Source organism: Streptomyces sp. NPDC059166, from assembly GCF_042755185.1.
GTDB lineage: Bacteria > Actinomycetota > Actinomycetes > Streptomycetales > Streptomycetaceae > Streptomyces.
In genome coordinates this window covers 12,323-67,544 of the sequence record NZ_JBHZCI010000019.1, presented here as the reverse complement: position 1 = coordinate 67,544, position 55,222 = coordinate 12,323, and the positions used below count along the sequence as shown (strand labels likewise).

At 70.9% G+C, this 55,222-nt stretch carries 52 protein-coding genes, 2 tRNA genes, 1 pseudogene and 1 riboswitch (1 of these 56 only partly in view); of the genes and pseudogenes, 31 read left to right on the top strand and 24 right to left on the bottom strand.

Annotation, left to right across the window (positions count from 1 at the left end):
- The 4 genes from ACFXOA_RS16615 to ACFXOA_RS16600 all read left to right on the top strand — a co-directional run.
- On the top strand, positions 1-991 hold the 3' portion of the coding sequence (locus tag ACFXOA_RS16615) for an SDR family oxidoreductase (protein ID WP_385028041.1). It extends 152 nt beyond the left edge of the window; only the last 991 of its 1,143 coding nucleotides appear in the window; the start codon falls outside the window, past its left edge; the stop codon is at positions 989-991.
- A 127-nt stretch (positions 992-1,118) separates the two neighbouring features.
- Positions 1,119-1,580, top strand: a complete 462-nt coding sequence (locus tag ACFXOA_RS16610) for a molybdenum cofactor biosynthesis protein MoaE (RefSeq protein ID WP_385028038.1) — start codon at positions 1,119-1,121, stop codon at positions 1,578-1,580.
- 127 nt (positions 1,581-1,707) lie between these two features.
- On the top strand, positions 1,708-1,878 hold the full coding sequence (locus ACFXOA_RS16605) for a hypothetical protein (protein WP_014048224.1): 171 nt from the start codon (positions 1,708-1,710) through the stop codon (positions 1,876-1,878).
- A 165-nt stretch (positions 1,879-2,043) separates the two neighbouring features.
- Positions 2,044-3,150, top strand: a complete 1,107-nt coding sequence (locus ACFXOA_RS16600) for a PDZ domain-containing protein (protein WP_385028035.1) — start codon at positions 2,044-2,046, stop codon at positions 3,148-3,150.
- A gap of 20 nt (positions 3,151-3,170) precedes the next feature.
- On the opposite strand, the gene ACFXOA_RS16595 is transcribed toward ACFXOA_RS16600, so the two are convergent.
- Positions 3,171-3,740 (bottom strand): PPA1309 family protein, encoded by a 570-nt coding sequence (locus tag ACFXOA_RS16595; RefSeq protein WP_385028032.1) that lies wholly within the window; start codon positions 3,738-3,740, stop codon positions 3,171-3,173.
- Between the two features lie 126 nt (positions 3,741-3,866).
- Between ACFXOA_RS16595 and ACFXOA_RS16590 the strand changes: the two genes are divergently transcribed.
- The 4 genes from ACFXOA_RS16590 (at position 3,867) to ACFXOA_RS16575 (ending at position 9,436) form a co-directional block, all read left to right on the top strand.
- Positions 3,867-6,776 (top strand): UPF0182 family protein, encoded by a 2,910-nt coding sequence (locus tag ACFXOA_RS16590; protein WP_385028208.1) that lies wholly within the window; start codon positions 3,867-3,869, stop codon positions 6,774-6,776.
- A 42-nt stretch (positions 6,777-6,818) separates the two neighbouring features.
- Positions 6,819-6,892, top strand: a tRNA-Met gene (locus ACFXOA_RS16585).
- Positions 6,893-7,105: 213 nt separating this feature from the next.
- The gene (locus ACFXOA_RS16580; RefSeq protein WP_385028029.1) at positions 7,106-9,160 is read left to right on the top strand and encodes a tetratricopeptide repeat protein; all 2,055 of its coding nucleotides are present in this window, start codon (positions 7,106-7,108) and stop codon (positions 9,158-9,160) included.
- A 202-nt stretch (positions 9,161-9,362) separates the two neighbouring features.
- Positions 9,363-9,436 (top strand) — tRNA-Met (locus tag ACFXOA_RS16575).
- 259 nt (positions 9,437-9,695) lie between these two features.
- Here the strand turns inward: ACFXOA_RS16575 and ACFXOA_RS16570 are convergent.
- The gene (locus ACFXOA_RS16570; protein ID WP_385028026.1) at positions 9,696-10,115 is read right to left on the bottom strand and encodes a Fur family transcriptional regulator; all 420 of its coding nucleotides are present in this window, start codon (positions 10,113-10,115) and stop codon (positions 9,696-9,698) included.
- A gap of 125 nt (positions 10,116-10,240) precedes the next feature.
- Between ACFXOA_RS16570 and ACFXOA_RS16565 the strand changes: the two are divergent.
- A pseudogene (locus tag ACFXOA_RS16565) lies at positions 10,241-10,420 on the top strand (catalase-related domain-containing protein); the annotation flags it as partial.
- A 100-nt stretch (positions 10,421-10,520) separates the two neighbouring features.
- On the opposite strand, the gene ACFXOA_RS16560 reads toward ACFXOA_RS16565, so the two are convergent.
- The 6 genes from ACFXOA_RS16560 to ACFXOA_RS16535 form a co-directional block, all read right to left on the bottom strand.
- The gene (locus ACFXOA_RS16560; RefSeq protein ID WP_385028023.1) at positions 10,521-10,922 is read right to left on the bottom strand and encodes a cyclic nucleotide-binding/CBS domain-containing protein; all 402 of its coding nucleotides are present in this window, start codon (positions 10,920-10,922) and stop codon (positions 10,521-10,523) included.
- Between the two features lie 127 nt (positions 10,923-11,049).
- On the bottom strand, positions 11,050-11,850 hold the full coding sequence (gene hisN, locus ACFXOA_RS16555) for a histidinol-phosphatase (protein ID WP_385028020.1): 801 nt from the start codon (positions 11,848-11,850) through the stop codon (positions 11,050-11,052).
- A gap of 145 nt (positions 11,851-11,995) precedes the next feature.
- Positions 11,996-12,319, bottom strand: coding sequence for a multidrug efflux SMR transporter (locus ACFXOA_RS16550; RefSeq protein WP_362553505.1), 324 nt, complete (start codon positions 12,317-12,319; stop codon positions 11,996-11,998).
- 145 nt (positions 12,320-12,464) lie between these two features.
- Positions 12,465-13,481 carry a ribosome small subunit-dependent GTPase A gene (gene rsgA, locus ACFXOA_RS16545; protein WP_385028016.1) on the bottom strand — a complete coding sequence of 339 codons (1,017 nt, stop codon included), beginning with the start codon at positions 13,479-13,481 and terminating at the stop codon, positions 12,465-12,467.
- A gap of 4 nt (positions 13,482-13,485) precedes the next feature.
- Positions 13,486-14,865, bottom strand: coding sequence for a 3-phosphoshikimate 1-carboxyvinyltransferase (gene aroA / locus ACFXOA_RS16540; protein ID WP_385028013.1), 1,380 nt, complete (start codon positions 14,863-14,865; stop codon positions 13,486-13,488).
- 137 nt (positions 14,866-15,002) lie between these two features.
- A complete protein-coding gene (locus ACFXOA_RS16535; RefSeq protein WP_385028010.1) occupies positions 15,003-15,716 on the bottom strand; it encodes a M50 family metallopeptidase in 714 nt (237 codons plus the stop codon).
- Between the two features lie 74 nt (positions 15,717-15,790).
- Between ACFXOA_RS16535 and ACFXOA_RS16530 the strand changes: the two genes are divergently transcribed.
- From ACFXOA_RS16530 to ACFXOA_RS16490, 9 genes are all read left to right on the top strand, one after another.
- Positions 15,791-16,606, top strand: a complete 816-nt coding sequence (locus ACFXOA_RS16530; RefSeq protein ID WP_385028007.1) for an SOS response-associated peptidase — start codon at positions 15,791-15,793, stop codon at positions 16,604-16,606.
- Between the two features lie 10 nt (positions 16,607-16,616).
- Positions 16,617-17,279: an alpha/beta family hydrolase gene (locus tag ACFXOA_RS16525; RefSeq protein WP_385028004.1), complete on the top strand. Its 663-nt coding sequence runs from the start codon at positions 16,617-16,619 to the stop codon at positions 17,277-17,279.
- A 318-nt stretch (positions 17,280-17,597) separates the two neighbouring features.
- The gene (locus ACFXOA_RS16520) at positions 17,598-18,254 is read left to right on the top strand and encodes a sigma-70 family RNA polymerase sigma factor (protein ID WP_033298180.1); all 657 of its coding nucleotides are present in this window, start codon (positions 17,598-17,600) and stop codon (positions 18,252-18,254) included.
- Positions 18,251-18,568 (top strand): mycothiol system anti-sigma-R factor, encoded by a 318-nt coding sequence (rsrA, locus tag ACFXOA_RS16515; protein WP_385028001.1) that lies wholly within the window; start codon positions 18,251-18,253, stop codon positions 18,566-18,568. Before ACFXOA_RS16520 ends, rsrA begins: the two co-directional genes overlap by 4 nt.
- Before the next feature lie 222 nt (positions 18,569-18,790).
- Entirely contained in the window at positions 18,791-20,182 is a 1,392-nt protein-coding gene (locus ACFXOA_RS16510; RefSeq protein ID WP_385027998.1) for an HD-GYP domain-containing protein, read from the top strand.
- Positions 20,179-21,426, top strand: a complete 1,248-nt coding sequence (locus ACFXOA_RS16505) for an HD-GYP domain-containing protein (RefSeq protein WP_385027995.1) — start codon at positions 20,179-20,181, stop codon at positions 21,424-21,426. Before ACFXOA_RS16510 ends, ACFXOA_RS16505 begins: the two co-directional genes overlap by 4 nt.
- A gap of 91 nt (positions 21,427-21,517) precedes the next feature.
- Complete coding sequence (locus ACFXOA_RS16500) at positions 21,518-22,510, top strand: hypothetical protein (RefSeq protein WP_365528501.1); 993 nt, start codon at positions 21,518-21,520, stop codon at positions 22,508-22,510.
- Positions 22,511-22,588: 78 nt separating this feature from the next.
- Entirely contained in the window at positions 22,589-23,227 is a 639-nt protein-coding gene (def, locus tag ACFXOA_RS16495; protein ID WP_385027991.1) for a peptide deformylase, read from the top strand.
- 171 nt (positions 23,228-23,398) lie between these two features.
- Positions 23,399-24,136, top strand: a complete 738-nt coding sequence (locus ACFXOA_RS16490) for a D-Ala-D-Ala carboxypeptidase family metallohydrolase (RefSeq protein ID WP_385027988.1) — start codon at positions 23,399-23,401, stop codon at positions 24,134-24,136.
- Positions 24,137-24,160: 24 nt separating this feature from the next.
- On the opposite strand, the gene ACFXOA_RS16485 is transcribed toward ACFXOA_RS16490, so the two are convergent.
- The gene (locus ACFXOA_RS16485; protein WP_385027985.1) at positions 24,161-25,135 is read right to left on the bottom strand and encodes a GlxA family transcriptional regulator; all 975 of its coding nucleotides are present in this window, start codon (positions 25,133-25,135) and stop codon (positions 24,161-24,163) included.
- 81 nt (positions 25,136-25,216) lie between these two features.
- Between ACFXOA_RS16485 and ACFXOA_RS16480 the strand changes: the two genes are divergently transcribed.
- Complete coding sequence (locus ACFXOA_RS16480; RefSeq protein ID WP_385027982.1) at positions 25,217-25,429, top strand: hypothetical protein; 213 nt, start codon at positions 25,217-25,219, stop codon at positions 25,427-25,429.
- 113 nt (positions 25,430-25,542) lie between these two features.
- Here the strand turns inward: ACFXOA_RS16480 and ACFXOA_RS16475 are convergent, their stop codons facing one another.
- The 6 genes from ACFXOA_RS16475 to ACFXOA_RS16450 all read right to left on the bottom strand — a co-directional run bounded on the left by ACFXOA_RS16475 (position 25,543) and on the right by ACFXOA_RS16450 (position 32,704).
- Positions 25,543-26,562 (bottom strand): ribonucleotide-diphosphate reductase subunit beta, encoded by a 1,020-nt coding sequence (locus ACFXOA_RS16475; RefSeq protein ID WP_385027979.1) that lies wholly within the window; start codon positions 26,560-26,562, stop codon positions 25,543-25,545.
- Positions 26,562-28,955 (bottom strand): ribonucleoside-diphosphate reductase subunit alpha, encoded by a 2,394-nt coding sequence (locus ACFXOA_RS16470; RefSeq protein WP_385027976.1) that lies wholly within the window; start codon positions 28,953-28,955, stop codon positions 26,562-26,564. Before ACFXOA_RS16470 ends, ACFXOA_RS16475 begins: the two co-directional genes overlap by 1 nt.
- 133 nt (positions 28,956-29,088) lie before the next feature.
- A riboswitch (cobalamin riboswitch) is annotated at positions 29,089-29,226 on the bottom strand.
- Between the two features lie 38 nt (positions 29,227-29,264).
- Entirely contained in the window at positions 29,265-29,762 is a 498-nt protein-coding gene (locus tag ACFXOA_RS16465) for a GNAT family N-acetyltransferase (RefSeq protein WP_385027973.1), read from the bottom strand.
- A gap of 112 nt (positions 29,763-29,874) precedes the next feature.
- Positions 29,875-31,509, bottom strand: a complete 1,635-nt coding sequence (gene mctP / locus ACFXOA_RS16460) for a monocarboxylate uptake permease MctP (protein ID WP_385027970.1) — start codon at positions 31,507-31,509, stop codon at positions 29,875-29,877.
- Positions 31,506-31,760 (bottom strand): DUF3311 domain-containing protein, encoded by a 255-nt coding sequence (locus tag ACFXOA_RS16455; protein ID WP_385027967.1) that lies wholly within the window; start codon positions 31,758-31,760, stop codon positions 31,506-31,508. Before ACFXOA_RS16455 ends, mctP begins: the two co-directional genes overlap by 4 nt.
- Before the next feature lie 179 nt (positions 31,761-31,939).
- Complete coding sequence (locus ACFXOA_RS16450) at positions 31,940-32,704, bottom strand: GntR family transcriptional regulator (protein ID WP_385028205.1); 765 nt, start codon at positions 32,702-32,704, stop codon at positions 31,940-31,942.
- 286 nt (positions 32,705-32,990) lie between these two features.
- Between ACFXOA_RS16450 and ACFXOA_RS16445 the strand changes: the two genes are divergently transcribed.
- The 4 genes from ACFXOA_RS16445 (at position 32,991) to ACFXOA_RS16430 (ending at position 37,720) form a co-directional block, all read left to right on the top strand.
- Positions 32,991-34,274, top strand: a complete 1,284-nt coding sequence (locus tag ACFXOA_RS16445; protein ID WP_385027964.1) for an extracellular solute-binding protein — start codon at positions 32,991-32,993, stop codon at positions 34,272-34,274.
- Between the two features lie 89 nt (positions 34,275-34,363).
- On the top strand, positions 34,364-35,347 hold the full coding sequence (locus ACFXOA_RS16440; protein ID WP_385027961.1) for a carbohydrate ABC transporter permease: 984 nt from the start codon (positions 34,364-34,366) through the stop codon (positions 35,345-35,347).
- Positions 35,344-36,186, top strand: coding sequence for a carbohydrate ABC transporter permease (locus tag ACFXOA_RS16435; protein WP_385027958.1), 843 nt, complete (start codon positions 35,344-35,346; stop codon positions 36,184-36,186). Before ACFXOA_RS16440 ends, ACFXOA_RS16435 begins: the two co-directional genes overlap by 4 nt.
- A gap of 10 nt (positions 36,187-36,196) precedes the next feature.
- Entirely contained in the window at positions 36,197-37,720 is a 1,524-nt protein-coding gene (locus tag ACFXOA_RS16430; RefSeq protein WP_385027955.1) for a glycoside hydrolase family 3 protein, read from the top strand.
- 78 nt (positions 37,721-37,798) lie between these two features.
- Here the strand turns inward: ACFXOA_RS16430 and nagB are convergent, their stop codons facing one another.
- A complete protein-coding gene (nagB, locus tag ACFXOA_RS16425; protein ID WP_385027952.1) occupies positions 37,799-38,584 on the bottom strand; it encodes a glucosamine-6-phosphate deaminase in 786 nt (261 codons plus the stop codon).
- A gap of 568 nt (positions 38,585-39,152) precedes the next feature.
- Between nagB and ACFXOA_RS16420 the strand changes: the two genes are divergently transcribed.
- A complete protein-coding gene (locus tag ACFXOA_RS16420; protein WP_385028202.1) occupies positions 39,153-40,619 on the top strand; it encodes a sensor histidine kinase in 1,467 nt (488 codons plus the stop codon).
- 190 nt (positions 40,620-40,809) lie between these two features.
- Here ACFXOA_RS16420 and ACFXOA_RS16415 read toward each other — a convergent pair whose 3' ends face one another.
- Positions 40,810-41,067, bottom strand: a complete 258-nt coding sequence (locus ACFXOA_RS16415) for a WhiB family transcriptional regulator (RefSeq protein ID WP_003953983.1) — start codon at positions 41,065-41,067, stop codon at positions 40,810-40,812.
- A 321-nt stretch (positions 41,068-41,388) separates the two neighbouring features.
- Positions 41,389-42,357: a diacylglycerol/lipid kinase family protein gene (locus ACFXOA_RS16410; RefSeq protein WP_385027949.1), complete on the bottom strand. Its 969-nt coding sequence runs from the start codon at positions 42,355-42,357 to the stop codon at positions 41,389-41,391.
- Positions 42,358-42,500: 143 nt separating this feature from the next.
- Between ACFXOA_RS16410 and ACFXOA_RS16405 the strand changes: the two genes are divergently transcribed.
- Positions 42,501-42,953, top strand: a complete 453-nt coding sequence (locus ACFXOA_RS16405; RefSeq protein ID WP_385027946.1) for a hypothetical protein — start codon at positions 42,501-42,503, stop codon at positions 42,951-42,953.
- A gap of 56 nt (positions 42,954-43,009) precedes the next feature.
- Here ACFXOA_RS16405 and ACFXOA_RS16400 read toward each other — a convergent pair whose 3' ends face one another.
- The 3 genes from ACFXOA_RS16400 to ACFXOA_RS16390 all read right to left on the bottom strand — a co-directional run bounded on the left by ACFXOA_RS16400 (position 43,010) and on the right by ACFXOA_RS16390 (position 44,868).
- Positions 43,010-43,939, bottom strand: a complete 930-nt coding sequence (locus tag ACFXOA_RS16400) for an RNA polymerase sigma factor SigF (protein WP_385028199.1) — start codon at positions 43,937-43,939, stop codon at positions 43,010-43,012.
- A 23-nt stretch (positions 43,940-43,962) separates the two neighbouring features.
- On the bottom strand, positions 43,963-44,376 hold the full coding sequence (locus tag ACFXOA_RS16395; RefSeq protein WP_362554384.1) for an anti-sigma regulatory factor: 414 nt from the start codon (positions 44,374-44,376) through the stop codon (positions 43,963-43,965).
- Between the two features lie 231 nt (positions 44,377-44,607).
- Positions 44,608-44,868: a UBP-type zinc finger domain-containing protein gene (locus ACFXOA_RS16390; protein WP_385027942.1), complete on the bottom strand. Its 261-nt coding sequence runs from the start codon at positions 44,866-44,868 to the stop codon at positions 44,608-44,610.
- Between the two features lie 35 nt (positions 44,869-44,903).
- Here ACFXOA_RS16390 and ACFXOA_RS16385 point away from each other — a divergent pair, with 35 nt between their 5' ends.
- The gene (locus ACFXOA_RS16385; RefSeq protein WP_385027939.1) at positions 44,904-46,505 is read left to right on the top strand and encodes a Na+/H+ antiporter; all 1,602 of its coding nucleotides are present in this window, start codon (positions 44,904-44,906) and stop codon (positions 46,503-46,505) included.
- On the opposite strand, the gene ACFXOA_RS16380 is transcribed toward ACFXOA_RS16385, so the two are convergent.
- Both ACFXOA_RS16380 and ACFXOA_RS16375 read right to left on the bottom strand, forming a co-directional pair.
- Positions 46,481-47,416 (bottom strand): 1-aminocyclopropane-1-carboxylate deaminase/D-cysteine desulfhydrase, encoded by a 936-nt coding sequence (locus tag ACFXOA_RS16380; RefSeq protein ID WP_385027936.1) that lies wholly within the window; start codon positions 47,414-47,416, stop codon positions 46,481-46,483. The two genes, ACFXOA_RS16385 and ACFXOA_RS16380, sit on opposite strands and share 25 nt — an antisense overlap.
- Before the next feature lie 29 nt (positions 47,417-47,445).
- Positions 47,446-48,036, bottom strand: a complete 591-nt coding sequence (locus ACFXOA_RS16375; protein ID WP_385027933.1) for an N-acetylmuramoyl-L-alanine amidase — start codon at positions 48,034-48,036, stop codon at positions 47,446-47,448.
- A gap of 357 nt (positions 48,037-48,393) precedes the next feature.
- On the opposite strand from ACFXOA_RS16375, the gene ACFXOA_RS16370 reads away from it, so the two are divergent.
- The 5 genes from ACFXOA_RS16370 to ACFXOA_RS16350 all read left to right on the top strand — a co-directional run bounded on the left by ACFXOA_RS16370 (position 48,394) and on the right by ACFXOA_RS16350 (position 54,154).
- Positions 48,394-49,782, top strand: a complete 1,389-nt coding sequence (locus ACFXOA_RS16370; RefSeq protein ID WP_385027930.1) for an FAD-binding oxidoreductase — start codon at positions 48,394-48,396, stop codon at positions 49,780-49,782.
- A 244-nt stretch (positions 49,783-50,026) separates the two neighbouring features.
- The gene (locus ACFXOA_RS16365) at positions 50,027-51,430 is read left to right on the top strand and encodes a family 2B encapsulin nanocompartment shell protein (RefSeq protein WP_385027927.1); all 1,404 of its coding nucleotides are present in this window, start codon (positions 50,027-50,029) and stop codon (positions 51,428-51,430) included.
- A gap of 244 nt (positions 51,431-51,674) precedes the next feature.
- Complete coding sequence (locus ACFXOA_RS16360) at positions 51,675-52,721, top strand: family 2 encapsulin nanocompartment cargo protein polyprenyl transferase (protein WP_385027924.1); 1,047 nt, start codon at positions 51,675-51,677, stop codon at positions 52,719-52,721.
- Positions 52,722-52,810: 89 nt separating this feature from the next.
- Positions 52,811-53,407, top strand: a complete 597-nt coding sequence (locus tag ACFXOA_RS16355; protein WP_385027922.1) for a GNAT family N-acetyltransferase — start codon at positions 52,811-52,813, stop codon at positions 53,405-53,407.
- A 78-nt stretch (positions 53,408-53,485) separates the two neighbouring features.
- Complete coding sequence (locus tag ACFXOA_RS16350; RefSeq protein ID WP_385027920.1) at positions 53,486-54,154, top strand: DUF6304 family protein; 669 nt, start codon at positions 53,486-53,488, stop codon at positions 54,152-54,154.
- A 128-nt stretch (positions 54,155-54,282) separates the two neighbouring features.
- On the opposite strand, the gene snpA is transcribed toward ACFXOA_RS16350, so the two are convergent.
- Positions 54,283-54,954 (bottom strand): snapalysin, encoded by a 672-nt coding sequence (snpA, locus tag ACFXOA_RS16345; protein ID WP_385027917.1) that lies wholly within the window; start codon positions 54,952-54,954, stop codon positions 54,283-54,285.
- Positions 54,955-55,222: the final 268 nt, after the last annotated feature.

Here is a 55,222-nt window from a genome sequence, read left to right as displayed (position 1 = left end):
CCTCGCCGCTTCCGACGAGATCAAGCAGGTCATCGCCATCGACGAGCGCCGGGGGGAGACCTCCGACGCGACGTGGCACATCCTGGACGTACGGGACCCGGCCATCGCCGAGAAGCTGCGCGGAGCCGACGTGGTCGTCCACCTGGCCCTCGACCTGGACCTCGAGACCGACCCGGCCGCCCGTACCGCGTACAACGTCCGCGGTACCCAGACGGTGCTCACCGCGGCCGCGGCCGCGGGCGTCCACCGGGTCGTGCTGTGCACCTCGGCGATGGTCTACGGGGCCCTGCCCGACAACGACCTCCCGCTCTCCGAGGACGCCGAGCTGCGGGCCACCGCGGAGGCGACGGGCGTCGGGGACCTGCTGGAGATCGAACGGCTGGGCAGGCGCGCGCCGCGCGCGCATCCCGGACTCAACGTCACCGTGGTGCGCCCCACGGTCCTGGTGGGCGGCACGGACACCGCGCTCACCAGGTACTTCGAGTCGCCCCGGCTCCTGGTGGTCGCGGGCTCGCGTCCGGCATGGCAGTTCTGCCACGTCGACGACCTGGTCAGCGCTCTGGAGTACGCGGCCCTCGAGAGGATCGAAGGGGAGTTCGCGGTGGGCTGCGACGGCTGGCTCGAGCAGGAGGAGGTGGAGGAGATCTCCGGAGTGCGCCGCATGGAACTGCCGTCCGCCGTCGCCCTCGGCGCCGCCGCACGGCTGCACCGGATCGGCCTCACACCCTCGCCCGCCGGCGACCTCGCCTACACCATGCATCCCTGGGTCGTCAGTGTCAGCCGGCTCCATGACGCGGGATGGCGGCCCCGGTGGACCAACGAGGAGGTCCTGTCCGCGCTCCTGGAGGAGGTGGAGGGCCGCCACACGGTCGCGGGGCGCAGGCTGGGCCGCAAGGACGCCACGGCGGCGGGCGCCGCTGGTGCGACCGTCGCGCTGCTCGGTACCGCCGCCCTCGTACGCAGGGCCCGCAGGGCACGCCGTCGCTTCTGAGGGTTTCCCGCCGGGCCGAGGCGGCCCTCCCAGGCCGGGCTCCTGGTAGGACACTCCAAGCGGGCCGCGCCGCCCCCGGTCGAAAGCGCTATTCCGCGATGTCGGTGGCGTGCGGCACGATTGCCTCATGGCACGCACCCACGACCACCCCGGCGAGCAGGCGGCCCAGGACCCGATCCGGCTCCTGGACATCCGTGAGACCCCGCTCTCCGTCGACGAGATCTTCAGCGCGGTCGGCGACGACGCGGCGGGAGGCACGGCGCTGTTCGTCGGCACGGTGCGCAACCACGACGGCGGGCAGGACGTCGGAGCCCTCGGATACTCCTGCCACCCCACGGCGGGCGAGGAGCTCCGCAAGGTCGCCGAGAAGGTGGTCGCGGAGTACCCGGTGCGGGCGCTGGCCGCGGTCCACCGCGTGGGTGAACTCTCCGTCGGTGATCTGGCCGTGGTCGTCGCCGTCTCGTGCGCCCATCGGGGTGAGGCCTTCGACGCCTGCCGCAAGCTCATCGACGACCTGAAACACCAGGTGCCGATCTGGAAGCACCAGCGCTTCTCCGACGGCACGGAGGAATGGGTCGGCGCCTGCTGATCGCAAACCGCCCCGCGGCGCATCAGCCCCGATTTGCGTAACCGCACCCCTGCCGTGAGCGTTGGTCCTGCAGGTGGTTAATCTTCTGATCGTCGGTTGCGGTCGCTCATGGGGCAGGGAGGTCGTGATGGCAGCACTCGCGTGGTTGCTGATTCCGCTTATAGCCGCTCTCGGCGCGGCGATATGGGGCGGGTGGGCAGCCCGGAACCGTACGACCGGAGACGTCACCGAACTCGCCGGCTACGCCAGGTTCCGTGAGGCGATGGAGAAGTCGCACTCCGGTTCCGAGGCGGTCTGAGCCCCGGCGACCGTACGGTCGCGCATCACCTTTGCACAGAGCGGGCACCCGCGGGTGCGAGCGATGGCGGTACGAGGCCCCCGTCGCGCCCCCTCATCCGGCCCCGCACCCCGGACGGACCGGCCCCGACGGTGCACTGACAGGCCGTTCCCGTACTGTCGTTCCATGCCACGCCGCACCGCGACGATGCTCGCCTCGACCCTCATCCTGATCGCGCTGCTCTGCGCCGGCGTGCTGATCCGCGTGCCGTACTCGGAGATGTCCCCCGGGCCGACCGTGAACACCCTGGGCGAGGCCCGGGGCGAGCCGGTCCTGCACATCAGCGGGCGCAAGACGTATCCGACGACCGGCAACCTCAACATGACGACGGTCCGCGTCACCGGCGCCGACTACGACATGAACATCGTCGAGGCCGTCTACGGCTGGCTGGCACACGACAGCGTGGTCGTCCCCCACGACACCCTCTACCCGGACGGGAAGACGGAGGAGGAGTCGACGCAGGAGAACGCCGAGGAGTTCAGCCAGTCCCAGGAGAGCGCCAAGGTCGCCGCCCTGGAGGAGCTGAAGATCCCCGTCACCTCCCGTGTCGTGGTCTCCACCGTCGTCAAGGACAGCCCCGCGGAGGGCGAACTGCACGCGGGCGACGTGATCGAAGCGGTCGACGGTACGGCCGTCGGGAAGCCGGAGGACGTCGCCAAGCTGGTCACCAGGCACGAGCCCGGTGAGAAGGTCGTCTTCACCGTCGTACCGGCGAAGACCGCGGCCGCCGCGGAGAAGGCGGGCAAGGAGCCCAAGGGCTCCCAGGACATCACCCTCACCACGAAGAAGGCCCCCGCCGACCCGGCGGACCCGGGCGGGAACCGCGCGATCGTGGGGATCCAGGCAGGGACGGACCACACGTTCCCGTTCGAGATCGACATCAAGCTCGCCGACGTGGGCGGCCCGAGCGCGGGGCTGATGTTCTCGCTGGGCATCATCGACAAGCTGACCCCCGGCAACCTGACGGGCGGCAAGTTCGTCGCCGGCACCGGCACCATCGACGACGAAGGCAAGGTCGGACCCATCGGCGGGATCAACATGAAGCTGGTCGGCGCCCGCGACGCCGGCGCGCGGTACTTCATGACCCCCGACGAGAACTGCGCCGCGGCGGCGGCCGACACCCCGAGCGGACTCACCCTGGTCAGGGTGAAGACCCTCGACGACGCGAAGAAGTCCCTGGAGCGGATCCGCACGGGGGACACGGCCGGACTGCCGAGCTGCTCGGCAGGCTGAGCGCGCCCCCCGCCGGGGCCTCAGGACTCGAAGGTGGCTGCGAGCGCCTCGGCCAGCCCGGGGACCAGGCCCGCACCGGTCAGGACCTCGGTGGGGGAGTCCTTCTCGCGCAGTCGTACGGCGGATTCGCGTGCGCCGTCGCGCAGCACCGCCACGGTCATCCGGACCTCCTGGCGGTCCGGGTGCTCCGACACCCACTTCGTCAGCTGGGCGTCGGTCAGGCCCTCGGGCACGGAGCCCTCCGCGGACGGCGGCAGCATCATCCGCTCCACGGTCATCGCGCAGCCGGTGACGGCGTCGGGCCAGGCGATCGTGGCGAGGAACTCGTCCAGCGCGGTGCCGGCCGGGAGTTCCTCCTGCTCCACGGGGGTGAGGGTCGTGGTCGGGGACGAGGCTTCGTCGATACCGAGCTGGGCCGCGAGGCCCGGCTCCTGGGCACGCAGAGCGGCGGTGTCGACCAGGGCGAACAACCGGGCCGGCTGGTCCCAGCCCAGACCTGCGGCGTAGGCGTCGATCTCGAGAACGGCGACGGTGAGGGGACTCGCGGCCATCGGGGGGCCTGAGGGGGAGACGTTGGACATGGAGAACATCCTGCCTCCTTGTGCCCCGGGAACGGGAACTAGGTAAAGCCTCAGTAAGTTGCATAGGTGGGCTCTACGATCGCTGGGCCTGCTCAACACGACGCGAACTTCGAGGTGCGCACCTTGGCTTTCCAGATGCCGGACCGCGGCGGAGGCCCGACCGGGCCACGGATCAGAGTCGGCCGCCCGTCCCGGCGCGTCCGTACCCTGCTCATGACATTGGGCGTCCTGGCGGTGCTCGCCATGGCCTTCGTCATGTTCGCCGGGTTCTGGACGGACTGGCTCTGGTACAGGTCGGTCGCCTTCACGTCCGTCTTCACCACCACCCTGTGGACCAAGATCGGGCTGTTCCTCGTCTTCGGACTGCTGATGGCCCTCGCCATCGGCGTGAACATCTGGCTCGCGCACCGGCTCAGGCCGCCGCTCAGCGCGATGTCGCTGGAGCAGCAGAACCTGGACCGCTACCGGATGAGCGTCGCCCCCTACAAGAAGTGGGTGCTGCTCGCCGTCACCGCGCTGGTCGGGCTGATCGCCGGAGCCTCCGCATCGGGCCAGTGGCGCACGTGGCTCATGTACGTCAACGGAGTCTCCTTCGGCCAGAAGGACCCCCAGTTCAAGCTGGATGTCTCCTTCTACGCCTTCGACCTCCCGTGGTACCGCTTCCTGCTCGGATTCGGCTTCGCCGCCGTGGTCCTGTCGCTCATCGCCGCGGCGGTGACGCACTACCTCTACGGCGGGCTGCGGGTCACCAGCCCCGGCGCCCGGGCGACGGGCGCGGCCACCGGCCACCTCTCGGTCCTCCTCGGCGTCTTCGTCGCACTCAAGGCCGTGGCGTACTGGCTCGACCGGTACGGCCTGGCCGTGAAGTCCAGCGACTTCAAGGCCACCGACAACTGGACGGGCCTTCGGTACGTCGACGCCAACGCCTACCTGCCCGCGAAGACGATCCTGTTCTGCATCGCCGTGATCTGCGCGGTGCTCTTCTTCGCGACGCTCTGGCGGCGCACCTGGCAGCTGCCGGTGATCGGCTTCGGCCTGATGGTGCTCTCGGCGATCCTGATCGGCGGCCTCTACCCGGCGATCGTGCAGAAGTTCCAGGTCCAGCCCAACGAGCAGGCCAAGGAAGCACCGTTCATCCAGAAGAACATCGACGCGACGCGTGATGCCTACGACATCGACGACGCGAAGGTGGAGGACTACTCGGGCAAGGCCGACACCTCGGACGGCGCCAAGCTGCGCGCCGCCGCCGACCAGGCCGCCAGCTACCGGGTGATGGACCCGAACGTCGTCTCCCCGGCCTTCCAGCAGCTCCAGCAGAGAAGGAACTACTACCAGTTCCCCAAGACTCTGGACGTCGACCGCTACAAGGGCGAGGACGGCAAGGAGCAGGACACCGTCATCGGTCTGCGGGAGCTCAACCTCGCCGGGCTCCCCAAGCGGAACTGGATCAACGACCACTTCACGTACACCCACGGCTACGGCGCCATCGCCGCGCGCGGCACCACGACGGGCACCAACCCTTCGGGCTCCCCGGACTTCACGGAGTCAGGCCTGCCGACCACCGGCGAGTTCGGTTCGTACGAGCAGCGGATCTACTACGGGGAGAAGACCGGACAGTACTCCATCGTCGGCGGGCCCCAGAAGGAGCTCGACTACGAGGAGGACGGCGAGAAGACGACCAGCTACAAGGGCAAGAGCGGGGTCAGTCTCTCCAACGCCTTCAACCGCGCCGCCTACGCGGTGTCCCTGAGCGAGCCGCAGATACTCTATTCCGGAGCCATCGGCGACGGCTCGCGCATCCTCTACAACCGCACGCCCAAGGAGCGCGTCGAGGCGGTCGCCCCGTGGCTGACCATCGACGGTGACGCGTACCCGGCCGTGGTCGGCAAGCGCATCAAGTGGGTCGTCGACGCCTACACCACGACCAACGGGTACCCGTACGCGTCACGCACGACGCTCGGTGACACCACGGCGGACTCGCTGACCACCAACCAGCGTGCGGTCGTCGCCCAGCAGAACCAGGTCAACTACATCCGCAACTCGGTGAAGGCCACGGTCGACGCCTACGACGGAACCGTGAAGCTCTACGAGTGGGACACCGAGGACCCGGTGCTCAAGACGTGGCGCAAGGCATTCCCGGGCACCGTCAAGGACCGCTCCGACATCCCGAAGGAGCTGATGGAGCACCTGCGTTACCCGCAGGACCTCTTCAAGGTCCAGCGGGAGCTGCTCACGCGCTACCACGTCACGAACCCGGCGCAGTTCTACAGCGGCAGTGATGCCTGGCAGGTGCCGGACGACCCCACCAACAAGGAACCCGGGGCCGTTCCGCCGTACTACCTGAGCATGAAAATGCCCGGGCAGGACACCCAGAAGTTCTCGCTGACCACGACGTTCACACCGAGAGGGCGGCCCAACCTCGGTGCCTTCATGGCGGTGGACGCGGACGCGGCCGGCAAGGACTACGGCACGATAAGACTGCTGAGAGTCACCGCCAACGTGAAGGGCCCCGGCCAGGTCCAGAGTGAGCTCAACGGCAACGACGACGTCGCCGAGTTCGTGAGGAACCTCAAGGGCACCGACTCGGACATCGAGTACGGCAATCTGCTGACCGTGCCCCTGGACGGCGGTTTCCTCTACATCGAACCGGTCTACACGCGCGGTGGCACGCAGAACTATCCGCTGCTGCGCAAGGTGGCTGCTTCGTACGGGTCGGAGATCGTCTTCGAGAACAGCCTCGGGGAGGCGCTCAACGCGGTCTTCGGGGTCGACTCGGACACGACGGAACCGACGGAACCGACGGAGCCACCGGGTGACACCACGGAGCCGCCGCCCACCGGAGAGGCCGCCCTCAAGAAGGCCATCGCGGACGCCCAGAAGGCGTACACGGCCGGCGAGGCGGCTCTGAAGGAGCAGGACTGGTCCGCCTACGGCAAGGCCCAGGCCGACCTCCAGGACGCCCTCGAGCGGGCCGCCGCCGCCCAGCCCAAGGCGGGCGGCGGCGGCGCGGATGCCGCCGACCAGGGCGAGGACCAGGGCAGCTGAGAGGAGCCCACCCCGCGTCGTGGTACGGTTTGAACACAACGACGCGGGGTGGAGCAGCTCGGTAGCTCGCTGGGCTCATAACCCAGAGGTCGCAGGTTCAAATCCTGTCCCCGCTACTGGAAGACGAAGGCCCGGATCCTCATGGGATCCGGGCCTTCGTCGTGCGATGACGCGGTTTTTCAAGTTCCCGGCGTGAAGTGCGGTTCACGGGGCACGAGTTGGACCCAACCGTGTTTCACTTGTCTCTCTGTGGGCATGTCGACAAAACGCTGAAGTGACCTCACTGGCCGCGATATACCAGGTGTACGCGGGTTGCAGGTGGTGGGACGATGGTATTTATGGGGGACAGGGCAACTCTGTTGGAGACAGGGCGGTTTGTGCAGCGACGCGGCCGGAGGGCGGAAAACGTGGCGGATGGGGCATTCGCCGCTGCCCCGACCGCGATCGCCGATTCCGCCGATGACGTCGCAGCCCTCACCGAGGACACCACCGCCACCACCACCGCCGCCGCGGACCGCGACGCCGCGATGAGCACGGCAGGCCACGGCGCCGAGGCCGACGGCGCCGCGGACGCCCCGGATCACGCCGACGAGACCGAGGCCCGGCACCGGCGCGCCGCCGATGCCGGCGACACCGCCTCCATGAGCGTGCTGGGCGCCCTGCTGCTGCGCCGGGGAGACCTCGACGGCGCGGAGACCTACCTCCGTGCGGCCACGGCCGAGGGCGACCGGGCGGCGGCGAACAACCTGGGCGTGCTGCTCCACCAGAGGGGATACGCGGACGAGGCCGCCGGATGGTGGCGCATCGCGGCCGTCGCGGGATCCGCCGCCGCCGCGCACGCACTCGGGCGTCACTTCCGTGAGCGCGGGGACGAGCCCGGCGCCGAGTACTGGCTGCGCCAGTCCGCCGAACAGGGGCACGCGCTGGGCGCCTACGCGCTCGCCGATCTGCTGGAGCACCGAGGCGACGAGGGGGTCGAGCGCTGGCTGCGGGCCGCCGCCGAGCAGGGTCACAGGGAGGCCTCGTACCGTCTGGCGCGCGCGATCGAGCGCAATGCCGTGGGGGACGCCCACGAGGCTTTCGGCCTCGGGCGCGCCGTGGGCGAGGGGTACAGGGCCCCGGAGCCCCGTACGCCACCCAAGCCGGACAGCCCCGTGGCGGGCCCCGACTCGGGGCGGGTGGGTGAGGCGGAGCAGTGGTACCGCCAGGCCGCCGCGCGTGGTCACCGGCGGGCCGCCCTGCATCTCGGCGCCATCCTCGAACAGCGCGGGGAGCTCAAGGAGGCCGGTCGCTGGTACCTCACCGCCGCCAAGGACGGCGAGCCCCGCGCCGCGTGCGCGCTCGGCTTCCTCCTTCGCGACGCGGGGGACGAGGAGAGCGCGGCGGTCTGGTGGCTGCGCGCCGCCCAGGACGGTGACGGGAACGCCGCCAACGCTCTGGGGGCGCTGCACGCCGCGAGGGGCGAGCAGCAGACCGCGGAGCGCTGGTACCGCGCGGCCATGGACGCGGGGGATGTCAACGGCGCCTACAACCTCGGCCTGCTCTGCGCGGCGCAGGACCGGATCCCACAGGCCGAGCAGTGGTACCGCCGGGCCGCCTACGCCGGGCACCGGGAGGCGGCCAACGCCCTGGCCGTGCTGCTGCTCCAGGCGGGCGACGCGACCGGGGCCGAACCCTGGTTCTCCAAGGCGGCGGAGGCGGGCAGTGTCGACGCCGCGTTCAACCTGGGCATCCTGCACGCGGGCCGGGACGAGGACCGCACCGCGCTGGGCTGGTATCAGCGGGCGGCGGCCGCCGGGCACACCGATGCCGCGCTGCAGGTCGGCATGGCCCTGCTGAGGGACGGTGAGGAGCAGGAGGCGGAGCGCCACCTCAGGTGCGCAGCCGGCGGAGGAAGTGCCGAGGCGGCGTTCCGGCTGGCCGGCGTCCTCGACCTGCGTCAGCCGGCACCGGGGCCGCCCGCGCTGGGGGAGCCGATGCCCGAGCGCACCGAGTGCGAGGAGTGGTACGAGCGGGCGGCCGAGCAGGGGCACCGCCGTGCCCAGGTCAGGGCCGGGATGCTCGCCGCCGCGCGCGGTGACATGGCGAACGCCGCGCGCTGGTACCGCGAGGCCGCGGAGTCCGGCAGCCGCAACGGCGCCTTCAACCTCGGCCTGCTGCTCGCCCGGGAGGGAAGCGAGCGTGAGGCCGCCCTGTGGTGGACCCGCGCCGCCAACGACGGCCACGGCCGCGCCGCCCTGCGGCTGGCGCTGCTCGCCGCCCGGCGGGGAGAGCTCGCCGAGGGGCAGCACTGGTGCGGCCGCGCGGTCGAGCTCGGACCGGCCGAGGTGGCCGACCGTGCCGCGCGGCTGATGGAAGCACTGCGCCAGGAGCTCACCGCCTGACGGAGCGGGGCGTGCGGCCTGACGGAGCGGGGCGCGCGCCGGGCGGGGCGCTCCGCCTGGTGGGTCGCCGTGCGGCTCGCGTGGGGCCGGTGGCCACCGGCCCTCCCGGTCTGGCGCTGGTCACCGTGCGGCTGCCGCCGGGCGCCGGCCGAATGAATTTGCTCCGTCCGGCAGCGGTGCCGTAAGGTTGTGACCACAACGACGCGGGGTGGAGCAGCTCGGTAGCTCGCTGGGCTCATAACCCAGAGGTCGCAGGTTCAAATCCTGTCCCCGCTACTGAAGACTGAGGCCCGGATCCTTTCGAGGATCCGGGCCTCAGTCGTGTCCGGGGTGGTCGTGTCCAGGATGCGTGGACCGACGACCGCACCCCAGCCGTGCCGGAGCCGCGGTCGTCCCCGTGAGGAGGCACCGGTCCCTGCGGGCGCGGTGAGGCCGCAGGCAGCTACGGCGACTCGTGCCGAGCTACGGCGACCGCGTCGGCCCGGTGACGCCGCAGCCGGCGACGGCGACCCGCGCAGGCCCGGTGAGGCGGGCCTCAGGCGGTCGCCGCGCAGTTCGGGCAGATACCGCGGTAGGTGACCTCGACGTCCGAGACCGTGAAGCCGAAGCGTTCCTCGGCCGGCAGGTCGGCCAGCGGGTTCCCCGACGGGTGCACGTCCCGGATCGCCCCGCAGGTGCCGCACACCAGGTGCTGGTGCGGCCGGTGCGCGTTGGGGTCGTACCGCTTGGCCCGGCGGTCGGTGGAGACCTCGATGACCTCGCCGAGGGAGACCATCTCACCCAGCGTGTTGTACACGGTGGCGCGGGAGATCTCCGGGAGCCGTTCCACGGCCCTCGCGTGGACCTCGTCGGCCGTCAGGTGCACATGGTCGCCTTCGAGCACCTCGGCCACCACGCGCCGCTGTGCCGTCATGCGCCAGCCGCGTCCACGAAGTCGTTCCAGGAGGTCACTCATGCGCACCAGCCTAACAGTGGAGCCCTCGAGTCCCGAGTGGGTGTGGTTTTAGATCACAAGTCGAATTGGACAATGTCCAGTGCTCTGCCCGCACGCCACCGGGGCGCGTACGAACAGCCGGGACGGCCCACCGACTCCACCGGCTGATGGCGGACGACGAGAAGGCGCGGCTCGTGGGCGACCTCGCCGGATTCATCGCAGGGGTCTCGCGCGACGGGATCGCCGAGCGGGCGATCGGCGACCTCCGGCAGGCCGACGCGGACCTCGGCCAGCGCCTGCAGGCCGCCGTCCGGACCCTGCGCGGCCGACGGTGCGTCCGCCGCCCGCGTACGCCCGGCGCCGACGGCGGGCCGGCAGTCCCAGGGGCGGCCGGCCCGCCCGCGTACGCCGCCCCGGGCGGGGGGCTCAGGCGTTCAGGCTCGCCGCGGTTCTGCGGACCGGTGCCCAGCACCTGATGATGTCGCGCACCGAGACGATGCCCACCGGCCCGTCGCCGTCCAGCACGATCAGGTGCCGGAAGCCGCCGTGTGTCATGGCCTCGGCGGCCTCTTGGAGGGTCCAGGCCGGAGAGGCGAAGACGACGTCGGTGGTGGTGTGCGTGGACGCCGTCTCGGTGTCGGGGTCCAGGCCGGCGCCGAGGGCGTCGAGGATGTCGCGTTCGGTGAGGATGCCGAGACCGCAGGTGTCGGGGTCGTGGACGACGGCCGCCCCGATGCGGCGGGCCGACATGAGCCGGGCCGCCTGACGGAGCGTGTGTGCCGGGCCGATGGTGAGGACCAGGGTGCTCATGGCGTCGCGGACAAGCATGAGAGGAGCCACCTCCTTCGCTCGGTGACCGGTGCAACCACCTCGTGAGGCGATTCACAAGTTCACAAGTGGGGGGACTCTCAGAGTGACACCCTGGAACCGTGCCGACAAGAGGTTGCGCAGACCCTCAGTAGCGCTGGTTGAGATACCCCAGCAGTTCGTCGTGGAGCAGGCCGTTGGACGCGGCCGCGTTGCCCCCGCCCGGTCCTGAGACTCCGTCAAGGCTGGTGAAACGCCCGCCCGCCTCCTGGACGATGATCGCGTTCGCCGCCATGTCCCAGAGGGAGAGCTCCGGTTCCGCGCAGATGTCCACCGAACCCTCGGCGACCATCATGTACGGCCAGAAGTCCCCGTACCCCCGGGTTCGCCAGCAGGCCCGCGTCAGGTCCATGAAGCCGTCGAGCCGGCCCTGCTCCTCCCAGCCCGTCAGTGAGGAGAAGGCGAACGAGGCGTCGGGGATCCGCTCGACCTTCGACACCCCCAGCCTGGTCGCGGAGGTCAGGCTCCGGCCGGAGAAGGCCCCCGCGCCCTTCGCCGCCCACCAGCGACGGCTGAGGGCGGGGGCGGACACCACGCCCACCACGGGCTGGAAGCCGTCCTCGCCCGCTTCCATCAGGGAGATCAGCGTCGCCCAGACGGGCACGCCCCGTACGTAGTTCTTGGTGCCGTCGATGGGGTCGATGACCCAGCGCCTGGGGCCCGTGCCCTCGACCCCGTACTCCTCACCGAGGATCGCGTCGCGCGGGCGGGCCCGGTGCAGGTGGCCGCGGATCAGTTCCTCCGCGTGCTTGTCGGCCTCACTCACCGGTGTCATGTCCGGCTTCGTCTCGACCTCGAGGTCCAGGGCCTTGAACCTGTCCATCGTCGCGGCGTCGGCGGCGTCCGCCAGTACGTGGGCCAGACGCAGATCATCGTGGTAATCGGGCATGCCGTCACAGTATCCACAGCCACCCGGCCGGGCTACACGGGCCCGAGCGGCTGCCGGGCCCCGGGTGCCCGGCGGCCCCTGGCGCTCTCGCGGAGCGCCTCGGCTCCGAGTCGCGGGTCCCGGCACGGTGGCGCGGTCCTGGCGCTCAGGCCGAGGACCCCGACAGCTGAAGACCGATCACCCCGATGATGACCAGCGAGATCGACACCAGCTTGAGCGTGGACACCACATCGCCCAGGAAGACCATCCCGTAGATCGCCGTCCCCGCGGCGCCGATGCCCGTCCACACCGCGTAGGCGGGGCCGACGTCGAGCTTCTTGAGCGAGAGGGTGAGCAGTCCGAAGCTCCCGAGGGCGAAGGCGCAGAACGCGACCGTCGGCCAGAGACGGGTGAAGCCGTGCGAGAGCTTGAGGCACACGGCGAAGCCGGTCTCGAGCAGTCCCGCGACCACGACCAGCAACCACGCCATCGTGAGGTGCCTTCCATGTAGGTGACGCTCCGACCCGTCCGTCGCGATTATGCCCTTACCGCCCGCTCCGGCCCGCAAACGTGCGCGCGTCGGAACGCCGGGCCGCAATCCCGTGGCACGGCGGGGACCGCCGGCGGCCGCCGGGTCAGTCGCCCTCCCGCCTCTCCCGGGTCGAGAGCAGCCTCCGCAACGAGTCGAGCCGCGCGGGATCCGCGTGTCCCTCCGTCACCCAGGCGTCCAGGGCGCACTCCGGCTCCTGCCCGTCATGGGTGCAGCCGCGCGGGCAGTCCTCGGTCCCCGGCTCCAGGTCGGGGAAGGCGTGGATGACCCGGGAGGGGTCGACGTGATGGAGCCCGAACGACCGCACGCCCGGAGTGTCGACGACCCAGCCGCGGCCGCCGGGCAGCGGCAGCGCCAGCGCCGATGTGGTGGTGTGCCTGCCCCGCCCCGTGACGGCGTTGACCACCCCGGTGGTCCGTCGCCGGTCCTTCGGCACCAGGGCGTTGACCAGGGTCGTCTTGCCGACGCCGGAATGGCCGACGAAGGCGGTCACCCGGCCGTCGAGCAGTTCGCGCACCCGGTCGGCGGCGTCGCCGTTCTCCAGCTCCTCGCGACTGGTCACGACGTAGGGGACACCCAGGGGGGTGTACGCCTCCAGGAGCTTGTCGGCCGAGGCCAGGTCGGACTTGGTCAGCACGAGGAGCGGGGTGAGCCCGCCGTCGTACGCCGCCACCAGGCAGCGGTCGATCATGCGCGGGCGGGGCTCGGGGTCGGCCAGAGCGGTCACGATCGCGAGCTGGTCGGCGTTGGCGACGACCACCCGCTCGAACGGATCGTCGTCGTCGGCCGTGCGGCGCAGCACCGAGGTACGCGCGCCGATCCTCACGATGCGGGCCAGTGTGTCCTTGTCGCCCGAGAGGTCGCCGACCAGGGAGACCCTGTCACCCACCACCGCCGCCTTGCGGCCCAGCTCGCGTGCCTTCATGGCCATGATCACGCGGTCGTCCACCAGGCAGGTGAGCCGGCCGCGGTCGACCGTGAGGACCATCCCGTCCTGGGCGTCCTCGTGCTTGGGCCGGATGTGCGTACGAGGGCGGTTGCCCTTGCGGTTGGGGCGGACGCGGACGTCGTCCTCGTCGGGGTTCTTCCCGTAACGGCGCATGCTCTCAGGCCCCGTGCCGGCCAGGCGCGGTGCCGGGGGCTCCGGACGAGACCCCCACGGCACCGGACGGCTCGCCGAGCATGCCGGTCCACATCTCCGGGAAGTCGGGCAGTGTCTTGGCCGTCGTGCCGACGTTCTCGATCTCCACCCCTGCCACCGCGAGGCCGATGATCGCCCCGGCGGTCGCCATCCGGTGGTCGTCGTACGTGTGGAAGACGCCGCCGTGCAGCGGGCGGGGCCTGATCAGAAGGCCGTCGGCGGTCTCCGTGACGTCACCGCCGAGACCGTTGATCTCCTTGGTGAGCGCGGCCAGCCGGTCCGTCTCGTGCAGCCGGAGGTGTGCGACGCCGCTGAGGGTGGAGGGGGAGTCGGCCAGCGCGGCGAGGGCCGCGATGCCGGGTGTCAGCTCACCCACCTCGCTCAGATCGACGTCGATGCCGTGGACGCGGCCGGACCCGGTGAAGGTGAGGCCCCGCTCCGTCAGCTCGCACGTGCCACCCATCGCGGTGAAGATCTCACGGAGCGCGTCACCCGGCTGGGTGGTCCGCGACGGCCAGTCCGGCACCGTGACCCGGCCGCCGGTCACCAGCGCCGCGGCCAGGAACGGCTGGGCGTTGGAGAGGTCCGGCTCGACGGTGAGGTCGCGCCCGAGCAGCGCCGAGGGGGAGACCCGCCAGACGTCCGGCTCCCCGCCGGACTCCGGCTCGTCGACCTGGGCGCCGACCGAGCGCAGCATGTCGACCGTCATCCGGATGTGCGGCATCGACGGCAGTGCCGAGCCGGTGTGGCGCACCTCCACGCCCTGGTTGAACCGGGGCGCCGACAGCAGCAGCGCGGAGACGAACTGTGAGGACGAGGAGGCGTCGATGGAGACCGGTCCGCCCACCAGTGCGCCCGCTCCGTGCACGGTCAGCGGGAGCGTCCCCCGGCCGTCGTCGTCGATCCGGGCGCCGAGGGCCTTCAGGGCGCCGATGACGCCGTGCAGCGGCCGCTCGTAGGACCGCGGGTCACCGTCGAAGTGGACGGGGCCGTCCGCGAGGCAGGCCACGGGAGGCAGGAACCGCATCACCGTCCCGGCGTTGCCCACGTCCACACGGGCCGGACCGTGCAGGCCGGCCGGAATGACCCGCCAGGCCTCGCCGGAGCCGTCCGGGCCCACGCACTCCTCGATACCGACGCCCATCGCACGGAGCGCCTGGGCCATCAGAAGGGTGTCCCGGCTGCGCAGCGGTCGGCGCAGCCAGCCGGGCTCGGAGGAGAGGGACGCGAGGACGAGGGCGCGGTTGGTGACCGACTTCGATCCGGGCACGGTGACGGTCGCGTCGACGGCCCCGGTCGCGAGCGGGGCGGGCCAGAGGGCAGGGTGCACGGAACTTTCGGTCATGACCCTCACTTTAGTGGCTCGGCACGGAACCAGATCCTGAACAAAAGTGTCGAAACCAGGACGTAACACCAGGGTGGTACAGGCGTCCCGCCCGCCGCGCCGTCGCCTCCGCCCGGTCACGCACCTCCCTCACGCCCTCACAGCCCGAGCAGCCAGCGTCCACCGCCGATGAGCGAAGAGAGCGAGACCGCGTGGAAGAGGAGGAGCCAGATCGCCGCGGGCGCGTGCGTCAGCCGCGCCAGCTGGTCCGCGTCCGAGTCGGGCGCCCCGCCGTACCGGCGCTTCGACTGGAGCTCGAACACCGGACGGACCCCGCCGAGCAGCAGGAACCAGACGACCGTGTAGGCGAAGGCGGACTGCACCTCGGCAGAGGTCAGCCAGGACACCAGCAGGAAGGTCGTACCCGTGAGGATGACCGTCAGCGCCCCGTACAGATTGCGGATCATCACGAGCATCACGGCGAGGAGCGCGGTGGCCAGCCACAGGAGCAGGGTGATCCGGCCGTTGGTCAGCAGCCAGGCGCCGCCGAGGCCGAGCAGCGAAGGCGCCGTGTAGCCGGCCGCCGCGGTGAGGATCATGCCGACGCCGGTGGGTCTGCCCCGGCTCACCGTGAGACCGCTGGTGTCCGAATGCAGACGGATACCGGAGAGCTGACGACCGGTGAGCAGGGCGATCAGGCCGTGGCCGCCCTCGTGGGCGATGGTGATCGCGTTGCGCGAGAGGTGCCACACGAGGCTGGGCACCACCGCGACCAGCGCCGCCGCGGCCGTGACGACGACCAGCCACTGCTCGGGAGCCGGCTGGGTGCCGAAGACGCGATCCCACAGATCGCCGAGTTCGGTGCTGTCCATGGTGCGAGCGGCTCCTTGGGGTCGTCGGGGGATCCTCGTCCACTCGGGTGGCGGGTCGTGGCAGTCTGGCACTTATGTGCGGACGGTATGCAGCGAGTCGGCGGCCGGAGGATCTCACCGGGCTCTTCGGGGTGGAGAAGTGGGAACCCACCGAGACCCTGGAGCCCGACTGGAACGTGGCGCCGACCAAGAAGGTCTACGCGGTACTGGACCGTCCTGTGAAGGACGCAGCCGACCGGCGGCCGGTTCGCCAGCTGCGCGCACTGAAGTGGGGACTCGTCCCGTCCTGGGCGAAGACGCCCGAGGGCGGCGCCCGAATGATCAACGCGCGGGCCGAGACGGTCCACGAGAAGCCGTCTTTCCGGCGCCCCTTCGTCTCCAGGCGCTGCATCCTGCCCGCCGACGGCTACTACGAGTGGGTCACCGGGAGCGACGAGCGGCAGCTGGAGGAGCAAGGGAGGAAGAAGCGGCCGCGCAAGCAGCCCTACTTCGTGACGCCCGCCGACGGCTCGGTCTTCGCCATGGCCGGGCTGTACGAGTTCTGGCGTGACCGGACCCTGCCCGACGACCACCCGCAGGCCTGGTGGGTCACCTGCTCGGTGATCACCACCGAGGCCGAGACCACCCCGCTCGCCGTGGCGCCCGCGGAGGGACCCTCCTCCCTCTCCGACATCCACCCCCGGATGCCGCTGATGCTGACCCCCGACCGCTGGGACGACTGGCTCGACCCCTCGCGCACCGACCCCGGGGAGCTCAAGGCGCTGCTGGAGCCGCCACCGGCCGGGCTGATGCGCGCCTACCCGGTCGCCACCGCGGTGAGCAACGTCCGCAACAACGGTCCGGAACTCCTGGAGGAGCTCGCCGCGCCGGAGGCCGGAACGCTCTTCTGAGCCGGGCAGGATGGGCACCGTGAGCCGGACCACAGGAACAGAGAAGCGGACCGAGGACGTCACCACGGACGCGGGGGAGGCCAGGATCACCTGGTACCCCGCGGAGCGCGCACGCCTCGTGCTCGCCGTCGGGCACGGCGCGGGCGGCGGCATCGAGGCCCGGGACCTCCGGGCGCTGGCCGCCGTGCTCCCGGCCGCACGGGTGACCGTGGCCCTGGTGGAGCAGCCCTGGCGGGTGGCCGGGAAGAAGCTCGCGCCCGCGCCCAGGACCCTCGACACCGGCTGGCGCGGCCTGTGGCCCGCGCTGGCCGCACCCGGTCTGCCCGTCGTCTCCGGGGGCCGCAGTGCGGGGGCCCGGGTGGCCTGCCGTACGGCGCCGGAGCTGGGGGCCGCCGCCGTGCTCGCCCTGAGCTTCCCGCTCCACCCGCCGGGCAAGCCGGAGAAGTCCCGTGCGGACGAGCTGCTCGGCGCGGGCGTCCCCACCCTCGTGGTGCAGGGCGGCCGGGACCCGTTCGGACGCCCCGAGGAGTTCCCCGCGGGTGAGCACGGGCTCACCGAGGTGCCGTACGCCGATCACGGGTTCGCCGTACCGAAGAAGGCCCCGCTGACCCAGGATCAGGCGCTGGACACCCTGACCGGCGCGGTGGCCGGGTGGCTGGACGGGATCTCCTGACGCCCCACGGCGGGCGAGCGCCCCGGAAGTACGCCGCCGAAGCTCCGCACGCCCCGGGAATGCGCCGTGGGGGACGGCTGTTGTGGCTGGTGTCGGTACAGCAACGTCGTACGTGGAGAGGGAGTCCGTCGCATGGGTTCGACCATCTGCCCGAGCCGCTCGAACGCCACAGATCTCGAGTGGACGGTCCTGCACGCGGCAACGGGTACTCCGGCGCGCGCCCCGGGCGGGCCGGAACGACAGCCCGCGCGTGAGCAAGGTCGACTATTCTCCGATGCGAGCGGGTCCGGTCTCGGTTCCGCCACATCGTTGGAGGAGGTGGGTCCGGTCACTGGGACCGACACAGGGACCGACGACGGCCGTGCGCAGGAGACGACCGCCGAGCGCAACGCGCGCTTCGAGCGGGACGCCCTCGGATATCTGGACCAGATGTACTCGGCCGCGCTGCGCATGACACGCAACCCCGCGGACGCCGAGGACCTGGTCCAGGAGACCTACGCGAAGGCGTACGGGTCCTTCCACCAGTTCCGTGAGGGAACCAACCTCAAGGCGTGGATGTACCGCATCCTCACCAACACCTTCATCAACTCGTACCGCAAGAAGCAGCGCGAACCCCAGCGGAGCGCCGCCGAGGAGATCGAGGACTGGCAGCTGGCGCGTGCGGAGTCGCACATGTCGACCGGTCTGCGTTCGGCGGAGTCCCAGGCGCTCGACCACCTCCCCGACTCCGACGTGAAGTCCGCGCTGCAGTCGATCCCCGAAGAGTTCCGCATCGCCGTGTATCTCGCCGACGTAGAGGGCTTTGCGTACAAGGAGATCGCGGACATCATGGGGACACCCATCGGTACGGTGATGTCCCGGCTGCACCGTGGGCGCCGTCAGCTGCGCGGCATGCTGGAGGACTACGCGCGTGAGCGCGGGCTCGTCCCGGCCGGAGCCGGTGAGTCGGACGACAGGAAAGGCTCGGCCTCATGAGCTGCGGAGAGCCGCACGAGACGGACTGCTCAGAGGTTCTCGACCATCTCTACGAGTTTCTCGACCATGAGATGCCCGAGGGCGACTGCACCAAGTTCGAGGTGCATTTCGAGGAGTGCTCCCCGTGCCTGGAGAAGTACGGCCTGGAGCAGGCCGTGAAGAAGCTGGTCAAGCGCTGCTGCGGACAGGACGACGTGCCGGCCGACCTGCGCTCCAAGGTGATGGGGCGGATCGACCTGATCCGTTCCGGTCAGGCCGTCCCCGAGCAGGACGTCGCCATGGGCGGAGCGGACCGCCCGGCCGTCGCGGAGTGACGACGTTCGCCCCGGTGCCGGCGCGATCCCGGTAGGGGCCCCGGCGCCGGGGGCTTCGACGGCCCCTGATTCCGGTGCGGCCACCCGCCGCCGGCACCTGAGCCCGACGCCGAACCCGGTGTCGTCACCCGAATGTGCTAATCGAGTCCGTTCGCGCCCTCCCGATCACCCAACTCGCTAGCCTGGCGCCTCCATTGACCAGGGCTGGGGGCGGCGGTGCGGGTGAGGCGAACACCGTGGGCGGCGCGCGCCCACATCGTCTGTGTCGCGGGCTGCGCCGGGCTCTGTGCGCTTCCGGCGTTCGATCCCGGGGCCGGGACGCCCTGGGGCACGCTCGGCCTCCTGGCCGCCCTCCATCTCGCCTGTGAGCTGCCCGGCCGGGTCCGGGTCCTCTCCCGCGCCGTGCCGGTGGGCGCCGGGTCGTTCTTCCCCCTGCTGCTCGCCGCGGCCTTCCTGCTGCCGCCTTCCGCCGCCGTCCTCGTCGCCGTGCCCGGCGCTCTGGCCGGACCCGTGGACCGGCCTCCGGTGGCCGCCCGCCGCCTCTGGCGGGCGGGCCGGCTCGCCCTGGCCGTGGGGGCGGCCTCCTGGACGTACTCGCTCCTCGGCGGGCCCGCCACGCTCGGCGGGTCCGCCGGCGGGGGAGCCCCCGACCTGCCCTACGCCCTGCTCCCGGTCTGCGGGACGGCGCTCGCCCTCGGTCTCGTGCTGGCCGCGCTGGACGGGAGCATCCTCGTTACGGCCGAGCGGGTGGCCCCACGGCACGCCTGGCACGGCCTGGCGGCCCGCTCGGCCGGACCGTACCTGGTGCACGCGCTCGCGGGGCTCATGATGGCCGTCCTGTGGCGGAGCTCCTACGGCCCGCCGTCCGCGCTGTTCGTCCTGCTGCCCATGTACATCTCCTGCTGGGTGTTCGCGCTGTACCACCGCCAGCACCTGGCCCATCGCGCCACCATCCGGGCGCTGGTCCAGGCGGTGGACATCAAGGACGGCTACACCCGCGGGCACAGCGAGCGAGTGGGGCACGCCTCCGAGCTGATCGGCCGCGAACTCGGCATGGAGGAAAGCCGGATGGAGGCACTCCGGTTCGCCGGCATCCTGCACGACGTCGGCAAGCTGGGCGTCCCGACCAGGGTCCTGCGCAAGGACGGGCCGCTGACGCCCGAGGAGCGCCGGGTGATCGAACTCCACCCGGAGTACGGCCACGAGATCGTCCGGGGCATCGGATTCCTGGACGAGGCCCGCGCCGCGATCCTGCACCACCACGAGCGGCTGGACGGCAGCGGCTACCCGTACGGCCTCGCCGGTGACACGATCCCCGAGTTCGCCAGGGTGGTCGCGGTCGCCGACGCGTTCGACGCCATGACGTCGACGCGTTCCTACCGCCGCGCCCGGCCCGTACCCGTGGCCGTGGACGAACTGAGGCGCTGCGCCGGAAGCCAGTTCGACCCGCGCATGGTGCACGCCCTGGCTCGCGCCCTCGACCGCCACGGCTGGTCCGCCGCTGCCAACACGGTCACCTCGGACGAGGAACCGGCGGGGCTGCCACGGCCCAGACCGGGGGCGCGGACCCCGGAGAGCGGGTCGTCCGAACGCCGTCCCGGGCCGCCCCGGTGACCCCGCGCCACCCGTCCCGCCCCGCCTGCGCCGTCCGGGGCGCCGCGCTGCTCCTCGCCGTGTCCGCGCTGGGGCACACCCTGTGGAACGGTGTCGCCGAGCCCGGGAACGCCCTGGCCTTCGGCGCCCTGGTCGCCGTCGGCGAGCTCGCCCGCCGGGGCGCGCTGCCGGGTGAGCGCGAGCCCGCCCCGCTGGGGGCGGCCGGTGCGCTCGCCTACGCGCTCCTCGGGCGCACCGCCGGGGAGGAGACCGCGCACGGCGTCCTCCAGGTGGTGACCGTCACCGTCGCCGCACAGCTGCTGGCCTCCGTTCCCCACATGGCGCGCGGGAACGGGCCCGGGCCCGACCGTGCGGCCCGCCGGGTCCTCGTCGTGGCGTTCGCGGCCCTGTGCTTCCAGCCGCTCCACCACTCCGGCAGGTCGGAGCTCTGGTTCGGCGAAGGGCCGTACTTCGCGCTCTTCCTTCTCCTCCTGCTGCTGCTCACCGCCCTCTGCGACGCCGTGCTCACCGCCCTCGCGGCCGGGACGTCCAGGCCGTTCGGGCCGCAGCTGCGGGACGAGATCCGGGCGCTGGGCGGCATCGGCCCGGCCGTCTGCGCGACAGGCGCGGTGATGGCCCTCGGAGTGGCCGTGGCGGGGCTGTGGGCGCTGCCCGTCCTCTGCGTGCCGCTGCTGCTCACCCAGGTGTCCTTCCGCCGGTACGCGGCGGTGACGACCACCTACCGGCAGACCATCGCGTCGCTGGCCCGCTCCACCGAGATCGCCGGCTACACCCCGCACGGCCACGCCCGCCGGGTGGCCGATCTCTCCGCGGCCGTCGGCAGGGAGATGGGCCTGGCCGGACCCGAACTGACCGTGCTGGAGTACGCGGCGCTGATGCACGACATCGGCCAGCTCTCGCTCGTCGACCCGGTGGCCGACGGGGCGACGGCCCTCCTCCCGGCGGCCGAACAGCGCCGTATCGCCCTCCTAGGGGGAGCCGTGGTCCGTCAGACCGGGGTGGATCCCGCGGTGGCCCTGGTCGTGGAGCAGCAGGCCGATCCGTACCGGGAACAACAGAACCTCGCCAGGATCGTCCGTGCGGTCAACGCGTACGACGACCTGTGCGGGGAAGGCGTCAAGGGGTCCCTGCGGGCGCTGGAGCAGCTGAGGCTCGGCACCGGGCACATGTACCAGCCGCAGGTGGTCGAGGCGCTGGCCAGGGTGCTGGCGCGGGGCGGCCCGGCACCGGCGGGGGCCGGGTAACCCACCGGTAATGAGCGAGCGTCCGGCCCGGCATGGTTGGATGCGAAGAAGAGCGGCAAACGAGGGTGTCCAGTCGGGACAGGCGGGAATCGTGAGGATCTTCGGGAAGGTACGGCATCGGCCGTCCGCCTCTTGGCGGCAGGCCACGGACCGCGCGTTCACGCTGATCGGCGACGGCCGGTACGAGGACGCGGGGGCACTGCTGACACGCGCGGCGGATCTGGAGCCCTGGCTCTCCGAGTCCTGGTTCAATCTGGCGCTGCTGCACAAGTTCCGGCACGACTGGGAGCAGGCCAGGGCGGCGGGTCTGCGCGCCGTGGCGCTGCTGGACCGGGAGTCCGGCGCCCCGGACTGGTGGAACGTCGGGATCGCGGCCACCGCGCTCCAGGACTGGCCGCTGGCCCGCCGGGCGTGGCAGGCGTACGGGCTGAAGGTGCCGGGCGCCGGGCAGTACAACGCGGCGGCCAACAGCGAGCCGACGGGCATGCAGCTGGGCACGGCCGCCGTGCGGCTCTCGCCGGAGGGCGAGGCCGAGGTCGTGTGGGGTCGCAGGCTGGATCCGGCGCGCATGGAGGTGCTGTCGATCCCGCTGCCGTCCTCGGGCCGGCGCTGGGGCGAGGTCGTCCTGCACGACGGGGTGCCGAACGGCGAGCGGGTCACGGCGGCCGGGCCGTCCTACCCGGTCTTCGACGAGATCGAGCTGTGGGCACCCTCACCCGTCCCCACCTGGGTCGTGCTCCTGGAGGCGGCCACCGAGGCCGACCGGGACGCGCTGGAGCAGCTGGCCTCCGACGCGGGCTTCGCCGCCGAGGACTGGTCGTCCTCGGTGCGGCTGCTGTGCCGGGCCTGCTCGGAGAGCCGGATGGAGAGCGACGAGGGCGACGGCGAGCACCTGGACCCGCACGACCACAGCGAGCCGGGCCACCCGGGCCCTCTCGGCCACCGCACCGCGGGTGACCTGTGGGTACCTGAGCGCGAGTGCGGGATAGCCGCTCCCGCCGGGCTGGTGCGAGGGCTGCTGGACGGCTGGGTGGCGGACAGTCCGGACAGCCGTGAGTGGCGGGATCTGGAAGAAGTCTGCTGACCGGTGCCCGTAGGCTGTACGGGCACCGAAGCGGGTGCGCACTCACGGGTTCAGGTTGCAGGAAGGCGTACGGCGGACATGTCGCAGCAGGAGACGGACCAGCAGGCCGGTGTGGACGACGAGGGGTTCCTCGTGGACACCGAGGACTGCGAGGCGCGCGAGACGGCGCACCGCGAGCGCGGCACCTCCCGCCCGATCACGGTGGTCGGCAACCCGGTCCTGCACCGGGAGTGCAAGCCGGTCACCGAGTTCGGTGACGAGCTCGCCCAGCTGATCGACGACATGTTCGCCAGCCAGCGGACCGCCGAGGGCGTGGGGCTGGCCGCCAACCAGATCGGTGTGGACCTGAAGGTCTTCGTGTACGACTGCCCGGACGACGACGGTGTCCGGCACGTCGGAGCCATCTGCAACCCGGTGGTCGAGGAGCTGGCCCCGGAGCAGCGCAACCTCGACGACTCCAACGAGGGCTGCCTCTCCGTGCCCACGGCCTACGCCTCGCTCGCCCGCCCCGACTACGCGGTCGTGCGCGGTCAGGACGCCCGGGGCAACGCGGTGCGGGTGCGGGGCACGGGCTATTTCGCCCGCTGCCTCCAGCACGAGACGGATCACCTGAACGGCTACCTGTACATCGACCGGCTCTCCAAGCGGGACCGCAAGGACGCGCTGAAGCAGATGGCGGAGGGCACTCCCCGCTACCCGGTCGTCGCGAACGACTGAGTCCACGACGGAACGCGGCAGGCCCCTGCACACCGGTGGGGCCCTGCCGCGTTCCGGTGCCGTGTGAGGGCCGGCCGGTTCAACAAGCGTTTTCCCAGGGGTAGTTGACGCGGGTAGACACCTTCCGACAGGCTCACTCCCGGCAGCTCACCCCCACAACAGGGAGAACTCATGCTCCGACGTGTCTCGCGTGCGCTACTCGGATTTGTCATGATCATGGCTGTGTGCGTGGGTGGTGGACTGGCCACCGCCGGCACCGCGCACGCCGACGGCTGTTACACCTGGACCCGGACGCTGAAGGAGGGGATGTCGGGCAACGACGTCACCCAGCTCCAGATCAGGGTGGCCGGCTACCCCGGTTACAACTCGGTCCTCGCCATCGACGGCTCCTTCGGACCGGCCACCAAGGCGGCGGTGACCCGCTTCCAGTCCGCCTACGGACTCGCCGCGGACGGCGTCGCCGGGCCGAACACCCAGGCGAAGCTCTACGCGCTCCAGGACAACGACTGCACCCCGATCCACTTCACCTATCCCGAGCTCAACACGTGCAACAGCACCTGGGCGGGTGGAAAAGTCGCGGCCGGTACCGCGAAGGCGAACGCGCTGAGCAGCATGTGGAAGCTGGAGGCGCTGCGCCACGCGCTCGGTGACCAGCCCATCCGGGTCACCAGCGGCTTCCGGTCCACCTCGTGCAACTCCGCGGTCGGCGGGGCGTCCAACAGCCGTCACATGTACGGCGACGCCGTCGACCTCGGCTCCGGGCCGCACTCGCTGTGCACCATCGCCAAGCAGGCCCGCAACCACGGCTTCAACGGGATCCTCGGCCCGGGCTACGCGGGCCACAGCGACCACATCCACGTGAACCAGGGGCCGAGCCACTTCTGGTCGGCCGCCAACTGCGGTATCTGACACCGGCTTCCGTGGGCCGGACGGTCAGGCCGCCTCGGTCAGGCCCTCCGGCCCGCGGAACGCCCGCCGGTAGGTGTTCGGCGTCGTGCCCAGTACGCGTACGAACTGGTGGCGCAGCGCCGCCGCGTTCCCGAACCCCGTCCTCCCCGCGATCGTGTCCATGGTCGCGTCGGAGGTCTCCAGCAGGTGCTGCGCCAGCAGCACCCGCTGCCGCAGCAGCCAGCGGTAGGGCGTGGTCCCGGTCTCCTGCTGGAAACGGCGGGCGAAGGTCCTGGGCGACATGTGGGTCTGCGCCGCCAGCTGCTCGACGCTCATCTCCTGGTCGAGGTGGCCCTCCATCCACGCCAGCGTCTCGCCGACCGTGTCGCAGCGGTTCCTGGGCAGCGGGCGCTCGATGTACTGCGCCTGGCCGCCGTCGCGGTGCGGCGGGACCACCATGCGGCGAGCGATCGCGTTCGCGACGGCGGGGCCGTGGGCCTGGCGGACCAGGTGCAGCGCCGCGTCGATCCCGGACGCAGTGCCGGCGGAGGTGACGACCGCCCCGTCGTCCACGTAGAGCACGTCCGGCTCCACGCGCGCCCCGGGGAAGCGCCGGGCGAGCTGCTCCGCGTAGCGCCAGTGGGTGGTGCAGCGGCGGCCGTCCAGAAGGCCGGCGGCGCCGAGGAGGAAGGCGCCGGAGCAGACGCTCATCACCCGCGCTCCGCGTGCCACGGCCCTGCGCAGGGACTCGAGCGCCTCCTCCGGGAACTCCCGCTCGGTGAATCCCCTCCCCGCGGGCACCGCGACGAGATCCGCCTCCTCCAGGCGCTCCAGCCCGTGCGGGGTGCTGATGGTGAAACCCGCATGCGTCCCGAGGGTGGACCCTCCGGCCGAGACGACCGCGAAGTCCTGTACGGGCAGGCCCTCCTCGGAGCGGTCGAGGCCGAACACCTCGCACAGCACGCCGAGTTCGAAAGGGTTGACCTCATCGACCAGCAGGACGGCGACATTCTTCAGCATGGCGGCAGTATGGCAGTAATTCGATGGTGCATGACAGTCCTGCCACTGCCGTGAGGGCGTCGGCCGGGCGACAGTGGAGCCATGAACACATTCCTGAGCTACCTGTCCATAGCGGCACTTTTCGCCTTCGTCACGCTGCCCGCGCTCGTCGGGCTCGCGCGGGAGCGCCGGATCTCCCGCGAGCTCCGCCAGGCCAGACGACAGCGGGAGGCGGAGCCCCCGGCGACGGCCGGCGCCGCGCGGCCTGTCACGGCCACGCGGCGTCCCCCGCTGAGAAGCTGGGCGAGGACCTGAGGGCCGTCCCGCCGGGAACTGCGGGACAGCCCTGAAGGTCCTTCGTCCGGACCGGGCCGGATCAGGGTGCGGCACCAGGGCACGCGAGCCCGGCGTGGTCCGAACGAGAGGACCTAGAAGTCGTCGTCGAAGCCGACGGTCCCCTCCACGGCCACCTGGTAGGCGGAGGGGCGGCGCTCGAAGAAGTTCGTCAGCTCCTGGACACCCTGCAACTCCATGAAGGAGAACGGGTTCTGCGAACCGTAGAGGGGCGGGAAGCCGAGCCGGGTGAGCCGCTGGTCCGCGACACACTCCAGGTACTCGCGCATCGACTCGGTGTTCATGCCGGGCAGGCCCTCGCCGCACAGGTCGCGGCCGAACTGCAGCTCCGCCTCGACGGCCTCCTTCAGCATGTCGGTGACCTGCTGCCGGAGCGCGTCATCGAAGAGATCGGGCTCCTCCTTGCGGACGGTGTCGACCACCTCGAAGGCGAAGTTCATGTGCATCGTCTCGTCACGGAACACCCAGTTGGTGCCCGTGGCGAGACCGTGCAGCAGACCCCGCGAGCGGAACCAGTAGACGTAGGCGAACGCCCCGTAGAAGAACAGCCCCTCGATGCACGCCGCGAAGCAGATCAGGTTCAGCAGGAAGCGGCGGCGGTCCGCCTTCGTCTCCAGCCGCTCGATCTTCTCGACCGAGTCCATCCACCTGAAGCAGAACTGCGCCTTCTCACGGATCGAGGGGATTTCCTCGACTGCGTCGAACGCCGCCGCCCGGTCGTCCGGGTCGGGCAGATAGGTGTCCAGCAGCGTCAGGTAGAACTGGACGTGCACGGCCTCCTCGAACAGCTGCCGGGACAGGTAGAGCCGCGCCTCGGGGGAGTTGATGTGCTTGTACAGCGTGAGCACCAGGTTGTTCGAGACGATCGAGTCACCGGTCGCGAAGAACGCCACCAGCCGGCCGATCATGTGCTGCTCACCCGGCGACAGCTTCGCGAGGTCGGCCACGTCCGAGTGGAGGTCCACCTCCTCCACCGTCCACGTGTTCTTGATCGCGTCCCGGTAGCGCTCGTAGAAGTCCGGGTAGCGCATGGGCCGCAGGGTCAGCTCGAAGCCCGGGTCGAGCAGGTTCTTCTCTTCGTTCGTGGTGCTCATCACTGGCAGGCCTCGCAGGACTCGGGGTTTTCGAGGGAGCAGGCGATCGCCTCCGCGTCGGGGGCGGACGCCTGCTGTACGGGGACGGGGGCGACCGCCGCCTGACCGGACGCCGCGCGGGCGATCCGGGTGGCCGGGCGGGAGCGCAGGTAGTACGTCGTCTTCAGCCCCTGCTTCCAGGCGTACGCGTACATCGAGGAGAGCTTGCCGATCGTCGGCGTCTCCATGAACAGGTTGAGCGACTGGCTCTGGTCGAGGAACGGCGTACGGGCCGCCGCCATGTCGATCAGGCCGCGCTGGGGGATCTCCCACGCCGTGCGGTACAGCGCCCGCACCTCCTCGGGGATCCAGGCGAAGCCCTGCACGGAACCACTGGCCTCGCGCAGCGCCTCACGGGTACGGGCGTCCCACACGCCGAGCCTCTTCAGCTCGTCCACCAGGTAGGCGTTGACCTGGAGGAACTCCCCGCTGAGCGTCTCGCGCTTGAACAGGTTGGAGACCTGCGGCTCGATGCACTCGTACACACCGGCGATCGAGGCGATCGTGGCGGTCGGCGCGATGGCGAGCAGCAGGGAGTTGCGCATACCGGTCCTGGCGACCCGGGCGCGCAGGGCCTCCCAGCGCTCCGGCCAGTTCAGCTCGGTGGCGTAGTGGTCCGGGTGCAGCACACCGCGGGCGGCCCGCGTCTCCGACCAGGCGGGCAGCGGGCCGGACCTCTCGGCGAGGTCGCAGGACGCCTCGTAGGCGGCGAGCATGATCCGCTCGGAGATCTTCGTGGAGAGCGCCCGGGCCTCCGGGGAGTCGAAGGGCAGCCGCAGCTGGAAGAAGACGTCCTGGAGCCCCATCGCGCCCAGACCCACCGGCCTCCAGCGGGCGTTGGAGCGGCCCGCCTGCTCGGTCGGGTAGAAGTTGATGTCCACGACCCGGTCGAGGAAGGTCACCGCGGTGCGGACGGTGGCGTCCAGCCGCTCCCAGTCGACGGAGCCGTCGGCGACGAAGGCGCCCAGGTTGACCGAACCCAGGTTGCAGACCGCGGTCTCGCCGTCGTCGGTGACCTCGAGGATCTCGGTGCACAGGTTCGAGGAGTGCACGACCCGGCCGGGCTCGGCCGTCTGGTTCGCGGTCCGGTTGGAGGCGTCCTTGAACGTCATCCAGCCCTGGCCGGTCTGCGCGAGGGTCCGCATCATCCGGCCGTACAGCTCGCGCGCCGGCAGAGTCCTGCGGGCCAGGCCCTTCGCCTCCGCGGCGCGGTAGGCCGCGTCGAACTCCTCGCCCCACAGGTCGACCAGCTCGGGGACGTCGGCCGGGGAGAACAGCGACCACGTCCCGTCCGCGTCGACCCGGCGCATGAACTCGTCCGGGATCCAGTGCGCCAGGTTCAGGTTGTGCGTACGGCGCTGATCCTCACCCGTGTTGTCGCGGAGCTCCAGGAACTCCTCGATGTCCGCGTGCCAGGTCTCCAGGTAGACCGCCGCGGCGCCCTTGCGGCGACCGCCCTGGTTCACCGCCGCCACCGAGGCGTCCAGCGTCTTCAGGAACGGGACGATCCCGTTGGAGTGCCCGTTGGTGCCCCGGATCAGCGAACCCCGTGCCCGGATGCGGGAGTACGACAGGCCGATGCCGCCCGCGTGCTTGGAGAGCCGTGCCACCTGGTGGTAGCGGTCGTAGATGGAGTCCAGCTCGTCCTTGGGCGAGTCCAGGAGATAGCAGGACGACATCTGCGGGTGGCGGGTGCCGGAGTTGAAGAGCGTGGGGGAGGAGGGCAGGTAGTCGAGCCGGTTCATCAGGCCGTACAGCGCGGCCACCTCGCCCAGGGCGCGCTCGGAGTCGTCCTCGGCGAGCCCGGCGGCCACCCGCAGCATGAAGTGCTGCGGGGTCTCGACGACCTCCCGGGTGATCGGGTGGCGCAGCAGGTACCGGCTGTACAGCGTCCGCAGCCCGAAGTAGCCGAAGCGGTCGTCGGCGCCGTCGGCGAGCGCCCCGTCCACGAGGGCGTCGAGGGCGTCGGCGTGCAGCGAGACGAACCCGGCCGTGCGGTCCGCGATCAGGCCCTCACGGTGGCCGACGGCGACCGAGGCCGAGAAGGAGTCCGCGCCCTGGCCGGCCGCCTCGTCCGTGATGGCCAGGGTCAGGAGCCGTGCCGCCAGCCGGGAGTAGGCAGGGTCCTCCGAGATCAGACCGGCGGCGGCCTCGGTCGCCAGCCCGCGCAGCTCCGCCTCGTCCGCCCGGGCGCTCCGGCCGCGCAGCGCGGCGGCGGCGACCCGTCCGGGGTCGGTGTCGGGCAGGTCGGCGGTGAGGGCGGTCAGGGTCCGCAGGAGAGCGGTCCCGGGCGCGTCGGTCGTGAGGCCTTCGGATTCCGCTGCTGAAACCGGATCGGCTGGCGCGATGGTCACTGGGGCTTTCCCTCGCTCGGCTCGGGGCCTGCGGGAGCGGGGCAGCCGGGCACGGCGAGGCCCGGAGGGCAGCGCGGCGCGCGGCGTCCACCGGCCTTCCGCGAGGCCCGGACGTCTCGGCGCCCGGTTCGGTCGAGCCGGGCGCGCTGTCGACAGGTCCTCGGACTTCACGGGTGTGCGCAGGCACACCGGTCACACCGTTGCGGGACAGTTCCGGACTCACACCGGATTCCCCTGCGACGACAGCGAGGTCGAGCATACATGTGGGGGCTGCCGGTTGGAGCGGCCCCCACATGTTGTGTCGTGCGATCAGAGATCGAGCCGGTACGTGAGGAGTGGGCGGCCCGGAAGCGGGTTCCAGTCCCGGTCGGGAGTCCGTACGAAACCGAGGCGGCCGTAGAGGCGATGGGCCCCGAGCATGGCCGGATGCGTCGACAGGACGATCCTCGACAGCCCGGCGGTACGTGCCCGTTCGACGCACGCCCGTACGAGCGCCTCGCCGGTGCCCCGCCCGCGGGCCCGGGCGGCCACGGCCAGCATCCGGAACTCGGCCTCGCCGGGCCGGGCGATGTCCGCCCACGGGCTGCCGGGCGGGACGTAGGTGACGCCTCCCAGCAGCCGCCCGCGGGCATCGGACGCGACGAGCACCTCGGCCTCGGCGGCCCGCCGGCCGATCGCCCGGAGCTGCTCCAGGTAGGGGTCCTCGTCACCGAAGTCCAGAAGTGCGTCGCCGAGATAGGCCTGGGCCGTGATCTCGCCCAGCTCCTCGTACTGAGAGGGCCCGACCGGCCCGATCGACACGTCCATGGGAGCAGTCTCGCGCGTCATGGCGGATCTGCGCCCGGGTTCGCGGGGCGGGCCGCACATGAGGCGGCCCCGGCGGGAACTCGCTCCCGCCGGGGCCGCCTCGGGGCCGGGGTCAGTGACCGCCGGGGGCGCCCGCCGTGGCCGGCGGGAGCTCCGCCTTGACGCCGGGGTCGCCGATGTCCGCCGTGTAGTCGGACGGCGAGGTCTCGTCCACACCGGCCGGGGCCTTCATCGCGTTGAGCACGAAGGTCAGCACGACCACCACGACGACGTTCAGCACGAACGCGGTGAGACCGATGTAGCCGATCTCGCCGATGCCGGGTATCTCCTTCGAGGAACCGCCGAAGTGCTTCTGCGTCGGGCTGGCGACCCCGTACGCGGCCGCCGTGCCGTAGATCATGCCGACCGCCCAGCCGGCGATCAGGGCCCAGCGGTGGAACCAGCGGGTGAACAGGCCGCCCACCAGGGCCGGCATGGTCTGGAGGATCCAGATCCCGCCGAGCAGCTGGAAGTTGATCGCCACCGTCTTGTCCATGGTGAGGACGAAGACGAGCGCACCCACCTTGACCAGGAGCGAGACCAGCTTGGAGATCTTGGTCTCCTGCTCGGGCGTCGCGTCCGGCTTGAGGAAGTCCTTGTAGATGTTGCGGGTGAAGAGGTTCGCCGCGGCGATCGACATGATCGCGGCCGGGACCAGCGCGCCGATCCCGATCGCGGCGAACGCCACGCCCGCGAACCAGTCCGGGAACATGTTCTCGAAGAGCTGCGGAATCGCGAGCTGGCCGTTGTCCACCTTGATCCCGGCGGCGATCGCCATGAAACCGAGCAGCGCCAGCAGACCCAGCATCAGCGAGTACAGCGGCAGGATGGTGGTGTTGCGCCGGATCACCTCACGGCTGCGGCTGGAGAGCGTCGCCGTGATCGAGTGCGGGTACATGAAGAGCGCCAGCGCCGAGCCCAGCGCCAGGGTGGCGTAGCCCCACTGGCCCATCTCCCCGGGCACCAGTCCGGCGACGGGCTTGCCCGCGGCCTCGTTCTTCGCCGAGAACGCCTCGCCGGCCTTGGCGAAGATGTCGTCGAAGCCACCGAGCTTGATCGGGATGTAGATGATCGCCACCGCGATGACCAGGTAGATCAGGCCGTCCTTGACGAACGCGATGAGCGCGGGCGCGCGCAGCCCCGACGAGTACGTGTACGCGGCGAGTACGGCGAACGCGATCAGCAGCGGCAGGTCCTTGACGAACCAGTGCGTGGTCTCGCCACCGCCGACGCCCATCACGTCCAGTACGGCCTGGATGCCGACCAGCTGGAGCGCGATGTACGGCATCGTGGCGAGGATCCCGGTCAGCGCCACCGCCAGCGAGAGCCCCTTGGACCCGAAGCGGCCGCGGACGAAGTCCGAGGTGGTGACGTAGCCGTGCTTGTGCGAGACGGACCACAGGCGCGGCAGGAAGGTGAAGATGAGGGGGTAGACCAGGATGGTGTACGGGACGGCGAAGAAGCCGGACGCCCCCGCAGCGTAGATCGCCGCGGGTACCGCGACGAAGGTGTACGCCGTGTAGAGGTCACCGCCGAGCAGGAACCAGGTGACCCAGGTGCCGAACGACCTTCCGCCCAGGCCCCATTCGTCGAGGCTGGCCTCGTTCTCGGCCTTGCGCCAGCGCGCGGCCATGAACCCGATGACCGTGACGGCCAGGAAGAAGAAGATGAAGACGGCGAGCGCGACGCCGTTCACGCCGTCCTTCATGCCGACGCACCCCCCTTGCGGGCGCGCTGGTCACGCTGCCACAGCTTGTACGCGATCATCGTGAGCGAGGTCGACAGGAGGACCCACAGCATCTGGTACCAGTAGAAGAACGGGATGCCGATGAAGGTCGGGTCGACCTTCGCGTACGAGCCGACCCAGAGCATCGCGACGAACGGCGCGAGCAGACAGAGCGCGATCACCACCCTCATGGGTGTCACTACCGGTGGTTTCGCATCGATTTCATCTGGCATGTGGCGACTCCGTCCCCTCGCTGATCACCTGGTGTAATGCGCAGGAAATCTAGGCGAGAGCCCCGGCCACCGTCACCCCCCGTCCGCATTGCGGTCCTGCAACGTTCCGGTGTCGCCCGAAACGACTGATCCCCCCGCGGGAGCAGGGGAATCGGCGACGCGGAAGGGGCCGGAAGAGCTCAGTCGACGGGGCGCTTCAGACGGGCGACGAACTTGTACCGGTCGCCCCGGTACACCGAGCGCACCCACTCCACCGGCTCGCCGTCCCCGTCGATCGAGTGACGGGACAGCATGAGCATCGGCAGACCCACGTCGGTGCCGAGCAGTCCGGCCTCGCGAGGCGTGGCGAGAGAGGTCTCGATGGTCTCCTCCGCCTCCGCCAGCCGCACGTCGTACACCTCGGCGAGAGCGGTGTAGAGGGAGGTGTACTTCACCAGCGAACGGCGCAGCGCGGGAAAGCGCTTGGCCGAGAGATGGGTGGTCTCGATGGCCATCGGCTCACCGCTGGCCAGGCGGAGCCGCTCGATCCGAAGGACCCGGCCGCCGGCCGTGATGTCCAGCAGTCCGGCGAGCGTGTCGTCCGCGGTCACATAGCCGATGTCCAGCAGCTGCGAGGTGGGTTCGAGGCCCTGGGCGCGCATGTCCTCGGTGTACGAGGTGAGTTGCAGGGCCTGGGAGACCTTCGGCTTGGCGACGAAGGTGCCCTTGCCCTGGATGCGTTCCAGCCGGCCCTCGACCACCAGCTCCTGGAGTGCCTGGCGCACCGTGGTGCGCGAGGTGTCGAACTCCGCGGCCAGGGTCCGCTCGGGGGGTACCGGAGTGCCGGGAGGCATGGTGTCCGTCATCTCGAGGAGATGACGCTTGAGCCGGTAGTACTTGGGGACGCGCGCCGTTCGCGCGCCCGCACCCGCCTCGCTCGTACTGCTGGCCCCGTCGGCACCCATGGCACGCCTTCCCGACTGCTGCGCTGCTGCCGTCACCGGCTCCTCCGTCTGTCGCGGCTCACATGGTGGCACGGTCCGGTCACGGCTCGTCGCCCTCCCTCAGGTGTCGGTCCGATAACGGACGCGAGTGCACTTCTTATACACCCTTGACACCCCTAAAGGTCTAGGCCAAGCTCCCGGTACTGGTCTAAACCATTAAAGACCAGGTCCCAGCCCCACAGGTAGCGCCAGGCGTACGTCCTCGCGGGTGGGTGGGGGGGTTGCAGCACCCTGAGGAGGGTTTGGCGTGAAGCGCAAGCTCATCGCGGCGATCGGCGTCGCGGGCATGATGGTCGGCATCGCAGCATGTGGCTCCGACGACGGCGGCAGCGACAGCGGCAAGCAGGCAGGTCCGGACAGCTACAAGGGGCAGACCCTGACTGTCTGGGCCATGGACGGCTCGACGCCTGAGCAGTGGCAGAAGGATCTTACCGCCGAGTTCGAGAAGAAGACAGGCGCCAAGGTCAAGTTCGAGGTCCAGCAGTGGAACGGTATCCAGCAGAAGCTGACGACCGCCCTGTCCGAGGAGAACCCGCCGGACGTCTTCGAGATCGGTAACACCCAGACCGCCGCCTACGCCAAGACCGGTGGCCTCGCCGACCTCGGTGACCTCAAGTCGGAGATCGGCGGCGACTGGGCCGCCAACCTGAACGAGGCCTCCGTCGTCGACGGCAAGCAGTACGCGGCCCCGTGGTACTTCGCCAACCGCGTGGTCATCTACAACAAGTCGGTCTTCGCCGAGGCGGGCGTCACCGAGACCCCCAAGACCCGTGACGAGTTCTTCGCCGCTCTCGACAAGATCAAGGCGAAGGGCAAGGCCGAGCCGCTCTACCTGCCCGGCCAGAACTGGTACTTCTTCGACGGCCTCACCATCGGCAAGGGTGCTGAGCTCATCAAGAAGGACGGGGACAAGTGGGTCTCCAACCTCGCCGACCCGAAGATCGGCGAGGCGATGGACCTGTACAAGAAGTACCAGGCCTACTCCAAGGCCCCCAAGGACAAGGACGAGGCGACCCCGCAGCAGGCGGACGTCTTCGCCAAGGGCAAGACCGGCGCCTTCATCGGCATGGGCTGGGAGGCCGGCACGGCCATCGCCGCCAACCCGGCCATCGAGAAGGAGATCGGCTACTTCACCATTCCGGGTGACAGCGCCGACAAGCCCGAGGGTGTCTTCCTCGGCGGCTCCAACCTCGCCGTCGCCGAGGGCAGCTCCAAGCAGGAACTCGCCAAGGAGTTCCTGAAGATGGCGCTCTCCGACAAGTACGAGGGCCAGCTCGCCAAGCTGAACGGCGTCATCCCCAACAAGGAGTCGCTCAACACCAACCTGACCGGCAACCCGGTCGCCGAGGCCGCCGCACCGTCCGCCAAGGTCGGTGGCACCACGCCGCTGATCCCCGAGTGGGCCGCGGTCGAGAACGCCCCGAACCCGATCAAGACCTTCATGACGGCGGTCCTGACCGGCAAGTCGAACGCCGAGGCCGCCAAGCAGGTCGAGGCGGAGTTCAACAAGCGCCTCGCGCAGAAGCAGTAAGGCCGAACTGCCGGGGACGGATTCCGACCAGGAGTCCGGCCCCCGGCAGTCGACGTGTGTCCCATGGTGCCGAGAAAGAGATGGCGAGCATGACCGTGCAGACCGAACGGCCGCCTTCAGGTCCGACGGACGTGGTGAAGGGGACCGGCGCAGAGCCGGGCGGAGCCTCGGCGGCCCGCCGCAGAGCGGGTGAGGCCGCCCCGTACCTGCTGCTGATCCCCCCGGTGGCAGTGACCCTGGTGTTCCTCGGCTGGCCCCTGGTCAAGAACGCCCTGCTGTCGTTCCAGAACCTCAACATGAGGCAGCTGATCCAGCACCTCACGGAGTGGAACGGGGTCGACAACTACAAGGAGATCCTCGGCAGCGCGGATTTCTGGAACGTCACCGTCCGGTCGATCGTCTTCGCGGGCGTCAACGTCGTCCTGATCATGATCTTCGGCACGCTGATCGGCCTCCTGCTGGCCAGGCTCGGCAAGCGGATGAGGATCACCCTGCTGATCGCCCTGGTCCTCGCCTGGGCCATGCCCGTCATCGCCGCGACCACCGTCTTCCAGTGGCTCTTCGCCTCCCGGTTCGGTGTCGTCAACTGGGTGCTGGACAAGATCGGCTTCCACTCGATGGCCGACTACAACTGGACCGGCACCCAGTTCTCCACCTTCTTCGTGATCACCATCCTGATCGTCTGGATGTCGATCCCGTTCGTCGCGATCAACCTCTACGCGGCGACCACGACCATCCCCAAGGAGCTCTACGAGGCCGCCGCGCTCGACGGAGCCAGCGCCTGGAAGAGCTTCACCTCGGTCACCATGCCCTTCCTGCGGCCCTTCCTGTTCGCGACGACCTTCCTCGAAGTGATCTGGGTCTTCAAGGCCTTCGTCCAGGTCTTCGCGATCAACGAGGGCGGACCGAACCGGCTCACCGAGATCCTGCCGGTCTACGCCTACGTCGAGGGCGTCGGGAACCAGCACTACGGCATGGGGTCGGCGATCGCGCTCCTGACCGTCGTGATCCTGCTCCTGCTGACCTCGTACTACCTCCGGATCGTTCTCAAGCAAGAGGAGGACGAGCTGTGAAGCGCTCGGCTTCGTCGTCAACGTTCAGCCGCGTCTGGCCCAACGCCACGGCGGTCCTGCTGGTCGTCGGCCTCCTGTTCCCCGTCTACTGGATGTTCGCGACGGCGTTCAAGCCGACGCCGGACATCGTCGCGGACGACCCGGTCTGGTTCCCCACGAACGTCACGTTCCAGCACTTCCAGACCGCCGTGAACGCGGACAACTTCTGGACGCTGGTCAGGAACTCCCTCACGGTCACCGTCCTCGCCGTGGCCTTCTCGCTCATCCTCGCGCTGGCCGGCTCGTTCGCCCTGGCCCGGATGCGGTTCAAGGGACGCAAGGGCTTCGTCATCGGCTTCATGGTCGCGCAGATGGCGCCCTGGGAAGTCATGGTCATCGCGATCTACTTCATCGTCCGCGACGCGGACATGCTCAACAGCCTGATCCCGCTGACGCTCTTCTACATGGTCATGATCCTTCCCTTCACCCTCCTGACGCTCCGGGGCTTCGTCGCCGCGGTGCCCAAGGAGCTGGAGGAGTCCGCCATGGTGGACGGCTGCACCCGGCCCCAGGCGTTCGTGAAGGTGATCCTGCCCCTGCTCGCCCCCGGCCTGATGTCCACCTCGATGTTCGGCTTCATCACCGCGTGGAACGAGTTCCCCCTGGTTCTCGTCCTCAACAAGCAGGCGGAATCCCAGACCCTGCCCCTGTGGCTGTCCCAGTTCCAGAGCCAGTTCGGCGACGACTGGGGCGCCACGATGGCCGCCTCCTCGATCTTCGCCGTCCCGATCCTCATCCTCTTCGTCTTCCTGCAGCGCAAGGCCGTCAGCGGGCTGACCGATGGCGCAGTGAAGGGATAACACGGCTGCCATGACCACTCTCGTATCCACCACGGACACCGTCACGCGCGACGCGCTCGCGGTGCTCCAGCCCGGATTCACCGGCACGAGCGCCCCGGACTGGCTGCTGCGCAGAGTCGGCGAAGGGCTCGCCTCCGTCGGACTGTTCGGCCGGAACGTCGAGTCGGCCGAACAGCTCGCCGCCCTCACCGCCCGGCTGCGCTCCGAGCGGGAGGACGTGCTCGTAGCGATCGACGAGGAGGGCGGGGACGTCACCCGCCTCGAGGTCCGCAACGGGTCGTCCTTCCCCGGCAACCTCGCCCTCGGCACCGTCGACGACACGGTGCTCACCAGGGCGGTCGCGTGGGAGCTCGGCCGCAGGCTCGCCGAGTGCGGCATCAACCTCAACTGGGCGCCCTCGGCCGACGTCAACTCCAACCCGGAGAACCCGGTCATCGGTGTCCGCTCCTTCGGGGCCGACACCGGGCTCGTCGCCCGGCACACCGCCGCCTACGTCGAAGGGCTCCAGGCCGCCGGCGTGGCGGCGTGCACCAAGCACTTCCCCGGGCACGGTGACACCGCCGTCGACTCCCACCACGCCATGCCTCGCATCGACGTGGACCTGGACACGTTGCACGCCCGTGAGCTGGTCCCCTTCAGAGCGGCCATCGCAGCGGGTTCCAAATCTGTGATGAGTGCACATATCCTGCTTCCCGCACTCGACCCGACCAGGCCCGCGACCCTGAGCCCGCAGATCCTCACCGGTCTGCTGCGCACGGAACTGGGCTACGACGGGCTGATCGTCACCGACGGCATGGAGATGGACGCCATCGCCGGCACGTACGGCATCGAGCGCGGATCCGTCCTCGCCATCGCCGCGGGCGCCGACGCCATCTGCGTCGGTGGCGGACTGGCCGACGAGGAGACCGTGCTGCGGCTGCGCGACGCGCTGGTGGCGGCGGTGCGGTCCGGCGAACTGCCCGAGGAGCGGCTGGCCGACGCCGCCGCACGTGTACGGGCTCTCGCGTCCTGGACGCAGGGAGCCAGGGGGGCTGCCCCGGGGCCGGGCGCGGACACGCAGGAGGGGACCGCGCCCGGCACCGGAGCCGGTATCGGCCTGGTCGCCGCGCGCCGCGCCGTCAGGGTCACGGGCAGCGGCGCGCCGCTGGACGGGCCTGGACACGTAGCGGCGTTCACCCCGGTCGCGAACATAGCGGTCGGCGACGAGACGCCCTGGGGAATCGCGGCCGAGCTGACCAGGATGATGCCCGGCACCACCACGGACACCTACGACAGCGAGCGGAAGTCCCCGGTGGAGGACATCCTGCGCGCCGCGGACGGCCGGCGCGTCGTCGCGGTGGTCCGCGACGTCCACCGGCACACCTGGATGGGTCAGGCGCTGGACGCCCTGGTCGCCGCCCGTCCCGACACGATCGTGGTCGAGATGGGCCTGCCGAAGGCGCCGCCCCGCGGCGCGCTGCACATCGCCACGCACGGCGCGGCACGCGTGTGCGGCACGGCGGCCGCGGAGGCCGTGGTGGGCGTACCGGCCTGACGGGATCGCGAGGGACACGCGTGAGGGGCCGGGTCACCGTCTTGGTGACCCGGCCCCTCACACGTCACGGAGGCGGCCCTACAGCCCCTGCCACCGGGGCTTGGCCTCGTAGGTGGCGCGGAAGTAGTCGGCGAGCTTCAGCTTCGACGCCGCCGCCTCGTCGACCACCACCGTGGCGTGCGGGTGCATCTGCAGGGCCGACGCCGGCACGATCGAGGCGACCGGGCCCTCGACGGTCCGGGCCACCGCCTCGGCCTTGCCCTCCCCGGTGGCGAGCAGGATCGGGTGACGGGAGTCGAGGATGGTGCCGATGCCCTGGGTGATGACGTGGTGGGGCACCTGGTCGATGTCGTCGTCGAAGAAGCGGGCGTTGTCGACGCGGGTCTGTTCCGTCAGCGTCTTGATGCGGGTGCGGGACGCCAGCGAGGAGCAGGGCTCGTTGAAGCCGATGTGCCCGTCGGTCCCGATGCCCAGCAGCTGGAGATCGACCCCGCCGGCCTCGGCCAGCGCCGCGTCGTAGGCCTCGCAGGCGGCCTGGACGTCCTCGGCGGCGCCGTCCGGTCCCATGAAGGACTTCTCGGACAGGCCGAGCGGTTCGACGACCTCGCGCAGCACCACGGAGCGGTAGGACTCGGGGTGGCCCGGCGGGAGACCGACGTACTCGTCGAGCTGGCAGATGCGGGCGCGCGAGGCGTCCACCGCGCCGGAGCGGACCTTCGCCGCCAGGGCCTGGTAGATGGGCAGCGGGGTCGAGCCGGTGGCAACGCCGAGCAGGGCGTCGGGCTTGCGGCTCAGCAGGGCCGCGATGGCCTCCGCGATGAGTTCCCCGCCTGCCGTGGCGTCCGGGACGATGACAACTTCCACGCTGTGCCTGCCGATCTGAAGAGTGGGCGTCGTGTGGTATAGACCAATCTTAGGGCCCAATCTAGCAGAACGGGGAGGCTCGGAGGTGAACCGTCGGTGCATGGGTCGACGGTTGTCGCCCTGTCGGCGCAGGGGCCGCCCGTGGTCGGCGGGGGCGTGCCGTGTGAGATGCGGGGCCCGGAAACACCCGCGGGCCGCGGCGCCGGGACGGGACCCTCAGCCCGTCCGGAGCCGCAGCCCGGAGCTGCCGGCCTGCGCCGAAGGGCAGGCCCGGCCCGGCCGGCGGTGTGCGGTGCCTCCGGCCGTGGGAGGCACCGGCGCAGTCAGGGCAGAGAGCGCCGGGTACCTCGGTCCGCTCTCCTGTGCGGGGAGAGCGGAGGTCCGTCGTGCGGGGCGTCCCGTAGGGCGCCCCACGTGGTGCATTGTGGACTAGACCAATAGGGCATGTCCATCCGTGGGTGCGGACATTCTCAGGTCCGTGACCGCTCCCTCACAGTGTCACGTATCCCCGGGCCGATCGGTTCGGAACCATCCGGTTGCCACGGGTAGGCTCGCGCGTGTGCCCTCCATGAACGATCTGGTCCGCCAGCACACAGCCCTCGGTGACACCGACCTCGAGTGGCTCCACCTGCTGGTCTCGGAGTGGCAGCTGCTCTCCGACCTCTCCTTCGCCGACCTCGTGCTCTGGGTGCCCACCCGGGACGGGGCGCGCTACGTCTCCGTGGCGCAGATGCGCCCCAACACCGGCCCCACCTCCTACCAGGACGACATGGTCGGCCACCTCGTCCCGCGGGGCCGCCGGCCGCTGCTGGACGCCGCCCTCGACGAGGGCCGCATCGTCCGTGAGGGGGATCCCGAGTGGCGGGAGGAGGTCCCGGTCCGGGTCGAGTCGATCCCCGTCCGCAGGGAGGGCAGGGTCCTCGGGGTGATCGCGCGCAACACCAACCTCCTCACCGTGCGCACGCCCTCCCGGCTGGAGCTCACCTACCTCCAGTCCGCCTCCGACCTCGCCCAGATGATCGCCGCCGGCTCCTTCCCGTTCCCCGGCCAGCAGGTCGACATGGACGCATCACCGCGGGTGGGGGACGGGCTGATCAGGCTCGACGCCGACGGGATCGTGCAGTACGCCAGCCCCAACGGGCTCTCCGCCTACCACCGGCTGGGCCTGGCCTCCGACCTCGTCGGCCACCACCTCGGCGCCACCACCGCCGAACTGGCCCCGTCCCGGGGGCCGGTGGACGAGGCCCTGGTGAAGGTGGCGAGCGGATACGCGCCCCGGGAGTTCGAGGTCGAGGGTGAGGGCGGGGTCATCCAGCTGCGCGCCATTCCTCTGAAGCCCAAGGGTGTGCGCATCGGTTCCCTGGTGCTGCTCCGGGATGTCACGGAACTGCGTCGGCGGGAAAGGGAGTTGATCACCAAGGACGCGACCATCCGGGAGATCCACCACCGGGTGAAGAACAATCTCCAGACGGTGGCCGCCCTGTTGCGCCTCCAGTCGCGGCGGATGGACTCGGAGCGGGGCCGTGAGGCCCTCAACGAGGCCGTGCGGCGCGTCGGTTCGATCGCCATCGTCCATGAGACGCTGTCCCAGAACCTGGACGAGCGGGTCGAGTTCGACGAGATCGCCGACCGGGTGATCGCGATGGTGGCCGAGATCTCACCCGGGAAGGTGACCTGTCGTCGTACGGGGCGCTTCGGGATCCTGGACGCGGAGGTGGCCACCCCGCTCTCGATGGTGCTGACCGAGGTGCTGCAGAACGCTCTTGAACACGCCTTCGGTGTCGCCGAACACGGCACGGTCGAGGTGTCCGCGGTGCGTGGCGGCACGACTGCCGAGGGGCGGCTGTTGATCACGGTGACGGATGACGGGCGCGGACTACCCGAGGGGTTCGACCCCCAGCGCGCCGGCAACCTCGGTCTCCAGATCGTCCGGACCCTGGTGGAGGGGGAGCTGGGCGGCACCTTCGGCATGGTCCCCGGCCCGGAACGCGGAACCCAGGTGGTGCTGGACATCCCCGTGCGCAACGACAAGTAGCGAAGGGGCGGCGGCGCGCTCTCGTCGCCGACACGCGAATTGGGCCCGGACCGTGGTAACGGTCCGGGCCCAATTCGTGGTGCTCGCGGTGCGATGCGCTTCGGGGGTACTGCGCGCTGCGACTCGAAGGCGGGGCCGTGCGTACGCTCTGTACGCGCCGCCTGGCTGTGGCTCGTGTGGGGGGCGTCGGTCAGGCGCTGGCGTTGCGCGCCCGGTTGCGAGCGGCGCGGCGCTTCATCGCGCGGCGCTCGTCCTCGCTGAGGCCACCCCAGACGCCGGAGTCCTGGCCGGACTCGAGCGCCCACTGCAGGCACTGCTCCATGACGGGGCAGCGACGGCAGACGGCCTTGGCTTCCTCGATCTGCAGCAGCGCAGGACCGGTGTTGCCGATGGGGAAGAACAGCTCGGGGTCTTCCTCACGACAAACGGCGTTGTGACGCCAGTCCATGGCTGCTACCTCTCCTTGGTATTACGTGCTTGTTGCTTGTGAATGTGAACGCTTTCACGAATCCCCCCGCAGACGAAGGTCCGACGTCCAGAAGGACTGGATGTGGTCCTGTTGTGGTGAGGAGGGGTTCTGGCTCTCAGTGGAGGCCGATGTTGCGGGCCGTCTCGATCGCCAAGTAGAGATTCGCAAACCTCGGCTGCGGATACAACCCCTTCTGGAAAGTTTTTTTTGATTCCTCGGTGTCGACTAGGTCACAGCCGTACTTCTAAGGGGTGGGGGCCAGCCCAAACGTTCGAGTTAAAGGACTTTGGGCCCTTCCACTCACACAATCACACGCAGTGCACGGCGTACGCCTGTGAACGTCACGCTCGTACGCAGCCCCAAGTGGTCACCGTCCATCTGGAAGGGCAGTGGCGCCTTTGAATGCAAGGTGAAGTCCGTGAGGTCGTGCAGCGAAACGGCGTGCTTGCCGTGAGGGCCCTTCTCGGGGCTCGAAGTGAGCAGCTGGGTGGCGTAGCGGGTCACGGCGGGGGTGGAGAGGCGCTTGAGTCCGAGGACGTCGAGAGCCGTGTCGAAGGACGCCTTCGGGGAGGCGTATATGGGGCGGTTCCCCAGGTAGGTCCAGGGGGCGGTGTTGCAGATTATCGACAGTGCGAGGTCGGTGACCGGGTCCTGGCCCGGCACCTCCAGGGTGATCTGGCCGTTGCGCCTGTGCGGGTCGTCCATGAACTGCCGGAGCACCTGGCGTACGTACAGGGCGTGCGTCGAGCGCCTGCCCCGCTCGCGCTTCTGTTCGACCCGCCCGATGACGCCGGCGTCGAAGCCGAGCCCGGCGCAGAAGGTGAACCAGCGGCCCGGGACCGCTTCGTCGGCCGTGCCCGGCGTGCCGGCGGCCAGACCGAGTCCCACCGTGCGCTCGCTGCGGCTCGCCAGGGCGTCGAGGATGGCGCCCGTCGCCTCGACGGCGTCGTTGGGGATACCGAGGGCGCGGGCGAAGACATTGGTGGACCCGCCGGGGACCACGGCGAGGCTCGGCAGGCCCTCGGGGTCCGGTCCGCGGTGCAGCAGTCCGTTGACCACCTCGTTGACCGTGCCGTCGCCCCCCAGGGCGACCACCAGGTCGATGTCGTCGGAGTCCGCGGCCCTGCGTCCCAGGTCGCGGGCGTGTCCGCGGTACTCCGTGGTGACGGCCTCGATCTTCATCTCGCTCGCCAGTGCGTGGATCAGCACGTCACGCGTCCGCGCGCTGGTGGTGGTGGCTGCCGGGTTGACCACGAGGAGTGCGCGCATGCCCGCCAGCGTACCTACCGCGGGGTACCTGCCCGAAGCCCGGTTCCGCCCGGTCCACCACCCCTCACACAGGGTGACCGGCGGCCGGTCGTCCGGCGGCCCCGGCTTCGCTTTCGCGAGGCGGAGATGCGAATCTGAGAGGCGTGAGCACTCAGCAGAACACCCCCTCCTCGCCGTCGCCCGCGGCCGGTGCGGAGAAGCCGGGACGGATCGCGGCCCTGGCCGCACTCAACGCACTCGAAGGCGCGGCGCTCGTCGTCGGCGGGATCTACATGCTGGCCGTCGGACTGTTCGGCACCCCCGACGGTGTGCAGCAGGCGGAGATGGGCGGGCTCACGCTGGTGGCGCTCGGCCTCATCCCGCTGTTCGCGGCCCGCGGACTGCTGCGGCGGCGCAGCTGGAGCCGTGGGCCCGCGCTCATCACCCAGCTCATGGCCATGCCCGTGGCGTGGACCCTGCTGCGGTCCCAGGGAGCGCTGATCCCCACCGGCATCGTCCTCGCCGCCGTCGCCGTGACGGCCCTCGTGCTGGTGCTCGACCCGGCGACCACGCGGGCGCTCGGCATCCGGGGGCCGCGCACGACCCCCGACGCCTGAACGGCGTCCGCTCCGGGAGCCCTGCCCGCATGCGGGCGGTCCGGGCTCCCGGCCGGTCACTCCTCCACGAGCAGGCGCTCGCGCAGCTGGGCCAGCGTGCGGGCGAGCAGGCGTGAGACGTGCATCTGGGAGATGCCGACCTCCTGAGCGATCTGCGACTGGGTCATGTTGCCGAAGAAGCGCAGCAGCAGGATCCGCTTCTCCCGCGGCGGGAGGTCCTCCAGCAGCGGTTTGAGGGATTCCCGGTACTCGACCCCCTCCAGGGCCTCGTCCTCGGACCCCAGGGTGTCCGCGACCGCCGGCGACTCGTCGTCGGTGTCCGGGACGTCCAGGGACAGGGTGCTGTACGCATTGGCCGATTCCAGCCCCTCGAGCACCTCCTCCTCGGAGATGCCCAGGCGCTCCGCCAGCTCGTGCACGGTGGGGGAGCGGCCGTGCTGCTGGGAGAGCTCCGCGGTGGCCGTGGTCAGCGACAGCCGCAGCTCCTGGAGGCGCCGCGGAACGCGCACCGCCCAGCCCTTGTCCCGGAAGTGCCGCTTGATCTCGCCGACGACCGTGGGGGTCGCGTACGTCGAGAACTCCACACCCCGATCCGGATCGAAGCGGTCCACCGACTTGATCAGGCCGATCGTGGCGACCTGCGTCAGGTCGTCCAGCGGCTCGCCGCGGTTGCGGAACCGCCGGGCCAGGTGCTCCACGAGCGGCAGGTGCATCCGCACCAGCCGGTTGCGCAGCTCCGCCTTCTCCACCGAACCGTCGGGGAGGCCCCGGAGCTCGACGAACAGGGCCCGCGCACCGCTGCGGTCGTTCGGATCGTGGTGCCCGTGCTCGCTCATCTGGCCCGCCCGCTCCGCCTGCTCCACCGCCATCGGACGGTCCTGCGTACCGTCCGCGCCGTCCGCCCCGCCCTCCGGGTGCGGCCGGGCCTGCTGCTCCGGGAGGGCTGCCGGTCGCACAGCCCCCGCCCGGATCGTCTCGTCGCGCACCGGACCGTCCCCGTTCCCGTCGCTCACGCCGGCCCGGGTCCCGCGCCGCGCTGTTTGTAGAGGCTGATGCTGACCGTGCGGTCGTCGGCGACCGCGGAGTCGACCTTCCCGGCCAGCGCGGAGAGCACCGTCCAGGCGAAGGTGTCGCGTTCCGGTGCGCGGCCGTCCGTCGTGGGCGCCGAGACGGTCACCTCGAGGGAGTCGCCCACGAGGCGGAACACGCAACTGAGCACGGAGCCCGGCACGGCCTGCTGGAGCAGGATCGCGCAGGCCTCGTCGACCGCGATGCGAAGATCCTCGATCTCGTCGAGGGTGAAGTCCAAGCGCGCTGCGAGGCCGGCCGTGGCCGTACGCAGCACCGACAGGTAGGCACCCGCAGCGGGCAGCCGGACCTCCACGAAGTCCTGGTTCCCGGGCTCGCCTGCGATCTGGGACACCCTCACCTCCAAGGTGGCACAAACTCGTTCGGGGCTCCGGGACGCGTGCCCCGGGGCCGTGCGGTCCGTCACCGGCTCGGTCGGCCGGCGACGCGTTCGCGACCCATGATGCCGTGTCGCCACGACCACGACTCCACGATTACTCATGGTAGGCCCATGGGCACACACAGTGGCTAGGGGTCTGCGCCGGTCAATTGCGAAGAACCGGCGCCGGTTTGACGTACCCAGGCCTCAGACGATCGAACCGTCCACGAAGCACCAGCGCCAGCTCTCCCCGCAGTCGAAGCTGCGCATCACCGGGTGGCCGGTCGACTCGAAGTGCGCCGTGGCGTGTTTCAGGGGCGAGGAATCGCAGCACCCGACGTGTCCGCAGACGAGGCAGAGCCGCAGCTGCACGGGGTGTGTACCGGCCGCGACGCACTCCGGGCACGTGGTGTCGGCGGGTGCGGGTTCGGGGCGCGGCAGTTCGGCTACGTGAAGGCACTCACTCATGATTGCCACGTTACGTCGGATGTGAGGACGGTGAGATGGACGCTCTGCCGCTGGTGGCGCTCGTCGCGGTCAGCGCGGCGGTCGCGGGGGTCGCCCGCCGCACCCCTGTGCCCGCCCCCCTGCTGCTGGTCGCGGCCGGACTGCTGGCCTCGTACCTGCCCGGGGTCCCGGCCTACACGCTGGACGCGCACATCGTGCTGCCCCTGCTGCTGCCGCCGCTGCTGTACACGGCGGCGGTCGACAGCTCGTACCTCGACCTCAGGGCCAACCTGCGGCCCGTGGCCCTGCTCTCCGTGGGATACGTGCTCTTCGCGACGGTCGCCGTCGGCTGGCTGGCCTACCGGCTCGTGCCCGACCTCCCGCTCACCGCCGCCCTCGTGCTCGGCGCCGTCGTCGCGCCGCCGGACGCGGTCACCGCCGCGGCGATCGCCCGGCGCGTCGGGCTGCCCGCGCGGGTCACCACCATCCTCCAGGGCGAGTCCCTGGTGAACGACGCCACCGCGATCACCGCCTTCCGGGTCGCGCTCGCGGCCGCCGTCGGGGAGGGCATGAGCTGGGGAGCGGGGATCGGCGAATTCCTGCTGGCGTCCTTCGGCGGCATCGCCGTCGGCCTGCTGCTGATGGTCCCGCTCCACTGGCTGCGCACCCACCTCAAGGAGGCGCTGCTCCAGAACACCCTGTCGCTGCTCATCCCCTTCGTGGCCTACGCCGCTGCGGAACGGGTGCACGCCTCCGGTGTGCTCGCCGTGGTCGTCGTCGCGCTCTACCTGGGGCACCGCTCCTGGCAGGTCGACTTCGCCACGCGCCTCCAGGAGGCGGCGGTCTGGAAGATGGTGGCCTTCGTCCTGGAGTCCGCCGTCTTCGCCCTCATCGGGCTGCAGTTGCCCTTAGTGCTCAGAGGGCTGGGTTCGTACGGCGTCGCCGAGGCCCTGGGCTACGCCGTCCTCGTGTTCCTGGCCGTGGTCGTGGTGCGCTTCGTCTGGGTGTACCCGGCGACCTATCTGCCGCCCAGGCTCTCCAGGCGCATCAGGGAACGCGAGGGGACGCCGTCGGCGGCCTCGACCCTGATCGTCGCCTGGGCCGGCATGAGAGGCGTGGTCTCCCTGGCCATCGCCTTCTCCATCCCGCTGGTGACGCACGACGGGGAGGAGTTCCCGGCACGCAACCTGGTGCTGTTCCTGACGTTCACGACCGTGATCGGCACTCTCGTCGTCCAAGGGCTCAGCCTGCCCCTGCTGGTGCGGGTGCTCAAGCTCCCCGGGCGGAACGCCCGTACCGAGACGCTGGCCGAGGCACAGGCGCAGAGCGAGGCGTCGGCCGCGGCGGACGCGAGACTGGAGGAGTTGCTGGCAGACCCGCGCAACGCCCTCCCCGACCCGCTCACCGAGCGGCTGAGGGCGGTCATGGAGCGGCGCCGCAACGCGGTGTGGGAGAGGCTCGGGTCACCCAACCCGCTCACGGGGGAATCGGCCGACGACACCTACCGGCGACTGGCACGGAACGTGATCGCCACCGAGCGCGACGTGTTCGTGAAGCTGCGGGACGAGCGGCGGATCGACGACGAGATGCTGCGCGCCCTGCTACGCAGACTGGACCTGGAGGAGGCTGCCGCCTACCGGGAGTCGGACGGTGACTGACCGCTCTCGGCGTCCGGCCCGGGGCGGCCGGTGATCACCGCGGTGACCGCTGAGCCCCGCGGGAAGGCGCCCTCGGCGGCCAGCACGGTCAGCCCGTACAGGAGCTTGGCCACGTAGAGCCTCTCCACCGGCAGGCCGTGCCGGTCCTCGAAGTCGTCGGCGAAGGCGTGCAGCTCCGGAGTCGTGCGGGCGTAGCCGCCGAAGTGGAACCGTTCGTCCAGGGACCACCGGCCGACCGGGCCGCCGAAGGCCTCGTGCTGGAGTCCGCGTACGGCGTCCCCCAGGAAGCCGCCCCGCAGGACGGGCACGCCGAGGGCGCGCTGACCGTCCCCGAGGCCCGCGGCCAGTCCTGCCAGGGTCCCGCCGGTGCCGCAGGCGACCGCGACGGTGGCGCTCGCGCCCCGCAGTTCACGTCCGAGCTCTGCGCAGCCTTGTGCGGCAAGGGCGTTGCTGCCTCCCTCCGGAATGACCGCGCAGTCCCCGAAGAGGCTCAGCAGGCCCTCCAGGACCTCGGGAGAGCCCTTCGCGCGGTACGTCGCGCGGTCCACGAAGTGCAGGCGCATGCCGTCGGCCGCGCAGCGGCCGAGCGAGGGGTTGAGGGGCCGGCCGGCCAGTTCGTCGCCGCGTACGACGCCGACGGTGGGGAAACCGAGCAGCCGGCCTGCCGCGGCGGTCGCACGCAGGTGGTTGGAGTAGGCGCCGCCGAAGGTGAGCACCGTGCGGCCGGCGGCGTCCCCGAGGTTGGGGGCGAGCTTGCGCCACTTGTTGCCGGGCAGGTCCGGGTGGATCAGGTCGTCGCGCTTGAGCAGCAGGGTGACGCCGTGCCGTTCGAAGCGCTCGTCCCCGGCCGGCCGCAGCGGCGAGGGGAGTGCCGGTCGCAGGCCGGTGAGGCCGGGCGCTTCGTCTTCCATGACCTCATTGTGAGCCGTCAGCCGCCGGCCTACTTCAGCCGGTCGTGGATCCTGTTGCGCATGCCCGCCATCGAGAATCCGCGCGGGTCGATCTTGCCGGGCTGCCACTCCAGGTGCCCGATCACCGACGGGGCGTCCCAGCCGTGATGGCGGCAGACCGCCGCCGCGGCCTTCTCGATGGCCTCCAGCTGGACGTCGGGCCACGGGTCCTTGCCGTCGCCGAGGTTCTCGCACTCGAAGCCGTAGAAGTGCCGGTTGCCGTCGGTGTTGGACTCGTTGTCGGCCGGCAGGCGCCGCTCGGCGACGACCGCGCGCAGCACGTCGTCGTCGCCCAGGCCCGCGTGGTTGGCGCGGCCGTATCCGACCAGGTGGACCCGGCCGTCCTTGGCGATCACGCCGTGGCACAGCGGTCCGGGCAGCCCCGCGTAGCCGTCACGGCAGATCTCGACGGTCCGGGCCGTGCCCTTGGTGACGGTGTGGTGCAGCATCACCCCGTGCACGGGCCCCCACGGGCCCTTGTGGTTCCGGTTGTGGGTGCGCCAGTCGCCCACCTGGACGACGGTGAGGCCCTCGTCCTTGAGGGCTTTGAGGAAGTTGCTCGCGGACATGGGTGAGGACATGACCGACTCCTTGGGGTCTGTGGGCGCGAGGCCGGTTCGTGCGTGGCTCGTGGTGCGAGGCGGGTACGTGCGTGGCTCGTGGTGGGTGGCCCGTACGTGTGTGTCTCATGGCTCGTACGTGCGTGACAGCGGGAGCGTGTCCGTACAGCGCTTGTACCGGAACACGGCACTCCGGCAAACCTGTTCGACCGTATTTCGCCTCCTGTGCGAGTCGATCCGGACAGGCCCGCACGCGCCTGGTTCCCGTGCCGGCCCCCGGGGGGCCGGAAACCGCCGGAGGCTGCGGGGTCATCATGGAACGAACGGCTCCGCTTCGAGTGCGGGGTCGGTGAGCTGCGAGAAGGGCGGACACTGGTCGTGCCGAAGCCGAACACAGCCGACGGGATACCGGCGGGCAAAGTCATCACCGATCCGGACGGCATGGCCCGTTACGCGCACGACGAGGCGGAGTGGGCGCCCGCGGGCCGCCCGCTCGCCGTCGTGCGGCCACAGAGCACCGAGGAGGTGCGGGCGGTCGTCGCGTACTGCCTGGAGCACCGCGTGCCGGTGGTCCCGCGCGGCGCCGGCACCGGCCTCTCGGGCGGAGCCAACGCGGTGGACGGCGCCGTGGTCCTCTCCTTCGAGGACATGGACCGCGTCCTGCGCATCGACCCCGTGGAACGTCTGGCCGTCGTCCAGCCCGGTGTCGTCAACGACGACCTGCGGGCGGCCTGTGCCGAGCAGGGCCTGTGGTACCCGCCGGACCCGGCCAGTTCCCCCTGGTCCACCATCGGTGGCAACACCGCCACCAACGCGGGCGGCATGTGCTGCGTCAAGTACGGGGTGACCCGGGACTACGTCCTGGGGATCGAGGCGGTCAACGGTCTCGGCGAGGTCGTGCGGATGGGCCGGCAGACGGCGAAGGGCGTCGCCGGGTACGACCTGTGCGGGCTGTTCGTCGGCTCCGAGGGCACCCTAGGGGTGATCACCGAGATCACGGTCAGGCTGCGCGGCGCGAGGCCCGCCGAACGGACGGTGGCCGGTTTCTTCGACTCGGTGGTCGCGGCGGGGGACGCGGTGAGCCGGGTCACCGCGGCGGGTGTCGTGCCCTCCGCCCTGGAACTCCTGGACCGGCACTGCCTGAAGGCGGTCGACGACTGGAAGAACATGGGCCTCTCGGCGGACGCGAACGCGATCCTGCTCGGGCGGGTGGACACCCCGGGCGCCGCGGGTGACGCGGAGGCGGAGACCGTACGCGCCTGCTTCGAGGCCGCCGGAGCGGCCTGGGCCGAGGTCTCCACCGACCAGGCGGAGGCGGACGCGCTGTTCGAAGCGCGCCGCCTCGCCTATCCGGCCCTGGAACGGCTGGGGCCGGTCCTCACCGAGGACGTGGTCGTACCGAGGGCCGAGGTCCCGCGGATGCTGGCCCGCGTCGAGGAGATCGCCGCCGCGCACGACGTCCTCATCGCCAACATCGCTCACGCGGGAGACGGCAACCTCCATCCGCTGATCATCACCGAACCGGGTGACGAGGCGGCACGCGCCCGTGCCCAACTCGCCTTCGAGGACATCCTCGACGCGGCGATCGCTCTCGGCGGCACGGTCACCGGTGAACACGGCGTGGGCCTGCTGAAGATGGGCGGGATGGACCGTGAGGTGGGGCCGGTCAACCTCGCCATGCAGCGAGCGGTCAAGGCCGCCCTCGATCCGTACGGCATCCTCAATCCGGGCAAGGTCGTCACGTCGGGGGCGCCGCTCGCGCGCTGAGCGGCCCGCGACGCGGAGCGGGAGGGTCCGGCACCTCCCGCTCCGCGTCGCGGCCCGCCGTCCTGGACCGGGCGTCCTGGACGGGGCGTCCCGAGGGGATGCTCAGACCCCGGCGGGGCGGGCAATGTGCCCGCGCTCAGCCCGAATAGTCACACTCTTTTGTGTAATAGCGCACCGTGTCCTCCGGCTGCAAGTCTTCTTCTCGCAGGTCAGCTCATGATCGGGAAGATCGAGAGGATGTCGGATGTCCGTTGGTGAAGAGGTTCGCGACACGCAGCCGCCGCAGCAGAGTCTCGGCACGGCGGCCGCGCGGAACCTCGCGACGACGACCAAGTCCGCCCCGCAGATGCAGGAGATCACCTCGCGGTGGCTGCTGCGGATGCTCCCGTGGGTCCAGGTGCAGGGCGGCACCTACCGGGTGAACCGCAGGCTGAGCTACTCGGTGGGCGACGGCAGGGTGACCTTCGTCCAGACGGGAGACCGGGTCACGGTCATCCCCGCGGAGCTCGGGGAACTCCCGGCCCTGCGGGACTTCGGCGACGAGGAGGTCCTGGCCGAGCTGGCGCGCAGGTGCGAGCAACGGGACGTCGAGGCCGGGGAGGTGCTCGCCGCGGCGGGCGACGCGGCGGACCGTGTCCACCTCCTGGCCCACGGCAAGGTCGAGAAGATCGGGACCGGGCCGTACGGCGACGAGACCGTACTGGGGGTGCTCGCCGACGGCTCCTACTTCGGCGACCACGTCCTGGTCGACGGCGAGGCGACCTGGGAGTACACCGCCCGCGCCGTCACCGCCTGCACGCTGCTGACCCTGCGCCGGTCCGACGTGCTCAACCTCGCGGCCCGCGCGGACTCGCTCCGCGACCACCTCGCCGGCCTGCTCGCCATCCCGCACCAGCGGACCAACAAGTACGGCGAGGCCGAGATCGACCTGTCCGCGGGGCATGTGGGGGAGAGCGTCGTCCCGCACACCTTCGTCGACTACGAGGCGGCGCCCCGCGAGTACGAACTGAGCGTCGCCCAGACCGTGCTGAAGGTCCACAGCAGGGTGGCCGACCTCTACAACCAGCCGATGAACCAGACCGAGCAGCAGTTGCGGCTCACGGTCGAGGCGCTGCGCGAGCGCCAGGAGCACGAACTCATCAACAACCGGGAGTTCGGCCTCCTCAACAACTGCGACTACGGGCAGCGGCTCCAGCCGCACGACGGGGCTCCCGGCCCCGACGACATGGACGAACTGCTGTCGCGCCGCCGTGGATCGAAGCTGTTCCTCGCCCACCCGCGCGCCATCGCCGCCTTCGGCCGGGAGTGCAACAAGCGTGGTCTGGTGCCGGAGACCGTCGAGGTCGGAGGGCACCACGTCTCCTCCTGGAGGGGGGTGCCGATCTTCCCGTGCAACAAGATCCCGGTCACCGACGCCCGCACCACCTCGATCATCTGCATGAGGACCGGTGAGGCGGAACAGGGAGTCATCGGACTCCAGCAGACCGGAATCCCGGACGAGATCGAGCCGAGCCTCTCGGTCCGTTTCATGGGCATCGACGAGCAGGCGATCATCTCCTACCTCGTGACGGCCTACTACTCCGCCGCGGTCCTGGTGCCCGACGCCCTCGGCGTCCTGGAGAACGTGGAGGTGAGCCGCTGGCGGTGACGCTCCACGGGGTCCGGGCGCCGGCCACCCGGACCCCGGCGTACCGCGGCGCCGACCGCACGCCGCCGCGGCGCGCGTCGGGCGATGTCCGGCGCCGAGTGGCGCCCGGCCCGGCATCCCGCGGTGCCGACGGATCGCCCGGGTGCGTCGTGCGAGGGCACGTCTCGCCGTGCGGCCGTCCGCACCGGGCACCGCCCGCCTACCGACGCGAACCGCCAGACACCGCCCAGGAGTGACCGTGACCATGACCAGTACGGACGCCGCGATGGAGGGGCACAAGGCCGCCGCGTTGCTGGAACGCACCCGCAACGAGGTCGACCCCCACCTCGTCGCGGCGGTCGAGACCCTGCCCGGGGCGATCCGCCGCGTCGCCCTGTACCACCTGGGGCGCCTGAACGCAGACGGCACACCCGCCGCCCCGGGGCAGGCCGGCAAGGCCATCAGACCGGCGCTCGTCCTGGCGGCGGCACGCGCCCTGGGAGGAGACCCGCAGGCCGCGATGCGTGCGGCCGTCGCCGTCGAACTCGCGCACAACTTCACCCTGCTCCACGACGACGTCATCGACGAGGACACCACCCGCAGACACCGCCCCACGGCCTGGGCGGTGTTCGGGGTGCCCGACGCCGTCATCGCCGGGGACGCCATGTCCTCCCTGGCGGTGCGCCTGCTGGCGGACGATCCCCACCCCGCCGGCGCGAGGGCCGCGGTCCGTCTCTCCACCTGCGTCATCGAACTCTGCGCGGGGCAGCAGGCCGACTGCGCACTGGAGGAGCGTGGCCCCGAGGACGTCGGCCTGGACGAATGCCTCGCCATGGCCATGGCCAAGACGGGGGCCCTGCTCGGATGCGCGTGCGCCCTCGGCGCGCTCTACGCGGGAGCGGGGGAACGGGAGGTCCGGGCCATGGACGGCTTCGGCCGGGAAGCGGGCCTGGCCTTCCAGCTCATCGACGACCTGATCGGCATCTGGGGGGACACGGACCGTACGGGCAAGCCGGCCGGCGCGGACCTCGCCGCGCACAAGAAGTCCCTGCCGGTGGTCGCCGCACTGACGTCGGACACTCCGGCGGCCCGGGAGCTGGCCGCCCTCTACCGGGGCCCCATGAACACACCGGAGGAGGTGAGGAGAGCCGCCGACGCCGTCGACCGGGCGGGCGGCCGGGACTGGGCACAGACGGCGGCCGCGGACCGGATGGCCAGGGCCGTCCACCACCTGTCCCGGGCCCTGCCCGCGTCCGAAGCGGCCGGTGACCTGCTGGCCCTGGCGGAGTTCGTCACCCGCAGAACGCACTGAACCAGGTGCCCGCCCGGATCTCGCGGCTGTAACTCTAGTATTCCGTACGTCAGTTGACGTGATCGCGGAGCAGAGGGGCGGGGCCGGTCATGGGTGTTCGCGTACGGCGGGCGGACCAGCGGGACAGGGACCAGGTGGTACGCATCCTGGAGGAGGCGTTCCACGACGACCCGGTGAGCGGCTGGGTCTTCCCGGACGAGGAGCACCGCCGGGCGGTGCACGGGAAGTTCCTCGGCGTCTTCGCCGACATCACGCTGGAGGGGGGCCGCGTCGATCTTCTGGAGGACGGCACCGCCACCGCGCTCTGGCTGTCCGTTCCGGCCGGGGAACCGGAAGGGGACGACGACACCCCCGCCCTGATGAGGCGGACCGCGGACCCGGACAACGAGAGGGCCGAGCTCGTGGGGCGGCTGACCGGCGCCGTGCACCCCCACGACCGGGCGCACACCTACCTCCTGATGATCGGTGTCGCGCCCGGTTGCCAGGGGCAGGGCATAGGCGAGGCCCTGATCACGGAGGTCCTGGAGCAGTGCGACCGTGAGGGGACGCCCGCCTACCTGGAGGCGAGCAGCGCGCGCAGCCGAGCCCTGTACGAGAGGCTCGGGTTCACCTTCATGGGGCGGACGGTGGACCTCCCGGACGGGCCGTCGATGTGGCCCATGTGGCGTGAACCGCAGGCCGGGTGAGGGCGTCGGCGTGAGCGGTCACGCAGGGGGAGGGGGTCCGCCGGAGGGGCCGGCGGGCACGGGCTACAGTCCCTGCTCATGACAGATGAGTCGTGGGCAGGCTGGTACCGGGACCGCCGTGGTTCCGAGGCCGTCATTCTCACCACGGACGGCCGGCAACTCCGTGTCCGGGCCAGGGGAACGGACTTCGAGGGCGAGAGCTTCGACGCCCTGGCACCGGTGGCGGGAACGCCCGTCCAGGACGGTCTGTTCGATCTGGACGACGGCGTCCTGCGGGACTGCGTCCTGGAATGGGATCTGCCGATCCCGGTCCTGGTGTCCGGGGAGGAGCGCCAGGCGACGCTCAGCTGTCTGCTGTCCCTGCGCAGGGCGGACCCGGACCTGTCCCTCGCCCTCCACCTGGACGGCGCCGTGTACGAGTCGAACCGAGCCGAGAGCGACTTCGCCGCCGCCCTGGCCACGGTGCAGCGGGTGCTGCCGCCCGGACTGCGTCTCCAGACCTGCATAGCCTGCGCGTTCTCCGACTACTTCCCGGCTCCGGTCCGCGGCCTCTCCGGCGGGCTCGCCTGCTTCCGCGGAGCCAAGGACGCCTACCGGGAGGTGGTCGGCGGGGAGGACGTCGCGGATCTCTGGGACCGGCGTACCGGATTCGTGCAGGAGATCTGGAGCTGCCGGGAGTTCGAGCCGCGTCCGGCCCACGGAGCCGGGACGGGGCACCGGGGCGCCTTTCCGCTCGAACACGCCTGAGACGCGCCCCGAGGGCCGCCCGGCGCCCCGTGGTGGGCGCGCCTCGCCCGGACACCGCACCGGAGGGCGCCGAGGGGCCGCCCCGCCCACGCCCGGGCGGAACGGCCCCGACGGGCGGATGGTGCCGGTCAGGAGCTGGCTCCGGCCAGTGCGGCCGCCAGACCGTTCCGCCAGAGGGAGTTCACCCGCGAGCGCTCGGTGGCGTTCGGATAGGCGTTCGTGCAGGAGGTGCCGGGGCCGCCGCCCGACATGAGCTCGCTGCACGGGCCGGTGTAGTGGTCGGGAAGGCCGAGCACGTGCCCTGTCTCATGGGCGGTGACCCGGGTCGAGTTGTACTGCCGGTTCTGCGCGTAGTCGAGGAAGATGTAGCCGCTGCCGTGACCGTCGGTGCTCGCGTACGAGCCCCGCGAGTCGTTGCCCTCGTAGTAGGCGAAGTCCGCGTTGGACCCCTCCTGCAGCTTGACGTTGCTCACCGAGCTGTTCCAGATGCTGGTGCTGCTCGCTATCTGGCTGCGGAAACTCGGGGCGTTGGCGGTGCTGTAGACGACGGTGACCGCCGCGGCGCCGGGCTTCGCGGCCCGCTTCTCGGCGACCGACTTCATGACGGCCTCGAAGAACGCCTCGTTCGCCGCCGCGTTCTCGGCGGAACCGGCGTACGCGGCGTAACCCGCCTGCGCGGTCCGCGCGGTGTCCGCCGAGGACGAGGAGGTGCTCGCGGACGCCGGGGCGCCACCGAGTCCGGCCAGTGCGAGTCCGAGGCCGGCCACGGCCGATACGAAGGCGGTCCTGGGGTGTCTCATGGGGGGTGGTCTCCTGCCTGTCCGAGGAACCCCGACCGGAGCGGACGGGGAACGGGTGGGGGGTACGGACAGAGTCTCGGGGCAGCCGGGCCCCGGGGGGATGATGTCAACCGCCGATAGCGCCGCCCTATCGGGCCTGGCATCGGTCGCGGGTGGGAGCATCGCCCTGTCGGCCCTGTCGGCCCTGTCGGCCCTGTCGGCCCTGTCGGCCCTGTCGGCCCTGTCGGCCCTGTCGGCCCTGTCGGCCCTGTCGGCCCTGTCGGCCCTG

Excerpts from the sequence above, each read along its gene's own strand:
- ACFXOA_RS16610 (WP_385028038.1), top strand. The coding sequence starts at position 1,119 with ATGGCACGCACCCACGACCACCCCGGCGAGCAGGCGGCCCAGGACCCG.
- ACFXOA_RS16605 (WP_014048224.1), top strand. The coding sequence starts at position 1,708 with ATGGCAGCACTCGCGTGGTTGCTGATTCCGCTTATAGCCGCTCTCGGC.
- ACFXOA_RS16600 (WP_385028035.1), top strand. The coding sequence starts at position 2,044 with ATGCCACGCCGCACCGCGACGATGCTCGCCTCGACCCTCATCCTGATC.
- ACFXOA_RS16595 (WP_385028032.1), bottom strand. The coding sequence starts at position 3,740 with ATGTTCTCCATGTCCAACGTCTCCCCCTCAGGCCCCCCGATGGCCGCG.
- ACFXOA_RS16590 (WP_385028208.1), top strand. The coding sequence starts at position 3,867 with ATGCCGGACCGCGGCGGAGGCCCGACCGGGCCACGGATCAGAGTCGGC.
- ACFXOA_RS16580 (WP_385028029.1), top strand. The coding sequence starts at position 7,106 with ATGGTATTTATGGGGGACAGGGCAACTCTGTTGGAGACAGGGCGGTTT.
- ACFXOA_RS16570 (WP_385028026.1), bottom strand. The coding sequence starts at position 10,115 with ATGAGTGACCTCCTGGAACGACTTCGTGGACGCGGCTGGCGCATGACG.
- ACFXOA_RS16560 (WP_385028023.1), bottom strand. The coding sequence starts at position 10,922 with ATGCTTGTCCGCGACGCCATGAGCACCCTGGTCCTCACCATCGGCCCG.
- hisN (WP_385028020.1), bottom strand. The coding sequence starts at position 11,850 with ATGCCCGATTACCACGATGATCTGCGTCTGGCCCACGTACTGGCGGAC.
- ACFXOA_RS16550 (WP_362553505.1), bottom strand. The coding sequence starts at position 12,319 with ATGGCGTGGTTGCTGGTCGTGGTCGCGGGACTGCTCGAGACCGGCTTC.
- rsgA (WP_385028016.1), bottom strand. The coding sequence starts at position 13,481 with ATGCGCCGTTACGGGAAGAACCCCGACGAGGACGACGTCCGCGTCCGC.
- aroA (WP_385028013.1), bottom strand. The coding sequence starts at position 14,865 with ATGACCGAAAGTTCCGTGCACCCTGCCCTCTGGCCCGCCCCGCTCGCG.
- ACFXOA_RS16535 (WP_385028010.1), bottom strand. The coding sequence starts at position 15,716 with ATGGACAGCACCGAACTCGGCGATCTGTGGGATCGCGTCTTCGGCACC.
- ACFXOA_RS16530 (WP_385028007.1), top strand. The coding sequence starts at position 15,791 with ATGTGCGGACGGTATGCAGCGAGTCGGCGGCCGGAGGATCTCACCGGG.
- ACFXOA_RS16525 (WP_385028004.1), top strand. The coding sequence starts at position 16,617 with ATGGGCACCGTGAGCCGGACCACAGGAACAGAGAAGCGGACCGAGGAC.
- rsrA (WP_385028001.1), top strand. The coding sequence starts at position 18,251 with ATGAGCTGCGGAGAGCCGCACGAGACGGACTGCTCAGAGGTTCTCGAC.
- def (WP_385027991.1), top strand. The coding sequence starts at position 22,589 with ATGTCGCAGCAGGAGACGGACCAGCAGGCCGGTGTGGACGACGAGGGG.
- ACFXOA_RS16490 (WP_385027988.1), top strand. The coding sequence starts at position 23,399 with ATGCTCCGACGTGTCTCGCGTGCGCTACTCGGATTTGTCATGATCATG.
- ACFXOA_RS16485 (WP_385027985.1), bottom strand. The coding sequence starts at position 25,135 with ATGCTGAAGAATGTCGCCGTCCTGCTGGTCGATGAGGTCAACCCTTTC.
- ACFXOA_RS16480 (WP_385027982.1), top strand. The coding sequence starts at position 25,217 with ATGAACACATTCCTGAGCTACCTGTCCATAGCGGCACTTTTCGCCTTC.
- ACFXOA_RS16475 (WP_385027979.1), bottom strand. The coding sequence starts at position 26,562 with ATGAGCACCACGAACGAAGAGAAGAACCTGCTCGACCCGGGCTTCGAG.
- ACFXOA_RS16465 (WP_385027973.1), bottom strand. The coding sequence starts at position 29,762 with ATGGACGTGTCGATCGGGCCGGTCGGGCCCTCTCAGTACGAGGAGCTG.
- mctP (WP_385027970.1), bottom strand. The coding sequence starts at position 31,509 with ATGAAGGACGGCGTGAACGGCGTCGCGCTCGCCGTCTTCATCTTCTTC.
- ACFXOA_RS16455 (WP_385027967.1), bottom strand. The coding sequence starts at position 31,760 with ATGCCAGATGAAATCGATGCGAAACCACCGGTAGTGACACCCATGAGG.
- ACFXOA_RS16450 (WP_385028205.1), bottom strand. The coding sequence starts at position 32,704 with ATGGGTGCCGACGGGGCCAGCAGTACGAGCGAGGCGGGTGCGGGCGCG.
- ACFXOA_RS16440 (WP_385027961.1), top strand. The coding sequence starts at position 34,364 with ATGACCGTGCAGACCGAACGGCCGCCTTCAGGTCCGACGGACGTGGTG.
- ACFXOA_RS16430 (WP_385027955.1), top strand. The coding sequence starts at position 36,197 with ATGACCACTCTCGTATCCACCACGGACACCGTCACGCGCGACGCGCTC.
- ACFXOA_RS16420 (WP_385028202.1), top strand. The coding sequence starts at position 39,153 with ATGAACGATCTGGTCCGCCAGCACACAGCCCTCGGTGACACCGACCTC.
- ACFXOA_RS16415 (WP_003953983.1), bottom strand. The coding sequence starts at position 41,067 with ATGGACTGGCGTCACAACGCCGTTTGTCGTGAGGAAGACCCCGAGCTG.
- ACFXOA_RS16410 (WP_385027949.1), bottom strand. The coding sequence starts at position 42,357 with ATGCGCGCACTCCTCGTGGTCAACCCGGCAGCCACCACCACCAGCGCG.
- ACFXOA_RS16390 (WP_385027942.1), bottom strand. The coding sequence starts at position 44,868 with ATGAGTGAGTGCCTTCACGTAGCCGAACTGCCGCGCCCCGAACCCGCA.
- ACFXOA_RS16385 (WP_385027939.1), top strand. The coding sequence starts at position 44,904 with ATGGACGCTCTGCCGCTGGTGGCGCTCGTCGCGGTCAGCGCGGCGGTC.
- ACFXOA_RS16380 (WP_385027936.1), bottom strand. The coding sequence starts at position 47,416 with ATGGAAGACGAAGCGCCCGGCCTCACCGGCCTGCGACCGGCACTCCCC.
- ACFXOA_RS16375 (WP_385027933.1), bottom strand. The coding sequence starts at position 48,036 with ATGTCCTCACCCATGTCCGCGAGCAACTTCCTCAAAGCCCTCAAGGAC.
- ACFXOA_RS16365 (WP_385027927.1), top strand. The coding sequence starts at position 50,027 with ATGTCCGTTGGTGAAGAGGTTCGCGACACGCAGCCGCCGCAGCAGAGT.
- ACFXOA_RS16360 (WP_385027924.1), top strand. The coding sequence starts at position 51,675 with ATGACCAGTACGGACGCCGCGATGGAGGGGCACAAGGCCGCCGCGTTG.
- ACFXOA_RS16355 (WP_385027922.1), top strand. The coding sequence starts at position 52,811 with ATGGGTGTTCGCGTACGGCGGGCGGACCAGCGGGACAGGGACCAGGTG.
- ACFXOA_RS16350 (WP_385027920.1), top strand. The coding sequence starts at position 53,486 with ATGACAGATGAGTCGTGGGCAGGCTGGTACCGGGACCGCCGTGGTTCC.
- snpA (WP_385027917.1), bottom strand. The coding sequence starts at position 54,954 with ATGAGACACCCCAGGACCGCCTTCGTATCGGCCGTGGCCGGCCTCGGA.